Here is a 51,505-nt window from a genome sequence, read left to right on the forward strand (position 1 = left end):
GCGGGATGCCCGACCGGGTCAAGTGCCTGCACGCCCTGGCCGGCCACGCGCTGGCCGCCGGGCCGGGCGTGAACCCGATCGGCGACCGCGCGGTCGCCGAGATGGGGGAGTGGTGGGCCGCCGGCCGCTGTGCCGCTCCCAGCCCCACCGACCCGGAGGACGTGCGATGACACGGGTGGCCGCCATCGACTGCGGTACCAACTCCATCCGGCTGCTGGTCGCCGACGTGCCGCCGGAGGGTGCGCACACCGACCTGCTCCGGCGGATGGAGGTGGTCCGCCTCGGCCAGGGTGTGGACGCCACCGGCCGGCTCGCCCCGGAGGCGATCGAGCGCACCCGCCGGGTGCTCGCCGAGTACGCCGCGCAGGCCCGCGAGCTGGGCGCCGAGCGGGTGCGGATGGTGGCCACCAGCGCCACCCGGGACGCCGCCAACCGGGCGGACTTCGAGCAGATGGTGCTGACCACGCTCGGGCAGCTGCCCGACGTCGTCCCCGGGGTCGAGGAGGCGGAGCTCTCCTACCTGGGTGCCACCGCCTCGCTGACCGCCGCGGCGTCCGCGCACGGTTCCGCCGCGCCGCGCCCGCCGTTCCTGGTCGTGGACATCGGCGGCGGGTCGACCGAGTTCGTGCTCGGCGACGCCGGCGGCGTGCGGGCGGCCCGGTCGGTGGACGTGGGCTGCGTGCGGCTCACCGAGCGGCACCTGCACAGCGACCCACCCCCGCCGGACGAGGTGCAGGGCGCCGAGGCCGACGTCCGGGCGGCGCTGGACCTGGTGCGGGCGGCGGTGCCGGTGCAGGAGGCGGTCACGCTGGTCGGGCTGGCCGGGTCGGTGACCACCGTGGCGGCGCTCGCCCTCGAGCTGCCCGGCTACGACCCGGACGCGATCCACGGGTCACGGATCCCGGTCGGCGCCGTCCGCTCGGTCACCGCCGGGCTGTTGTCGGCCACCCGGGCGCGGCGGGCGGCCTCCCCGGTGATGCACCCCGGCCGGGTCGACGTGATCGGCGCGGGTTCGGTGGTGCTGCGGGTGATCATGGACGCGCTCGACTTCGACGAGGTCGTGGTCAGCGAGCACGACATCCTCGACGGCATCGCCCTGCGCCTCGCCCGCCCGCCCCAGGCATAGGAGGCCTGGGGCGGGTGCGGAGGGTCCTTCCTCAGGCGCTGCCGGCGTTGATGCCCGGCGGCAGCTCGCCGGTCAGCTTCTGATAGAGGGCCGTGGCGCCGCGGTTGCCCAGCAGCCGACCGAGGGCGACCATCACCCCGGAGACGGCGGCCCAGCCCAGTGCGTCACCCCAGCTGACGCCCGGTGCAGCCGGGTTCTTCGGCGGGGGGCCGCCCCGGGTCTTGCTCCAGGCCGCGGTGATCAACTTCCGGGACAGGATCCCCGCGGGGATGGCCAGGCTCGCGCCGAGGAGCTTGTACAGCAGCGGCGGCTTGGGCGGCTGGGGGGCTTTCTGCTTCTTGGCCATGGGTGGATCATCCCGCCCGGCCCGGTGGTCCGCCGCTCCGGGCGTCGGTGGTGGACTGTCCGGGTGGCACGCGACCTCGACGGCTACCCGGTGACCCGCACCCCCGCGGGGGTGCGCCGCGGCGCGGCGGCCACCCGCGAACTGGCCGTGCTGGACGAGCGGATCTCCGGCTGCCGGGCCTGCCCCCGGCTGGTCGCCTGGCGCGAGGAGGTGGCGGTCACCAAGCGGGCGTCGTTCCGGCACGAGGACTACTGGGGCCGGCCGGTCCCCGGTCTCGGCCCGGACGACGCCCGGATCGCCGTCGTCGGGCTGGCCCCGGCCGCGCACGGGGGCAACCGAACCGGCCGGGTCTTCACCGGCGACCGCAGCGGCGACTGGATCTTCGCCGCGCTCTGGCGGGCCGGGCTCGCCAACCAGCCGACGTCGGTCGCGAGGGACGACGGACTGGAGCTCACCGACGTGCGGGTGGCTGCCGCCGTCCGTTGCGCGCCGCCGGCCAACGCCCCGACGCCGGAGGAGCGGGATACCTGCTCCCCGTGGCTGGCCCGCGAGCTGGCGCTGCTGCCCCGGCTGCGGGTGGTCGTGGTGCTCGGCGGCTTCGGCTGGACCGCGCTGTGGCCGGTGCTCGCCGAGGCCGGGTACGCGATCCCTCGGCCACGCCCCGCCTTCGGGCACGGCGTCGAGGTCACGCTCACCGGCCCGCGCGGTCCGCTCACCCTGCTGGGCAGCTACCACGTCAGCCAGCAGAACACCTTCACCGGCAAGCTCACCGAGCCGATGCTCGACGCAGTCCTGGGCCGCGCCACCGACCTGGCCGCGGGGTGACGGTGCGGCCGGCGGGCTAGGGTCCGGCCCAGCCGCAGCAGGTGAGCCCCCGTAGCCCAATCGGCAGAGGCAGGCCCCTTAAAAGGGTTCCAGTGTCGGTTCGAACCCGACCGGGGGCACCCCGTGACACGGTGGGAACTAGCCGGCGCCCGATGGCGTTGGATCAGGCAGTGTGGGGTGCGAAGCTGCACCTCACGGCCCGACCAGTCACCTCGAGGAGATGACGATGCCCAGCAGCAACCCGGCCTTCCGGGGATTCCCGGCGGCCGGTACCGGCCCGAACGCCGGCTGGGGTGCAGGCCCGCAGCAGACCTACGGCGGGGCACCCACCCAGCACGACCCCTACTCCGCGCCGTCGCCGTACACGGCGACCGGCCGCGCCTACATGACGATGGACGACGTCGTCACCAAGACCGGCCTCAGCTTCCTGGTCACGGTGGTCTCCGCGGCCATCACGTGGACGATGGTCCCCGACGGGCTGGCCATGGGCCTGGCCCTGCCGGCGGTCCTCATCGCCCTCGTCCTGGGCCTGGTCATCGCGTTCAAGCAGATCGCCAGCCCGGTCGCGACGCTGTCCTACGGTGCGCTCTACGGTGTCGCCCTCGGCGCCATCAGCGAGGTCTTCAACGCCCAGTACAGCGGCATCGTGACGCAGGCCCTCGTCGGCACCTTCGGTGTCTTCGCCGGGATGCTGTTCGCCTACAAGACCGGCGCCATCCGGGTCACCCCGAAGCTGACCCGCTGGATCGTCGGCGCGCTCTTCGGTGTCCTGGCGCTGATCATCGTCAACCTGGTCGCCAGCTTCTTCACGCCCGGCGGGCTGGGGCTGCGCGACGGTGGCCCGATCGCCATCATCTTCAGCCTGGTCGTGATCGGTGTGGCGGCGTTCTCGCTGCTGCTCGACTTCGACATGGCCGACGAGGCGATCCGCCGCGGCGTGGAGCCGAAGTTCGCCTGGTACATCGCCTTCGGCCTGCTGATCACGGTCATCTGGCTGTACCTGGAGATCCTGCGTCTGCTCAGCTACTTCCGGGAGTGACGCTCCTGCGGGCGGGCTGACCCCCGCTCGAACGCACCGTGGCCCGGTCCCCGTGAGGGGGCCGGGCCACGGTCACGTCTGGGGGGTTGCTCGACCCCAGCGAGCGTCGGGCCTCAGCTGAGGCGCTCGACCACCATCGCCATGCCCTGGCCGCCGCCGACGCACATCGTCTCCAGCCCGAACTGGCCGTCGCGGGAACGCAGCCCGTTGAGCAGCGTGGTGGTGATCCGGGCGCCGGTCATGCCGAACGGGTGGCCGACGGCGATCGCCCCGCCGTGCACGTTCAGCCGGTCGATGTCGATGCCCAGGTCGCGGTAGCTGGGGATGACCTGCGCGGCGAACGCCTCGTTGATCTCCACCAGGTCCATGTCCGAGATCGACATCCCCGCCCGTGCCAGCGCCTGCTGCGTGGCCTCCACCGGGCCGTACCCCATGATCTCCGGCGAGAGCCCGGTGACGCCGGTGGAGACGATCCGGGCCAGCGGGGTGATGCCGAGGTCCTGCGCCTTGCGGTCGCTCATGATCACCAGGGCGGCGGCGCCGTCGTTGAGCGGGCAGGCGTTGCCGGCGGTGACCCGGCCGTCGGGGCGGAACACCGGCTTCAGGGAGCTGATGCCCTCCAGGGTGGTGCCGGCGCGGGGCCCGTCGTCGGCGGAGACCACCGTGCCGTCGGGCAGCGTCACCGGGGTGATCTCCCGGGCCCAGAAGCCGTCGACGATCGCCTGCTCGGCGAGGTTCTGGCTGCGGACGGCGAACTCGTCCATCTCCTGCCGGGAGACGTCCTTGAGCAGCGCCAGGTTCTCCGCGGTCTGCCCCATCGCGATGTAGGCGTCGGGCAGCTCGCCGTCCTCGCGGGGGTCGTGCCAGGACTCCGCGCCGCTCTCGGCGGTCTTCGCGACCCGGGCCTTGGCGTCGGCGAACACCGGGTTCTCGGTGTCCGGGATGGCGTCGGAGCTGCCCTTCACGAAGCGGGAGACCATCTCCACCCCGGCGGAGACGAAGACGTCACCCTCCCCGGCCCGGATCGCGTGCAGCGCCATCCGGGTGGTCTGCAGGGAGGACGAGCAGTACCGGGTGACCGTCGTCCCGGGCAGGTGGTCCATGCCCATCAGCACCGCGACGATGCGGCCCATGTTGAAGCCCTGCTCACCGCCGGGCAGGCCGCAGCCGAGCATCAGGTCGTCGATGTCGGTCGGGTCCAGCTGCGGCACCTGGTCCAGGGCGGCGCGGACGATGGTCGCGGTCAGGTCGTCCGGGCGCAGGTCCTTCAGCGACCCCTTGAAGGCGCGGCCGATCGGGGACCGGGCGGCGGCGACGATGACGGCTTCGGGCATGGGTCCTCCACACTGAGGATCGCCACCAGAGGCGGCGACGGACGTCGGGTCGCCCCCGAACCTACTCCCGAGTAGGACGCGGTGAGCCCGGACCGGTGGTCAGGAGCCGACCGCCTCGCGGGCCTCGTCGGCCTGTGCCGAGGTGGGCATCTCCGGCGGGCGCCGGCGGCGCAGCCGCGCCCACGGTCCCCGCGGTCCGGTCTCCTCGCCGCGCACCTCGGTCGGCTGGACCTCGGTGCCCGGGCGTCCAGCGGCTCGGGCAGCGGCCTGGGCGATCGGCCGGACGCTGTCCCGACGCAGTCGCAGGCCCCGGTCGGCCGCGGCCGGCCAGACGCCGACCGCGTCGGCGACCGAGGGCAGGATCACCGAGGCCGCGGCGGCGTACCCGGCGGCCGACGGGTGGAACTCGTCGATGCTGAACAGCGTCCGGTCGCTGGCGAACGACGGGCCGAGGACCGAACCGAGGGAGACGGTGCGGCCGCCCTCGGCGACGACGGCGATCGTCTGCGCTGCGGCCAGCTGCCGGCTCCAGCGCCGGGCGAGCAGGCGCAGCGGCTGCCCGATCGGCCGGATGGTGCCCAGGTCCGGGCAGGTGGCGACGACGACCTGGCAGCCGGCGCCCACCAGCGCCCGCACCGCTTCGGCCAGGTGCCGCACCGAGACGGCGGGCTTGGTCCGGCTGGTGACGTCGTTGGCGCCGATCATGATCAGCGCCACGTCGGGCTTTTCGGTGAGCGCCTGCTCGACCTGCGCGGCGAGGTCCCGGGAGACGGCGCCGGAGACGGCGACCCGCGCCAGCCGGACCGGCCGCTCGGCCAGCTCGGCCAGGGCTGCGGCGATCAGCACCCCGGGGGTCTCCGCGGCGCGGTGCACGCCGAGGCCGACCGCGCTGGAGTCGCCGAGGACGGTGAACACCAGCGGCTTGCCGCGGCCGCGGCCGTAGACGCCGTTGCCGGTGGGCGGGTCGGCCTTCGCCGTCCGGGCGACGACCCTCTTGCGGGCGGAGCGGGCCTCCTGGCGCAGCAGCGTGACCAGGCCGGCGCCGGCGAGCCCGATGCCCCCGCCGCCGTAGGCCGCGCCGGTCGCCAGCCGTCGCGCCCTGCTCGCTCGCGTCACCTGGCCCGTCCTCTCGTCCCGCTCCGCGGTCGCGTCGTGCACCGGAGCACTGATCAGCAGGCTAACCACCCCTTACGGTGCATCCGTGGCCGCCCGAGCTGACCTGACCCCAGCTGACCAGACCAGGCAGCAGCAGATCGTCGACGTCCTGGTCGACGCCTTCGCCCCGCTCATGGCGGCCGACGCGGACGCCTTCCGGACGAAGTTCCGAAAGATGGCGGCCGACCCCTTCGCCTTCTACCGCGGCTCGGCCTGCCTGTTCTACGCGGACATGGCGACGCTGGAGGACCGCTGGTGTGACGAGCGGACGTCGCGGGTGTGGATCCAGGGTGACCTGCACGCAGAGAACTTCGGCACGTACATGGACGGATCCGGCCGAATCGTGTTCGACGTCAACGACTTCGACGAGGCCTACCTCGGGCACGTCAGCTGGGACCTGCGTCGGTTCGCCGCCAGCTTCGCCCTGCTGTCCTGGCGCAAGGCCCTCGCCGACGACGTCATCGGCGAGCTGCTGGCCGGGTACCTCGGCAGCTGGCTGGACCAGGTCGAGGCGTTCACCCACTCCGACTCCGACCGGCTCTTCGCCCTGACCCGGCACAACACCCGCGGGGCGGTGCGCGAGGTGATCCTGCGGACGACGACGCGCACCCGGATCGAGCTGCTCGACCGGCTGACCGCGGTCGAGGGGTACGAGCGCCGCTTCGCCGACCTGCCGCGCAACCGCCGGCTCGACGACGACGAGCGCGCCGAGGTGCTGCGCGCCCTGGACCGGTGGCAGCAGACGGTGCACCCGCCGCGCCGCCGGCGGGACGTGGCCTACGAGGTGAAGGACCTCGTCGGCACCGGGGGGTTCGGGATCGGGAGCGCCGGTCTGCCCGCCTACAACGTGCTCATCGAGGGCTACGACGAGGCGCTGGAGAACGACGTCGTCCTGTCGATCAAGCAGGGCAACGTGGCCGCGCCCAGCCGGGTGGTCCGCGACCCCGAGGTCAGCGGCTACTTCGAGCACCACGGCCACCGCACCGCGGTCAGCCAGCGGGCGCTGCAGGCCAACGCCTCACAGTTCCTGGGGCACACCGAGATCGGCGGGGTGGGCTTCGTCGTCCAGGAGCTGTCGGCCTACGAGACCGACCTGGAGTGGGACGAGCTGACCGAGCCCGAGGAGATCGCCCCGGTGCTCGGCCAGCTGGGCCGGGCGACGGCGAAGCTGCACTGCGTCGGCGATGCCGACAGCGACCACACCCTGGTGCCGTTCCAGACCGAGGAGGCGATCACCGCGCTGATCGGCGGGCGGCGGGCGGAGTTCGTCGCCGATCTGATCGGGTTCGCGCACGGGTACGCGCGACGCACCCAGGAGGACCACCGGTTGTTCGTCGACGCCTTCCGGGCCGGGCTGATCCCGGGGATCAGCTCCAGCGGGGCGCACCCGGTCCGCTGACCCCGCTCGCGGACCGCGCCGGTCAGCGGATCGGCAGCTCGATGAGCATGCCGCGGTGCGGGCCGACCGGCCGCAGGTCGTACTCCTCGGTGACCGTGGTGAAGCCGATGCGCTCGTAGAAGCCCACGGCGGCCGCGCGGGCGTCGCACCAGACCAGGTCGCCGCCGTGTGCGGCGACCTGCACCAGCCCCTCGGCGACCAGCGCCCGGCCCGCACCGAGCCCGCGCACCCGGGGGTCGGTGGCCATGCCGCGCAGCTGCCAGGAGCCCTCGCCCTCGCGCCACGGGCAGTCCCGGGGGTGGAAGCGGACCACGCCGACGATCTCGCCGCCGTCGATCCGTGCCGCCAGGTGGATCGTGTACGGGGCGTCGTCCTCGTCGATCTCCACCGGCCGGCCCTGGCGGAGCTCCTGGGCGCGCAGCGGGTACGTGGCGGCCGCCTCCACCTGCTCGATGGTGATCGTCCCCGACGTCGTCTCGGTGGTCACGGCAACAGTTTCCCCCACGCGGCCCGGGTCTGCGGTCCGGTTCGCCGCGCCGCTCGTGGCGACCTGGCCCGGCACGGTCCTGCCGCACCGGCACGGGTGCGGGAAGAGGGGGCAGCGGGGTCCTTCAGCTCACCGGGATCGTCGCCCCCTCCGGGCGCGCAGGTAGTCAGCGACGACGTACTCGCCGAGCCGCTCGGTGTCGGGGGAGAAGACCCGTCCGCCCGCCCGGGCGGTGATGTCGTGCACGAACTCGACCAGCCCGGGCTCGGGGTCGAGGGCGAAGACGTTCAGCGTCGCCCCCGAGCGGGCCACCCGCTCCACCTCGGCGACGGTGCGGGCGATCGTCTCCGGCATCGGCGGCCAGCAGAAGTACGGCGTGCCGTCGTCCTCCAGGTGCGCGGTGGGCTCGCCGTCGGTGACCACCAGGACCACCGGCTCGGCGTCCCGGTGCCGGGCCAGGAACCGGCGGGCCAGCATCAGCCCGTGTTGCAGGTTGGTGCCCTGCAGGGTGTCCACCGACAGCTCGGCCAGGGTCTCCGGGCGGAGCACCTGGGCGGTGGAGGAGAAGCCGATGATCTCGATGGCGTCCTGCGGGAACTGCGTGGTCACCAGGGAGTGCAGCGCCATCGCCGTCGACTTGGCCGCGCCCCAGGTGCCGCGCAGCGCCATCGAGTAGGAGAGGTCGACCAGCAGGGCCACCGCGGCACCGGTGCGCCGCTCGGTCTCCACCACCTCGAAGTCCTCGACGGCGATCTGCACCCGGCGGTCGCCCTCGCCCCGGGGCGTGCCGGCGCTGCGCAGCACGGCGTTGCGCACCGTGCGGACGACGTCCAGCGGCTGCTCGTCGCCGAACCGCCACTCCCGCGAGCTCCCGGTCAGCTCGCCGGCGGCCCCCGCGTCGGCGACGTCGTGCTCCCCGCGGCCGGTCGCCGACAGCTGGGCGAACACCCGGCGCAGCGCCGTGGCCCCCAGCCGGCGCACCGCCTTGGGGGAGAGCTCCAGGTGCCCCTCGCTGCGGTTGAGGTAGCCCTGCCGCTCGAGCTCGCGTTCCAGCTGCCGCAACGCCTGCAGGTCGTCGACGGCCGAGCGGCCCAGCGCCTGCTCCAGCAGTTCCTCGTCGACGTCGGCCAGCGAGGCGCCGGCGTAGCCCTGGGACAGCTGCTGGGAGAGCGCCTCCAGGTCGGCCAGCTCGGCGACCGCCGTGGTCGCGTCGCCCAGGCCCAGCCCCTGCTCGCCGTCGGGCACCGGGCCGCGCTGCCCCCACGGCAGGTCGGGCCGGGCCTGGCGCAGCGCGTCGTTGAGGTGGGCCATCTCGCTCTGCAGGCCGAGGTCGCCCATCGCCTGGCTCATCAGGTCCTGCAGCTCGGCGCGCTGCTCGGGGGAGAGGCCGGCCATCATCCGCTCCTGGGCGGCGGCGCGGCGGGCGAGGGAGTCGATCAGCTCCTCCACCGACTGCGGGTCGTCGGGGAAGAACTGGCCGTGCCGGTCCATGAAGTCGGCGAACCGCTGGTCGGTGTCCTCGCCCCGGTTGTGCGCGTCGACGAGCGCGGAGAGGTCGGCGACCATGTCCTTGACCGCCTGCATGGCGGCGCCGTCGCCGTCGGCCATCGCCTGCAGGGCCTGCTTCATCCCGGCGAAGGAGCTGTCCAGCACCTCCTGGCGGAGCAGGTCCTCGATCTGCTGGTAGGCCTGCGCGGCCTCCGGCGAGCGCCAGGCGTGGTCCTTGAGCGCGCGGACGGCACCGGCGGTGTCCGGCGGGAGGGCGTCCAGCTCGGCCTCGGCCAGCCGGGCGGCGTCGTCCGGGTCGGGGAACAGCGCGCGCCGCTCGGCCTCGACCGCGGAGTCCAGCAGCTCGCGGACCTGCTCCAGCGTGCCGTCCATCCGCCCGGCCTGGCGCGCCTGGCGCAGCCGGTCGCGGACGTTGCGGCGCAGCGCGTCCAGCCCGCGGCGCCCGTCGGCGCCCCGGCGCAGCAGGTCGCGCAGCGCCTCGCGGACACCGCTGCCGGCCAGCACCTGGTCGCCGATCTCGTCGACGGCCGAGGCGACGTCGTAGGGCGGCGCGAGCGGGTCGGGCCCGCCGCGCCACTGGCCGTACCGGTAGCCCCTCGGGCGACGCCCGGCCACGGTCAGGCCCCGTACACGGTGCGGCCGCCGTCGGTGTCCTTGGCCAGCCGGCGGGTCAGGTAGAGCCCCTCGAGGGCGAACTCGACCGCGGCCGCCGCCTGCTCGGCCGACTCCTCACCCTCCGGCACCCCGAGCCGGCCCAGCAGCTGCGCCAGGTTCGGCACGGTGCCCAGCTGGCCCAGCAGGGCCGCCGCCGGCACCAGGTCACCGGACTCGACGGTGTCCCCGCCGGTGAAGTGCTCCTGCAGGCCGGTGAGGTCCAGTCCGCCGCAGCGGGCCCGGAACGTCTGCGCGGTGGCCTGGCGCAGCAGGTGCTCGAGCACCTCGAGGTCGCGCTCGTCGTCGGGGTCGCTGCCGGCGTCGGCGAACTCGACCTTGCCCCGGCTGGCCGGGACGATGCTGGGCAGGTCGACCACCCGGGCCACCGGGCGGGTCTCCCCGGCCACCGCGGCCCGGCGGACGGCGGAGGCGGCCACGGTCTCCAGCCCGGCGATGGCGAACCGGGCGCTCACCCCGGAGCGCTGGTCGACGTGGCTGGACTCGCGGACCAGCCGGGTGAACCGGGCGACGATCTCCACCAGGTGCTCCGGCACGACCGGGGCGCCCAGGGCCTCTCCGCCCAGCCAGCCGGTCTGCGCCTCCTGGTGCAGCAGTCGCACCTCGTCGGCGAGCTCGATCGGGTAGTGGGTGCGCACCTCGGCGCCGAACCGGTCCTTGAGCGGGGTGATGATCCGGCCGCGGTTGGTGTAGTCCTCCGGGTTCGCGCTGGCCACCAGCAGCAGGTCCAGCGGCAGCCGCACGCGGTAGCCGCGGATCTGGATGTCCCGCTCCTCCAGCACGTTGAGCAACGCGACCTGGATCCGCTCGGCCAGGTCGGGCAGCTCGTTGACGCTGAAGATGCCGCGGTTGGTGCGCGGCACCAGGCCGTAGTGCACCGTCTCCGGGTCGCCCAGCGTGCGGCCCTCGGCCACCTTGATCGGGTCGACGTCGCCGATCAGGTCGCCGACGCTGGTGTCGGGGGTGGCCAGCTTCTCGCCGAACCGCTCGCTGCGGTGCAGCCAGCCGACCGGTGTCTCGTCGCCGTGCTCGGCGACCTGCCGGTGACCCCAGACGCTGATCGGGGCCAGCGGGTGCTCGTTGAGCTCGCTGCCGACCAGCACCGGCGTCCACTCGTCGAGCAGGCCGACCAGGGTGCGGATCAGCCGGGTCTTGCCCTGGCCGCGCTCACCGAGGAGCACCAGGTCGTGCCCGGCGATCAGCGCCCGCTCGACCTCGGGGACGACGGTGTCCTCGAACCCGACGATGCCGGGGAGGGAGGGCTGCCCGGCGCCCAGCCGGGCGAGCAGGTTGTCGCGGAGCTCGGCCTTGACCGGCTTGGCGGTGGCCCCGCGAGCGCGGAGCTCGCCGAGCGTCGTGGGAGCGGGGGGAGGCGGGACCTGAGCGGTTCCCAGCGGTGCGGCGTCCGTCACCTCGACCACGGTACGACGGGGATGCGACAGCCGGGTGGTTCCCCGTCCCGGCCGGTGCCGGCTGCGAGGATCGCCGCCGTGACGGTCCCCGGTGCAGTGCCCCTGGTCAGCGGAGCCGACGTCGAGGTGGCCGCCCGGCTGCTGGACGGCGTGGTCCGGCGCACGCCGCTGGAGCACTCCCGCGCGCTGGCCGATCGGGTCGGCGGTCCCGTGTGGCTGAAGTGCGAGAACCTGCAGCGCACCGGCTCGTTCAAGATGCGCGGCGCCTACACCCGGATCTCCCGGCTCAGCGAGGCGGAGCGCGCCCGCGGGGTGGTCGCCGCCAGCGCCGGCAACCATGCCCAGGGCGTCGCGCTGGCCGCCCGCGAGCTGGGCGCGACGGCGACGGTGTTCATGCCGGTGTCCGCGCCGCTGCCCAAGGTCGCCGCCACCCGCGGCTACGGGGCCGACGCCCGGCTGGGCGGCGCCACGCTGACCGACGCGATCGCCGCTGCGCTCGTCCACGCAGAGGAGACCGGCAAGGTCTTCATCCACCCCTTCGACCACCCCGACGTGATCGCCGGGCAGGGCACCGTCGGGCTCGAGCTGCTCGACCAGTGCCCGGACGTGGCCACCGTGGTGGTCTGCACCGGCGGGGGCGGGCTGGTCTCCGGCATCGCCGCGGCGGTGAAGGCCCGCCGCCCCGACGTCCGGGTGGTCGCCGTCCAGGCGGCCGGCGCAGCCGCGTTCCCCGCCTCGCTGGCGGCCGGGGCGCCGGTGCCGCTGACCTCGATGAGCACGATGGCCGACGGCATCGCCGTCGGTGCACCCGGTGACCTCACCCTGGCGCACGTCGCCGGCCTGGTCGACGAGGTGCGCACGGTCACCGAGGGCGACCTGTCCCGGGCGCTGCTGTTCTGCCTGGAGCGGGCCAAGCTCGTCGTCGAGCCGGCGGGGGTGGCGGCCGTCGCCGCGCTGCTGGCCGACCCGGGTGCGTTCGCCGCGCCCGTGGTCGCGGTGGTCTCCGGCGGCAACATCGACCCGGTGCTGATGATGAAGGTGGTCCAGCACGGCATGGCCGCCGCCGGCCGGTACCTCTCGCTGCGGGTGCAGGTGCCCGACCGGCCGGGGTCGCTGGCCGCCTTGCTGCACGAGCTGGCGGGGCTGGCGGCCAACGTGCTGTCGGTGGAGCACGAGCGGACGACGGCGCGGCTGGACCTGGGCGAGGTCGAGGTCGCGGTGCACCTGGAGACCCGGGGCCCCGACCACGCGACCGAGGTGCTCGGCGCGCTCGCCGCGGCCGGGTACGCCCCGCGCACCGACTGACCGCCCCGGGGCTCGTCGGGGCACCGATGAGTTCCGCGGACGGCCCCGGTCCGACCCGGTGGGCCGTCGACGCGGTCCGTCACGGACCGCCGTCGTCTGGAGGGACAACCGTGCACGTCGCTGAGCCCGGAGCGAAAACCGATCGGATCTGTCGTACGCCCGCCCTACGGTCGCGGGCATGAGCAACGCCATCGTGGTCGAGGGGCTCGTCAAGCGGTTCGGCGAGCACACTGCGCTCGGTGGGGTCGACCTCACCGTGTCCGAGGGCACCGTCCTCGGGCTGCTCGGGCCCAACGGGGCCGGCAAGACCACCGTCGTCCGGGTGTTGAGCACGCTGCTGCGCCCCGACGGCGGCCGCGCGGAGGTGGCCGGGCTCGACGTCGCGACCCAGGCCGACCAGGTCCGCGCCACCATCGGCCTGACCGGTCAGTACGCCGCGGTCGACGAGTACCTCACCGGGCGGGAGAACCTGGAGATGGTGGGCCGGCTCTACCGGCTCGGCGGCCGGGAGGCCCGGTCGCGCGCCGGCCAGCTGCTGGAGCGGTTCGACCTGACCGACGCGGCGAACCGCCCGGCGAAGACCTACTCCGGGGGCATGCGCCGCCGGCTGGACATCGCGGCCTCGCTGATCGCCCGGCCGAAGGTGCTCTTCCTCGACGAGCCGACCACCGGGCTCGACCCGCGCAGCCGGCTGGGCATGTGGGAGTTCATCGGCGACCTGGTCGGTGAGGGCACGACCATCCTGCTCACCACGCAGTACCTGGAGGAGGCCGACCGGCTCGCCGACCGGATGGTGGTCATCGACCGGGGGCAGGTGATCGCCCGCGGCACGGCCGACGAGCTGAAGGCGCAGGTGGGCGGCGAGCGGCTGGAGCTCACCGTCGCCGCGGCCGAGCAGCTGGACACCGCCGCCGACTGCCTCACCCCGCTGGCCGCCGGCGAGCTGCACCGCGACCCGCAGACCCGCCGGCTCACCGTGCCGGTCACCGGCGGCACCGGCACCCTCGCCGAGGCGCTGCGCCGGCTCGACGCCGCCGCCGTCCGGGTGCTCGACGTCGGGCTGCGCCGCCCCGACCTGGACGACGTCTTCCTGACCCTGACCGGGCACGCCGCCGAGGACGACGCGCGGCCCGCCGACCCGACCGAGGCCGACGGCGAGCGCCCGCTGGCCCGCAGCGGAGGAGCAACCCGATGAGCGCCCTGGCCGCGACCGCCTCCGACAGCTGGACGATCACCAAGCGCAACCTGATCAAGGTCAAGCGGGTGCCCGACCTGATCGTCTTCGCGACGCTGTCGCCGATCATGTTCGTGCTGCTGTTCCGCTACGTCTTCGGCGGCGCGATCGGGGGCAGCCTGCCCTCGGAGATCAGCTACGCGGAGTTCCTGCTGCCCGGGATCTTCGCCCAGACGGTGGTGTTCGGTGCCACGGTCACCGGCGCGAGCATCGCCGAGGACCTGCAGAAGGGGCTGATCGACCGGTTCCGCTCGCTGCCGATGTCCCGCTCGGCGGTGCTCATCGGCCGCACCGTCGCCGACCTGGGGCTGAACGCCATCTCGATCGCGGTGATGGCGCTGACCGGCCTCGTGGTCGGCTGGCGGATCAACACCTCGGTGGGGGAGGCGATCGCCGGCTTCCTGGTGCTCCTGCTGTTCGCCTTCGCGGTCAGTTGGGTGATGGCGCTGGTCGGGCTGCTGGTCCGCACCCCCGAGGTCGTCAACAACGCCAGCTTCATCGTGATCTTCCCGGCGACGTTCGTGGCGATCACCTTCGTGCCGCTGGAGGCCTTCCCCTCGGTGCTCCGCCCGATCGCCGAGTGGAACCCGGTCTCCGCCGTGGTGCAGGCCTCCCGCGAGCTGTTCGGCAACTCCGTCCCGGGCTTCCCGGCCACCGAGGCCTGGTCGCTGGAGAACCCGGTGCTCTACACGGTCATCTGGATGGTCGTGCTGCTGGCGGTGTTCGTCCCGCTGGCCGTGCGGCAGTACCTGCGCACCTCCACCCGCTGAGCAAGGGCCTCCCTGCCTCCCGCCGCTCGCAAGCTCGCGGCGGGCCGCTGCAGGGAGGCCGGGGCCGGCGGGCGGGGGTGCGGCGGGCAGGGCGAGGATGGTCGGTGATGAACACCGTTGACCCGGCCACCTCGCCGGCCCCCGCACCCCTGCCCGAGTCGCACCCGCTGGCGGCGCCGTCCCCGCTGCCCTACCAGCTGCCGCCGTTCGCCGACCTGACCGTCGACCAGGTGCGGGAGGCGCTGCTGGCCGGGATGGCCGAGCAGCGGGCGGAGGTCGCGGCGATCGTCGCCGACCCGGCCGAGCCCACCTTCGACAACACCGTCGTGGCGCTGGAGCGGTCCGGGCAGCTGCTCGACCGCGCTGAGCGGGTGTTCTCCAACCTGACCTCGGCCGTCTCCTCCGACCGGGTCCGCGAGGTGGAGCGGGAGATCGCCCCGCTCGCCGCGGCGCACGCCGACGCGCTCCGGCTCGATCCGGCGCTGTTCGCCCGGGTGGACGCCGTGCACGCCCGCCGTCACGAGGCGGGTCTCGACGCCGAGGCGCTGCGGCTGGTCGAGCGGTACCACCTCGACTTCGTCCTCTCCGGCGCCGCCCTCGACGACGCCGGCCGCGACCAGCTGCGCGAGCTCAACCAGCGGCTCGCCGGGCTCAACACCCGCTTCGACCAGAACCTGCAGCTGGCCACGGCGGCCGCCGCCGTGCTGGTCACCGACCCGGCCGAGCTCGACGGGCTCTCCCCGGCACAGGTCGCCGCGGCGGCCGGCGCCGCCGCCGAGCGCGGCCACGAGGGGGCGTACCTGCTCACCCTGGTCCTCCCCAGCGGTCAGCCCGCGCTCGCCCGGCTGCGGAACCGGGAGCTCCGGCGCCGGCTGTACGAGGCCTCGGTCACCCGGGCGTCGGCCGGCGAGCATGACAACGGCCCGGTCGCCGCCGAGATCGCCACCGTGCGCGCCGTGCGTGCCCGGCTGCTCGGCTTCGACACCCACGCCGACCTGGTCGCCGCGGACCAGACCGCACGGACCTCCGCCGCGGTCGACGCCCTGCTCGGTGAGCTGGTCACCCCCGCCGTGGCCAACGCGCACGCCGAGGCCGCGGTGCTCGCCGAGCTCGCCGCCGCCGACGGCATCGAGCTCGCCGCCTGGGACTGGGCGTTCTACTCCGAGCGGGTCCGCGCCGAGCGCTACGCCGTCGACAGCGCCGCGCTGCGGCCGTGGTTCGAGCTCGACCGCGTGCTCGTCGACGGGGTCTTCCGGGCCGCCGAGCTGGTCTACGGCTACACCTTCTCCCCGCGCCCGGACCTGATCGGCTACCACCCCGACACCCGGGTGTGGGAGGTCTTCGGCGTCGACGGGCAGCCGGTCGGCCTGTACCTGGGCGACTTCTACGCCCGTGAAGGCAAGCGCGGCGGCGCCTGGATGAGCGCCTTCGTCAGCCAGTCCCGGCTGCTGGGCGCGAGCCCGGTGGTGTTCAACAACCTCAACGTCACCAAGCCCGCGGCCGGCGAGCCCACGCTCCTGACGCTGGACGAGGTGAACACCCTCTTCCACGAGTTCGGCCACGCGCTGCACGGGCTGTTCTCCGACGTCACCTACCCCCGGTTCTCCGGCACCAGCGTGCCGCGGGACTTCGTGGAGTACCCCAGCCAGGTCAACGAGATGTGGGCGCTGTGGCCCGAGGTGCTGGCGCACTACGCCCGGCACGTCGAGACCGGTGAGCCGCTGGGCCAGGAGGTCGTCGACGCGCTCGAGGCCGCGGCGCTGTGGGGCGAGGGGTTCGCGACGCTGGAGTACCTGGCCGCCACCCTGCTCGACCAGGCCTGGCACCGGATCACCCCGGACACCGACGTCAGCGACCCGCAGGCGTTCGAGGCACGGGCGTTGGCCGAGGCCGGGGTGGCTTCCGACCTGGTGCCGCCGCGCTACCGGACGACGTACTTCCAGCACGTCTTCGCCGGCGGCTACTCGGCCGGCTACTACTCCTACATCTGGTCGGAGGTGCTCGACGCCGACACCGTGGAGTGGTTCAAGGAGAACGGCGGACTGCGCCGGGAGAACGGCGACGTCTTCCGTGACCGGCTGCTCTCCCGCGGCGGCTCCGTCGACCCGCTGGGCGCCTTCCGCGCCGTCCGCGGCCGGGACGCCGACACCGGCCCGCTGCTCCGCCGCCGCGGTCTCGTCACGGCCTGAGCGGACTCGAGGAGCCCCGCGGGCGACGCCCGCGGGGCTCCTCTGGCCGGGCCCTTCCCACGCTCGTCAGGTGCATCCCTCGCGCCGCAGCGCGGGGGATGCAGGCGGAGAGCGTGGGAAGCCGGGCCGGCACCGGCCCCTGGCCGCGGTGCGATCCGGCAGGACCGCGGCGTCAGAGCCAGGGGAGCGAGAGCACCAGGTCCAGGTCGTCGGGGGCCGCACCGTCCCGGACCAGCCGGTTGGGCTGGTGGTGGCCGCACGCCGTGCAGCGGTGCACCACCTGCCAGCCCTTCCCGGACTTCTCCACCAGGCCGACCGGCTCCATCGGCGCCCGGCACTCGCTCGCGCGGTCGCCGGGCTTGTCGTCGACGTGCAGCGACCACAGGCACCACGGGCAGTGGTTGCGGTAGTGCCCGTCGGAGTTGGCCGGCACCGGGGTCGAGCAGTGCACGCAGACGAACGAGGTGTTCTCCGCCCGTCGTGACCGCGCGCGACCGTCGTCCACCGTGCTGGTCACCGCTGGGTCAGGGCACGAAGGGCTCGACGGCCAGGACCTTCACGGAGATGTCCTTGCCGTTCGGCGCGGTGTAGGTGACCGTCGCCCCGGGCTCCGCGCCCACGATGGCCGAGCCGAGCGCGGACTCGGGGGAGTAGACGGTCAGCTCCGTGGTGCCGGCGATCTCGCGCGAGCCCAGCAGGAACTTCTCGGTGTCGTCCTCGTCGCCGTCGAAGGCGATGGTGATCACGGTGCCGACGGCGGCCTTCGTGACCGTCGTGGGCGGCTCGCCGACCCGGGCCTTGCGCAGCAGGTCGGTGAGCTGGCGGATCCGGCCCTCCTGCTTGCCCTGCTCCTCGCGGGCCGCGTGGTAACCGCCGTTCTCCTTGAGGTCGCCCTCTTCGCGGCGGTCGTTGATCTCCTTGGCCATGGCCGGACGGTTCGCCACCAGCTCATCGAGCTCGGCGCGCAGCCGGTCGTGGGCCTCCTGCGTCAGCCAGACGCCCTGGTCCTGCTCGTCGGTCGGGGTGGACAAGGATGACTCCCGGTGCTCGTGATGCGACCCCCGGTCAGGGGGCCACCGTGCGGTCAATCCGAGCAACGTAACACCGAAACGTGACCGCACGCACGGTCCTGAGGCCGGGGGGGCGCGTGACGACGCGCGCCGACGGGGGATGATGGTCGGCGTGAGCGAACCGGATCAGCTGCGCCTCCTCGCGGTGCACGCCCATCCTGACGACGAGTCGAGCAAGGGCGCCGCGACCATGGCCAAGTACGTCGCCGAGGGGGTCCGCGTCATGGTGGCCACCTGCACCGGGGGGGAGCGCGGCTCGGTCCTCAACCCCGCGATGGACCGCCCCGAGGTGTGGGAGCGGATGACCGAGCTCCGGATGGAGGAGATGGCCCGGGCGCGGGAGATCCTCGGGGTCGAGCAGGAGTTCCTCGGCTTCGTCGACTCCGGCCTGCCCGAGGGCGACCCGCTGCCGCCGCTGCCGGAGGGCTGCTTCGCGCTGGTGCCGACCGAGGAGGCCGCCGCCCCGCTGGTGGCGCTGATCCGCCGGTTCAAGCCGCAGGTGATCACCACCTACGACGAGCGCGGCGGGTACCCGCACCCCGACCACATCAAGACCCACGAGATCTCGGTGCACGCCTTCGAGGCCGCCGGCGACCCGGACCGCTACCCCGAGCTGGGCGAGCCGTGGCAGCCGAGCAAGCTCTACTACCACATGAGCTTCACGCTGCCCCGGTACAAGGCGCTGCACGAGGCGATGCTCGCCACCGGCGCGGAGTCGCCCTACACGGAGTGGCTGGAGACCTGGGACGAGAGCCGGGACATGTCCCACCGGGTCACCACCCGGGTGCCGTGCGCGGAGTACTTCCCGGTCCGGGACGCCGCGCTGATCGCCCACGCCACGCAGATCGACCCGACCGGGCGCTGGTTCTCCGTCCCGCTGGACGTGCAGACCGACACCTGGCCCACCGAGGACTACGAGCTGGCCCGCTCGCTGGTCGACTCCCCGCTGCCCGAGGACGACCTGTTCGCCGGCGTGCGCACCTCGGAGCGTGCCGCGTGACCGGTGCGCTCGTGGAGGTCCTCGCCTTCGTCGACCAGTCTCCGACGCAGCTGCCCGAGGACGTCGGCAAGTCCGGCCCGCTGGGTCTGCTGCTGATCGTCGTCCTGCTGATCGCGATCATCTTCCTCGTCCGGTCGATGACCCGGCACCTCAAGCGGCTGCCGACGAGCTTCGACCCGGCCGACCAGGTGCCCGACAGCCCCGCCGGGCTCGTCGACGAGCGGCCGGCGCAGGCTCCCGGGGAGGAGCTGCTGGACACCCTGCGGCGTGCCCCGCGGGCCATCGAGCCACCCCGGGACGCCGACCGGGGCTGACCCGGACGGCGTGCTCGTCGTCCTGCTCGGCGGCACCGCCTGGCTGCTGCGACGCAAGGAACGCGAGCCCGACGAGGGAGCCACGGCCCGAGCGCGGCCGAGCGGCTCCCCGCCGGGGACGGCGCCTCACCAGCGGTGCGCGACGTCCACGACCAGCCGGACGCCGTCGGGTGACCCCGGGGCGCCGTCGAGCACGAAGACCCGGAAGGGCAGGCGGGCGCGGGTGCCGACGGCCAGTGACGTCTGGCCCTCGAAGGAGCCCGCCCAGGCGACCTGCTCCAGCGTGCGTGCACTCCGGAGGTCGACGACCCGGGCCGGGTCGTCCGGGAGGTAGGTCGCGCCGCGGAACCCGTCGTAGGCCGGCGCCCGGACGACGACCTGCAGGACGGCGCCCCCGTCGACCGGCACCGGCGCGCCGGAGCCCTGGGCGCCGACCTGGTCGACGTAGCGAACGTCGTAGCCGGCCGCGCCGCCCTCCTGCAGGTCGACGACCAGCCGGTCGAAGCAGGGGTGCCGGCCCGCCCGGACGTCGGCGACCTGTCCGGTGGCGCGCTCCGGGTCGGCCGTGGCCTCGGGCAGCGACCCCCAGTACAGCCCGCACCAGGGCTCCGGAGCCGCGGATGCGGACAGCGGGGCGCCCAGCACCGTCAGCGTCGTCGCGGCCGCCACCAGTGCGCCGCGCACCCGGGTGCGTGTCATCGTCGACCTCCTCCGTCGGTCCCTGGGGGGTGCGCCGTCCGGCGGCGCACCAACCGCAGGACACCGGATCGTCATGTCCGGGCACCGTGCGCGTCGCGGGAGCGGAGCGGGTAGGACCACGGGGTGCCGAACCGACTGGCCTCCGCCACCTCGCCGTACCTGCTCCAGCACGCCGACAACCCCGTCGATTGGCGCGAGTGGGGGCCCGAGGCGTTCGCCGAGGCGCGCGAACGCGGGGTCCCGGTGCTCGTCTCGGTGGGCTACGCGGCCTGCCACTGGTGCCACGTCATGGCCCACGAGTCGTTCGAGGACCCGGCGACCGCGGCGCAGATGAACGCCGGTTTCGTCTGCGTGAAGGTCGACCGCGAGGAGCGGCCGGACGTCGACAGCGTCTACATGGCCGCCACGCAGGCGCTCACCGGGTCCGGCGGGTGGCCGATGACCGTCTTCACCACCCCGGACGGCGCCCCGTTCTACTGCGGCACCTACTTCCCGCCCCGGCCGCACCCGCAGCTGCCCGCCTTCCGGCAGGTGCTCTCGGCGGTCAGCGAGGCGTGGGCCACGCGGCGCGACCAGCTCGAGCGGGCGGGCGGGGAGATCGTCGCCGGCATCTCCGGGCGGCTGGACCTCGGCGACCCCAGCCCGTTGTCGGTCGACCTGCTCGACGACGCCGTCGCCACCCTCGCCGACGCGCACGACGTCGCTTCCGGGGGCTTCGGTGGCGCGCCGAAGTTCCCGCCGTCGATGCTGCTGGAGTTCCTGCTGCGGGCGCACGCCCGGCGGGGTGACGAGCAGACCCTGCGGATGGCCGTCGGCACGGCGGAGGCGATGGCCCGCGGTGGCATCCACGACCAGCTGGCCGGCGGGTTCGCCCGCTACTCGGTCGACGACCGCTGGGTGGTGCCGCACTTCGAGAAGATGCTCTACGACAACGCCCTGCTGCTGCGGGTGTACTCGCACCTGTGGCGGGCCACCGGCCTGGACTGGGCGCGCCGGGTCGCGGACGAGGCCGCGGCCTTCCTGCTGCGCGACCTGGGCACCGCCGAGGGGGGCTTCGCCTCGGCGCTGGACGCCGACACCGACGGCGTCGAAGGGCTGACCTACGTCTGGACGCCGGCCCAGCTGACCGAGGTGCTCGGCGAGGAGGACGGCGCGTGGGCCGCCGCGCTGTTCTCGGTGGCCCCCGAGGGCACCTTCGAGCACGGCAGCTCCACGCTGCAGCTGCGGCACGACCCCGACGACCCGGCCCGGTACGCGCGGGTGCGGGCCGCGCTGACGGCGGCCCGGGCCGCCCGCCCGCAACCGGCGCGCGACGACAAGGTGGTCACCGCCTGGAACGGCCTGGCGATCGCGGCGCTGGCCGACCACGGGGCGCTCACCGGTGACGATCGGCTGGTGGCCGCCGCCCGCCGCGCCGCCGAGCTGCTGCACCGCACCCACTGGGTGGACGGGCGACTGCGGCGCGCCTCCCGGGACGGCGTCGCCGGCGCGCACGCCGGGGTGCTGGAGGACTACGGCGACCTCGCCGAGGGGCTGCTGGCGTTGCACGCGGCCACCGCGGAGGGGCGGTGGCTGGACTGGGCGGGGGAGCTGCTCGCCGTCGTCGCCGACCAGTTCGTCGACGACGAGGGTACGTGGCACGACACCGCGGCCGACGCCGAGCCGTTGGTGCACCGCCCGTTCGACCCCGCTGACGGGCCCACCCCGGCCGGCATCGCCGCGGCCGCCGGCGCGCTGGTCTCCTACGCCGCGCTGGCCGGGTCGCCCGAGCACCGGGCCCGCGGCGAGGAGGCCGTGGCGACGCTCGCGCGGTTGGTGGAGCACGCCCCGCAGGCCGCCGGCTGGGCGGCCGCGGTGGGGGAGGCGCTCCTCGCCGGGCCGCTGGAGGTGGCGGTGAGCGGACCGGCCGGCCCGGAGCGGGACGCGCTGGCCGCCGCGGCGCGGGCCGCCACCAGCCCGGGCGCCGTGGTGGTGGCCGGTGAGCCGGACGCGCCGGGGGTGCCGCTGCTGTCCGGCCGCCCCGTGGTGGGTGGTCGGCCGGCGGCCTACGTCTGCCGGGGCTTCGTCTGCTCCGCCCCGGTGGTCGAGGTGTCCGCTCTCAGCGCAGCGATGAGTCCGCTAGAGCTTTGATTACACGATTACAGTCGGGTGCGTCGTCGTTCCCGAGGAGGGCACCGTGCACGCACACCACCACCGCTTCCCAACCGAGGGCTTCCCCGGCCGTGGCCGGGCCCGTGGCCGCGGCGCCGACGCCCCGCCGCCGGTCGAGCGAGCCGAGGTGGCCGGCTGGTTCGCCGGACGACTGCCCGACGACTGGTTCACCGGGCCCGTGGAGCTGACCATCGACCGCGACGAGATCACCGTGGTCGGCGCCGTCCCCGAACCCGACGCGGGGGACGGCGACCCGGCGGCGGCCCGCGCCGGGCGGATCGCCCGCTTCCGCGAGCAGACCCGTCAGCAGCGGATGGCGATCGCCGACGCCGCCCAGGCCCGCTACGGCCGCGCGGTGGCCTGGGGCGCCACCTGCGGCGACGTCCGCGAGGTCTTCACCACCGTCTCCGTGCCGGTGATGACCCGGCTGCGCCAGCCCGAGCGGCTGGTGCTCGACACCCTGGTCGACGCCGGCGTGGCCCGCTCCCGCTCGGAGGCCCTGGTGTGGGCCGTGCGGCTGGTCGGCGAGCACGCCGACGAGTGGCTGGCGGAGCTGCGGGCGGCGATGACGTCGGTGGAGGAGGTCCGCGCGCGCGGTCCGCGGGTGGGCTGAGTCCAGGCGTCGGCGTCCTGGCTCACCGGGCGTGCTCCTGGATCACGTCCCGCGCTGAGCCAGGAGCAGGCACGATCAGGTCACCTGATCCCGGGCTCGTCCCGGGCCCCCGCCGCCACCAGGGACACTGAACGGCGTGCCGACCACCGCGGAGCCTGCCGAGACCGACGTCCTCGTGGTGGGAGCCGGGCCGGCGGGCTCGGCGGCCGCCGCCTGGGCCGCGCGGTCCGGCGCCGAGGTCGTCCTCGCCGACGCCGCCGTCTTCCCCCGCGACAAGACCTGCGGCGACGGGCTGACGCCCCGCGCGATGGCCGAGCTGGACTCCCTCGGGCTCGGCGACTGGGTGCGGTCCCGCGGTCGCAACCGCGGCCTGCGCGCCGCCGGGTTCGGTCAGGAGCTCCTGCTGCCCTGGCCCGGCGGGGCGCTGCCGGACCACGGCGGAGCGGTGCCCCGCACCGAGCTGGACGCCCGGATCCGCGACGTCGCCGTCGACGCCGGCGCGGTCCCGGTGGACGGCGCCCGGGCGGTGGGCGTCGAGCGGGACGGCGACCGGGTGGCCGCGGTGGTGTTCCGCCGGCCCGACGACTCGACGACGACGGTCGCCTGCCGACGGCTGGTGGTCGCCGACGGGGTGCGCTCCCCGCTGGGCAAGGTGCTGGGCCGGGAGTGGCACCGGGAGACCGCCTACGGCGTGGCCGCCCGGGGGTACGTGCGCTCGGGCCGCAGCGACGACGAGTGGATCTCCTCGCACCTGGAGCTGCGCGGTACCGAGGGGGAGCTGCTGTCCGGCTACGGCTGGGTGTTCCCGCTGGGGGCGCAGGCCGGTGAGGTCAACGTCGGCGTCGGCACGCTGGCCACCGAGAAGCGCCCGGCCGACGTCCGGCTGCGCAGCCTGCTCGAGCTCTACACCGACCAGCGGCGCGAGGAGTGGCAGATCGAGGGCGCCGTCCGGGCGCCGGCGAGCGCGCTGCTGCCGATGGGCGGTGCCGTCTCCGGGGTGGCCGGGCGCAACTGGGCGCTGGTCGGGGACGCCGCCGGCTGCGTCAACCCGCTCAACGGCGAGGGGATCGACTACGGCCTGGAGACCGGGCGCAGCGTGGTCGAGCTGTTCGGCGAGGCCGACTGGTCGCAGGCCTGGCCGGCGACGCTGCGGCGGCACTACGGGGAGGCGTTCTCCATCGCCCGGCGGCTGGCCGGGCTGCTCACGGTGCCCCGGCTGCTCCCGGCGGCCGGGCCGGTGGGGATGCGCTCACGGGTGCTGATGACCGTGGCGCTGCGGGTGATGGGCAACCTGGTCACCGAGGCCGACCGCGACGTCGTCGCCCGGGCCTGGCGCGCCGCCGGGAAGCTCTCCCTGGGACTGGACTCCCGCCCGCCGTTCTCCTGAGCGGCTCAGGTGTACGGGCTGTTGTAGATCACGAAGTACATGGCGATGTAGTGGCAGAGGGCGGCCACGATCGTCATCGCGTGGAAGACCTCGTGGTAGCCGAAGGTGCCCGGCCAGGGGTTGGGCCGCTTGCTCGCGTAGGCGATCGCGCCGGCGCTGTAGAGCAGGCCCCCGGCGATCAGCAGCACCAGCGCGGTGACCCCGGCCAGCCGCAGGATGTCGACCAGCACGAACACGGCCGCCCAGCCCAGCGCGAGGTAGATCGGCACGCCCAGCCAGCGGGGGGCGGTCGGCCAGATCACCTTCAGCGCCACGCCCAGCGCGGCTCCGGACCACACGGTGGCCAGCAGCCACCAGCCGGTGGGCTCGGGGACGGCGAGCAGGGCGAAGGGCGTGTAGGTGCCGGCGATGAACACGAAGATCATCGAGTGGTCGGCGCGCTTCATCAGCTTCCAGCCGCGCGGTGACCACCGACGGCGGTGGTAGAGCGCGCTCACCCCGAACAGCCCGAGGATGGTGACGCAGTACAGCGCGACCGGCCAGCCGGCGCGAGCGCCCTGGGCGGCCGCCAGCGGGATGAGCACGGCGCCGGCGATGATGGACCCGAAGAAGGCGAACAGGTGCAGCCAGCCGCGCAGCCGGGGGCGGGTGTCGGGGTGGTCGAAGTCCTTGTCGCCGTAGTCGGCGACGCTCCAGCGGCCGTCCTGCTCGACCGCCTGGACGTCCTGGCCCTCGCGTTCGACGGTGTCCAGCGCCTCGTCGAGCGGGCCCTCCACCTGGGCGCCGTCGGTCTGCACCCGGGCGGGTTCGCGACGGTCCAGCGGTGCGTTCATGGGCCGAGGTTACGAAGCCGTAGGTCCGTCGGCATCCCCAGGTGCCTGTGACCTCGCTGTCGGTCTGCGGCGTGCGTCCAGCCATCGGCGGGTCTGGGTCCTAGGGTGAGCGCCGTGGGGGTGCGAGCGAAGGTCCGGAACGTGCTCACCGCCCTGTACGAGCGCCGGCTGGCGCGCGGGCTGGTCGGGGCGGACACCCCCCGCCACGTCGGGGTGATCATCGACGGCAACCGCCGGTGGGCCCGGGCCATCGGGCTGGAGGACGTCAGCGAGGGGCACCGGCGCGGCGCGGACAAGATCGCCGACCTGCTGCGCTGGTGCGACGAGGCCGGCGTCGAGGTGGTCACCCTCTTCCTGCTCTCGACCGACAACCTGCAGCGCCCGGAGCCGGAGCTGACCCCGCTGCTGCGGATCATCGAGGGGGTCGCCTGCGACCTGGCGGGCCCGGACCGCCGCTGGCACCTGCGGGCGGTCGGCGCGCTGGAGCTCCTGCCGGCGGAGACCGTCGCGGTGCTGAAGCAGGCCGAGGAGGACACCCGCGACCGGCCGGGGGCCTCGGTCAACCTGGCGGTCGGCTACGGCGGACGGCGGGAGATCGCCGACGCCGTCCGGTCGCTGCTGGCCGAGCACGCCGCGCGCGGGACGACGCTGGACGAGCTGGTCGAGGTGCTGGACGTGGAGCACATCGCCGAGCACCTCTACACCCGCGGCCAGCCCGACCCGGACCTGGTGATCCGCACCAGCGGGGAGCAGCGGATGTCGGGCTTCCTGCTGTGGCAGACGGCCCACTCGGAGTTCTACTTCACCGACGTCTACTGGCCGGAGTTCCGCCGCGTCGACCTGCTCCGGGCGCTGCGCGCCTACGCCGCGCGGCACCGCCGCTTCGGGAGCTGACCGGGGCGGCTGAGAGACTGCCGGGCATGACCGCCGGCGCCCTCGACGTCCCCCTCGAGTACGTCCGACTGGGGTTGCGCTTCGACCGGCTGGAGCCCGGTTTCGTCGACGCCTACACCGGCGACCCCCGGTTGCGCGCCCAGGTCGCCGACGAGCCGGCACCCACCCCGGCCGGCCTGCGCGACCAGGCCCGGGCCCTGCTGGCCGAGCTGGACTCCGCGGCGCTGCCCACCGCCCGCGCCGAGTTCCTCCGCGGGCAGCTCACCGGGCTGGAGTGCTCGGCCCGGAAGATGGGTGGGGAGCCGGTCGGCTACCTGGCCGAGGTGCGCGCCTACTTCCAGGTCGACGTCGCCCTCGGCGACCCGGCGGAGTACGCCGCTGCGCACGAGGCGCTGGGCGAGCTGCTGCCCGGCAGCGGCACGCTCGCCGAGCGGTACGCGGCGCACCGCCGCCGGGAGGAGTGCCCGCCGCAGCGGCTGGAGGCCGCCGTCCACGCGCTCTCCTCGGCGCTGCGGGACCGGGTGCGCGGCCGGTACGGCCTGCCCGAGGCCGAGACGGTCCGGTACGAGGTGGTCACCGACAAGCCCTGGTCGGGGTTCAACTACTACGAGGGCGACTACCGGTCGCGGGTGGCGATCAACGCCGACCTGCCCCACCGGATGGCCCAGCTGCCGCACCTGGTCGCCCACGAGTCCTACCCCGGGCACCACACCGAGCACTGCCGCAAGGAGCGCGGCCTGGTCGAGCGCGACGCGCACCTGGAGCACACGGTCTTCCTGGTGAACACCCCGGAGTGCCTGATGGCCGAGGGCCTCGCCGACCTGGGGCTGGAGGCCGCGGTCGGCCAGGGCTGGGGAGCCTGGTCCGCCGAGGTGCTCGGCGACCTGGGGCTGCGGTTCGACGGTGAGCTGGCCGAGCGGGTCGCGGCCGCCGCGGCACCGCTGAACCGGGTGCGGCAGGACGCCGCGATCCTGCTGCACGACCGGGGCGCGGACCCCGGCGAGGTGATCGACCACCTGCAGCGGTGGGCGCTGGTCAGCTCCGACCGGGCGGTCCAGCAGCTGCGCTTCCTCACCGATCCGCTGTGGCGGGCCTACATCACCACCTACGTCGAGGGCTACGACCTGCTGGCGCGGTGGCTGGCGGCGCGGCCGGCGGGCGAGCCCGTGGCCGACCGCTTCGTCCGCTTGCTGGACGAGCCCCTGACGCCGGCGGTGGTCACCGCCGAGCTCGCACCCTGACCGTGCCGACCGTGCCGACCGTGCCGACCGTGCCGACCGGGCCGACCGCGGGGGAGCGGCGGGCGCTGGGGCTGTGGACGGCGGGTTGGCTGCTCGTGCTGCTGGTGGCCGGGGTGCTGTGGCTGGGGGACCTGTCGCTGCAGTGGCCGGTGCTGCTGGTGCCCGTGCTCTGGGCCGCGGTCGCCGTCCGCCCGCGACGGGAGGGCTGACCCCGGCGCGGTGTTTCGGGCAGGCGAACAACCGATGGCGAACGTCGCACGACTCACCCCAAGGCGTGTCATGGCGGCGCTTCCGTCGGGATGAGGGCCTAACGTCCGCAGTGGACGGGGAGCCCGCCTCGCCGTCCACGGGAGGCCCGGTTGGTGCGACAGCGATCGTCGACCAGAGGGGCCGAGTCCCGGCCCCTGCGCCGGGACCCGGTCACCTTCGAGCCGGGGCGCGCTCTGTCCGCAGGGTGGCGTCCCACGGGAGTCGACTCGTGAGCACTCGCCGTCGCACGTACGTCCTCGACACCTCCGTCCTGCTCTCCGACCCAGGCGCGCTGCTGCGCTTCGAGGAGCACGAGGTGGTGCTCCCGCTGGTGGTCATCGGGGAGTTGGAGGACAAGCGGGACCACCCGGAGCTGGGCTGGTTCGCCCGGCAGACGCTGCGCCGGTTGGACGACCTGCGCGTCCGGCACGGCCGGCTCGACGCCCCGGTCCCGGTGGGGGAGGACGGTGGCACGCTGCACGTCGAGCTCAACCACAGCGACCCCTCGGCGTTGCCGGCCGGCTTCCGCAACGACTCGAACGACAGCCGGATCATGACCGTCGCGCTCAACCTGCGGGCCGAGGGCCGGGACGTGCGCCTGGTGACCAAGGACGTGCCGCTGCGGGTGAAGGCGGCCGCCGTGGGCCTGGCCGCCGAGGAGTACCGCGGCCTGGGCGTCGTGGACGCCGGCTGGACGGGCATGGCCGAGCTCTCCCTGGACGACGAGGAGATCGGCGAGCTGTACGACACCGGGTCGCTGTTCACGCCGGCCGCCGCCGAGCTGCCGACCCACACCGGCCTCGTGCTGCTCTCCTCCCGCGGGTCCGCGCTGGGCCGGGTCACCCCGGACAAGCACGTGCGCCTGGTGCGCGGCGACCGGGAGGCGTTCGGCCTGCACGGGCGCTCGGCGGAGCAGCGGATCGCGCTGGACCTGCTGCTGGACCCCGAGGTGGGGATCGTGTCCATGGGCGGGCGCGCCGGCACCGGCAAGTCGGCGCTGGCGCTCTGCGCGGGCCTGGAGTCGGTGATGGAGCGGCGGGCGCACAAGAAGGTGGTCATCTTCCGGCCGCTGTACGCCGTCGGCGGGCAGGACCTGGGCTACCTGCCCGGCAGCGAGGGCGAGAAGATGGCCCCCTGGGCGCAGGCGGTCTTCGACACCCTGGGCGCCCTGGTCTCCGGTGACGTCGTCGAGGAGATCCTGGCCCGCGGGCTGATCGAGGTCCTGCCGCTGACGCACATCCGCGGGCGCTCGCTGCACGACTCGTTCGTGATCGTCGACGAGGCGCAGTCGCTGGAGCGCGGGGTGCTGCTGACCGTGCTGTCCCGGCTGGGCACCAACTCCCGCGTCGTGCTCACCCACGACGTGGCGCAGCGGGACAACCTGCGGGTCGGCCGGCACGACGGCGTGACCGCGGTGATCGAGGCGCTGAAGGGGCACCCGCTGTTCGCGCACGTGACCCTGACCCGCTCGGAGCGCTCGCCGATCGCGGCGCTGGTCACCGAGATGCTGGAGGACCTCCCGCTCTGACGGCCGGTCGCCCGCCCGGCAGCCGGGTCGTCGTCCCCTCGTCGGAGCGCGGGGACGGCGACCCGGAGCCGGTGCGTCCTCCGCCGCGGTGCCGGGCCGGGCGCCCCGCTTTCCACGCTCTTCGGTCGCTGTCCACGTGCTCCGGTGCGTGGGAAGAGCGCGAGAAGCGTGGGACGCACGTCATCGGAGCTGGCGGGCGAGGGCCCGGTCGATCCGGTCGACGACGACCTGCCGGGTGTCCAGCTCGGCCCACACCCAGCGGACGACGCCCCACCGCTCCTCCCGGAGGGCGTCCTCCCGCCGCTTCTCCTCGAACACAGCATCCCCGGGTGACTGGCCCGGACGGAGCAGTCGGCCGTACTTGAGGCGGCCGTCGAACTCCCCGAGCAGCCGCTGCTGCCGCCAGCCGAAGTCGCTGCGGCCGACGAACCCGCCGTCCGAACGGCGGACCTCCACCTGGAGGTCGGGCACCGGCAGCCCGGCCTCGATCATCACCGCCCGGCTGCGGCTCTCGCCGATGCTCTCGCTGCGCCGATCAGCGGCGGCCACCACCCGCCGGGCCCCCCGGCTGCCCCGGGTGCCGCTCGCCGCCGTCACGACGTCGGCGAGCTCGGCGGGCGTCGTCAGGCCCCGGTGCAGGGCGGCGTCGGCGACGGCGAGCGCCGGCTCGAACGGCAGGGAGCGCGCGAGGTCGACCACCGTGCGGGGAACGCTGGTGACCGCCAGTCCGTCGACCACCACTGCGTCGTCCACCGTGAAACGCGCGGCGTGGGAGTGCAGGCGGCTCTCCCGGACGGCGCGTGCGGGCGGCTGCCGGGTGACGTGCACGCGATCGAGCGGGATGGCCCACAGCGGGAGGCCGTGCACGACCGCGGCCGAGGCGTGACTCACCACCGCTGGGCTGCGCAGGCCGGCCACGGTGGCTCGCACCCGGAGGAGGTGCCGCTGCCGGCGGTCGAGGTCTCCCGGTTGCGCCAGGTAGGCGCCGCGCTGCAGCGTCGTCCACTCGCCGCGCCGGCGGAGCCGGCGGATCTCGTCGTCGACCAGGCCGGAGGCGAGGGCCCGGCGCCGCAGCACCAGGGCCGGTGGGCCGGTCATGGGTTCCATGCGGCCACCGTGCCGTCGTCCGGGGCGTCGGCCGGCGGCCCCGGGACATCTGTGGACAACGCCGTGGGAAGTGGACGGCGGGACCCCTCGACGCTGGGTTCCCACGCTCTTCGCTCGCGACCCCCGTGCTGCGGCGCGTGGAACGCGGGTGAAGAGCGTGGGACGTGCGTGAGCGGGTCGGTCAGGGGGTGGTCGGCTGCTCCGGCGCGGGCTCGGGCACCGGCGCGGTGGCCGGCGTCCGGGCGGGAGCGGTGGCCCAGAGCACCAGCCCGACGGCCACCCACCCGGCGCCCAGGCACCACAGCACGCGGGTGAGCACCTCGTCGGTGCTCAAATCACCCCGGAGACCGAGCGCGAGGACGGGGATGGCCAGCACGAAGCCGGTCACCAGCACGTCCTTGCGGAACGGGCCGATCACGCCTCCAGCTCCTCCAGCCGCTCGCACAGCAGCGAGGCCCAGCGGTGGGCGGTCGCCCGGGCGCCGTCGATCAGCGCCACCGGCACCTGGAGGTGACCGAGCACGGCGGCCGGGTCAGCGGTCGAGTCGGTGTCCTGCACGACCACCGCGTCGACCCGGGGCAGCCCGCCCAGCCACGGCACCAGGTCCTCGGGCTTGCGGGTCGAGTCGAGCACGGCCCACACCGAGGTCGGCGACCAGACGGCCAGCATGTGCTCCAGCCACGGTCCGCCGGCGGTGCGCAGCGGCGCGTCGACGGCGACGATCGTGACCGTGCCGGCCGACGCGCTGGTCCGGCGACGCTCGAGGGCGGTCTCCAGGGAGCTGATCCGGCTGTGCTGCGGAGCGAGGTGCGCGAGCGCACCGGAGCTGGCCCACTGCACCGTCTCGGGGTCCAGCCGCAGCGTGAGCGCCAGGGCGCGCGCCGTCGCGAAGGTTTCCGCGCCCGGCCCGACGACCAGCAGCACCTCGCCCGGCTCGACGGGGAACCGCGGTGCCTGCGGCAGGTGGTCGGTGAAGGTCCGGGTGAGCGCCGCATACACCCCGCGGGCGGCGACGTCGGCGAGGAAGTCCGGGCCCAGCAGCGTGTGCGGCACCCCGAGGGTGAGCAGCCGGATGACGAACTCCTCGGCGCGGCTGGCCGCGTAGGGCTCGAGCTCGGCCGACCGGGCCGGCACCAGGCGGGTCACCGTGGCCAGCCGGCCCTCGGGCTCCGGCTCGGGCGCAGGTGCGGCCGGCGGGGTGGGTGCGGCAGGCAGCTCGATGCGCACCGGCCGGGTGACCAGCGGCAGCCGGCTGCCGGCGGGGCGAGCCGGGGGGACCGGCGGACGGCCACCGCGCACCGGTGGCACGGCCGGCCGGGACCGCAGCAGCGGCGGCGCGCCATCGAGACCACCGGCCCGCTGCGGGGGCAGCAGGGACAGCGGCGGGAGCACGGTGGTGGCGTCCAGCGGCAGCGGAGCCGGGTCGCTCGCGGTGCGGGCCAGAGCCGAGGAGACCACCGGTGCGGCCAGCCGGAACTCCTCGACGGCCTCGGGCTGCCGGGCGTCGCTGCGCCGCGGCGCCTCCTCGACCAGGACCGCGTCGACCACCCGCTGCGGGCCGGTGGCGGCCGGAGCCCGGTCGCCGTGGCCGTCGGCCCGGTAGGCGCCGGTGTCGTAGGCGCCCATCGCGTCAGCCGCGTCGACGTCGGCGGGTGCGTAGGCCCACGGCTGCGGGACGTCGCGGACCGGGGGCACCGCGGGCCGGGCGTCGGCGATCCCGGGCAGGGCGAACTCGGTCGTGGCCGGTGCCTCGGTCCACTCGGCTGCCTGGGTCCACTCGGCTGCCTGGGCCCACTCGGCTGCCTCGGCGACCTGCTCGGGGAAGCGGTGCCGGCCGCGGCCGGAGCCGTTGGCCGCCAGGACCTGCTCGAGCAGGTCGGCCAGCTCGTCGTCGGCGCTGCGCACGGAGTCGACCATGGAGAGGGGAGCTGCCCGGCGCCCGGCCTCGGCGGCCGCCTCGGCCTCCGCCGCCGCGCGGGCGGCCTCGGCCGCGGCCCGGGCGGACGCCTCGGCGGCCTCGGCCTCGGCCTGAGCGCGCGCGGCCTCCAGGCGAGCCGCCTCCAGCTGGGCGGCCTCGACCCGCGCGGCCTCCAGGCGGGCGGCCTCTGCGGCAGCCGCGGCCTCGGCCTCGGCGCGGATGCGAGCGGCCTCTGCGGCGGCTTCGGCCGCCGCGGCCTCGGCCTCGGCGCGGATGCGGGCGGCCTCGGCGGCGGCCTCCGCCTCCGCCTCGGCCTTGATCCGGGCGGCCTCGGCCGCGGCGGCGGCCTCCGCCTCGGCGGTGATCCGGGCGGCTTCCAGGCGGGCGGCCTCGGCAGCCGCGGCCTCCAGCCGGGCGGCCTGCAGGCGGGCGGCCTCGGCCGCGACGGCCTGGGCAGCGGACGCCTCGATCCGGGCGGCCTCGGCGGCGGCGGCCTCACGACGTGCGGCGTCGGCCGCCTCGGACTCCAGCCGCGCGGCCTCGGCGGCGGCGGCCTCGGCCACCGCGACGTCGGCCACCGCCGACTGCACCTGCGCGTCGCTGGACACCATCCGGGTGAGCGCGGCGGCGAACGGGGACGGGGCGGCGCCGGTGTCCCCGCTCATCGGCTCGTCGCCGGTCAGCGGGGTCTCGGCGAGCTCGTCGGGCGACAGCATGAGGGTGTGCCGGGCCGGGGTGAACGGCGTGGCGGCCGATGCCGCCGGCCGTGCGGAGCCCGTGCTGCCCTTCGCCGACGACACGCGGCTCGTCGCGGAGGTGCGGGAGGACGGCGCGGTGGAGGACCACTCCGCGGTGCGGGACGACGATGCGGTGCGGGACGACGATGCGGTGCGGGACGACGATGCGGCGGACCGGGCGGCGGGGGCGGCCGCGGCGGCTTCGGCCCGGGGCGCACCGGGCCGCGAGTACAGCCCCACGGCCGGCTCGGCAGCGGAGTCCACGCCGAGCAGGTCGGAGAGCTCCTCCATCCGCTCGGCCAGGGAGGGCTGGGCGGCCTTGGCGGCGGCCTTGGCGGTGACCCGGCGGGTGGCCTCCGGGGTCGGCGGGGCGGGGTCGGGCGTGCGCGGCAGCTCCACCTCGGCGACGTAGCGCTCGGAGGCGAAGAAGCCGAACATCCCACCGGTCCTGATCCGGCGCACGCCCACGATGCGCGCGGCCGGCCCGAACTCCTCGCGTGCCGCGGCGATCGCCTCGTCCCGCGTGGCGGCCTCAACGGATCGCGACGGCACCGCTCACCACTCCCAGCGACTCGATCTGGGCCGTGCGGGACACCTCGTTGTAGGAGATGACCGACAGCCGGGGCAGGACCTGGCGGACCAGGCGGGACAGCGCGGCGCGCACCTGCGGCGAGCACACGAGGACAGGGGAGAGGTTCATCCGGTCGGCCTCCTCGAGGAGGTCGGAGCAGCCGCGGACCAGCGCGTCGACGGTGTTGCCGTCCAGGGCGAGCACCTGACCGCCCTCGGTCGGCCGGACCGCCTCCAGCAGTCGCTGCTCGAACGTCGGGTCCAGGGTGATCACGTGCAGCCGCTCGTCCGGGGTGACGTAGGGGTGGCTGATCGCAGCGCCGAGCGCGGCACGCACCGCCTCGACCAGCCCGTCCAGGTCGGTGGAGATCTTGGCGCGCAGCGACAGGGCCTCGAAGATGCGGACCAGGTCGCGGATCGAGACGCCCTCGTCCAGCAGCGCCTGGAGCACGCGCTGCACCTCGCCCAGGCTGAGCAGCGTCGGGGTGAGCTCCTCGACGACCGCGGGGTGGGTGCGCCGGACCATCTCCACCAGCACCTTGACGTCCTCCCGGCCCAGCAGCGACGAGGCGTTCTGCCGGACGACCTCGGCCAGGTGCGTGGTGATCACCGAGGAGCGGTCGACGACGGTGGCCCCGGCCATCTCGGCCTGCCGCTGCAGCTCGGCGGGCACCCACTTGGCGGCCAGCCCGAACACCGGCTCGCGGGTGGCCTTGCCGGGCAGCCCGTCGAGGTGGTCGCCGATCGCGAGCACCGTGCCGGCGGGCGAGGTGCCCTTGGCCGCGGGGACGCCGTTGAGCCAGATGACGTACTGCGAGGCCGGCAGGTCCAGGTTGTCCCGGGTGCGGACCAGCGGGATGACCAGCCCGGTCTCCATCGCGACCTTGCGCCGCAGGGCCTTCACCCGGTCCAGCAGGTCGCCGCCGCGGGCGGTGTCGACCAGCTCGACCAGGTCGAAGGCGACCTCCAGCTCCAGCGGGTCGACCCGCATCCGGTCGGCGATCGCCTCCGGGGAGTCCGGCTGCGGTTCGGCGGCCGCGACGTCGGTGGCGGGGGTCTCGTCGTCGTCCTCGTCCGGGGTGTCGGTCATCCGGCTGGCGGCGAAGAGGAACAGCGCACCGATGAGGAAGAACGGCAGCTTGGGCAGGCCGGGGATCAGGCACAGCGCCAGCGCGGCGACGCCGGCGATGCGCACCGGCTGCTTGTTGCGGCCCAGCTGGGTCATCAGGTCGTGACCCATGTTGCCCTCGGAGGCCGAGCGCGTGACGATCAGGCCGGTCGCGGTGGAGATCAGCAGCGCCGGGATCTGCGAGACCAGGCCGTCGCCGACCGACAGCAGCGAGTAGGTCGAGACCGCCTCGGCGGGGGGGAGGCCCCGCTGCATGATCCCGATCGCGAAGCCGCCGATCAGGTTGATCAGGGTGACGATGATGGCCGCGATCGCGTCGCCCTTGACGAACTTGCTGGCACCGTCCATCGAGCCGTAGAAGTCGGCCTCGGCGGTGACCTCGCGCCGGCGCTTGCGGGCCTGCGACTCGTTGATCAGCCCGGCGTTCAGGTCGGCGTCGATGGCCATCTGCTTGCCCGGCATGGCGTCGAGGGTGAAGCGGGCGCCCACCTCGGCGACGCGGCCGGCACCGTTGGTGATCACGACGAACTGGATGATCGTCAGGATGACGAAGATGACCAGGCCGACGATCAGCGAGCCGCCGATGACGAAGTGACCGAAGGCCTCGATGACCTTGCCGGCGTAGCCGTCGCTGAGCACCAGCCGGGTGGAGGAGACGTTCAGCGCCAGGCGCATCAGCGTCGCGATCAGCACCAGCGACGGGAAGATCGCGAACTCCAGCGGCCGCTTGATGTTCATCGCGACCAGCAGGATCAGCAGTGACGCCGTGATGTTGAGGCCCAGCAGCAGGTCCAGCACGGCGGCCGGCAGCGGGACGACGAGCATCAGGACGATGGAGACGACCCCGATGGGGACGGCTGCCTTCGTCAGCTTGCCCACGAGACCTCGTTCCTGTGCTGCAGTGCCGGCGGTGACCGGAGCGCCGCAGCGCCCCTCCACCGCCGTTCTCGGCAGTCCCGGGAACGGCCGGTACCGCACGGCGGAGTGCCACACCGTGCGTCACAGCCGCGCCGCGCGCCCCAGGCGTGGCCCTCCTGCAGGGCCCCGCCGCGGGAGGACGACCCCCTCCTCGCGAACCTTCGCGGGCTCGGATCGGGCCCCGGGAGGCAGCCAGGGGCAGGCGGGGCCTTCGGTGGCTCCTTCCTCAGCGGCGCCGTCCGGCCTTGGGCAGGCCGTCCACCTCGGGTGCCTCGAAGCCCGGCCGGTGCATCCCGCCGCGCACGCCGCGCGCGGACAGGTGCATGACGAACGCCAGCACCCGGGCGACCGCGGTGAACAGCTGGGGCGGCACCTCCTGCCCGAGCTCGCACGACCCGTGCAGGGCGCGGGCCAGCGGCACGTCCTGCACCATCGGCACCCGGCACTCCTCGGCCCGGGCCCGCAGCCGTGCGGCGACCTCGCCGGCGCCCTTGGCGACCACCCGGGGGGCGCCCTTCATCGGGTCGTACTTCAGCGCGACCGCCACGTGCGTGGGGTTGACCAGCAGCACGTCGGCGTCGGCCATCTCCGACATCATCCGGTTGCGGGACATCGACAGCTGGGTGGCCCGGCGCTGGGCCTTCATGTACGGGTCGCCCTCGGACTGCTTGTGCTCCTGCTTGATCTCGTACTTGCTCATCTTGAGCTTCGTCATCGTCTGCTTGCGGACGACGAGGTAGTCCGCGAGCGCGATCGCCAGGCCGGTGAACCCGACGACGCGGAACATCAGCACGGCCGAGTCGGTGAACACCCGGGTGATCTCCGACAGCGGCAGCGAGCCGGAGGCGGAGACCAGGTGCTGGGCGTCGTCCGAGGTCAGCGCGATGACCGTGGCGAGCGCGATCGTCTTGATGATGGCCTTGGTCGCCTCCCAGAGGCCGTGCGTGCCGAACATCCGCTTGAAGCCGGGCAGCGGGTTGAACTTCTTCAGCGTCGGCTTCATCCCCTTGGTGGCGATGGTGACCCCGCCCTGGGACGCGGAGGCCAGCGCGCCGATCAGCATCATGGCCAGCGCCATCGGCAGCAGGGTGGTCATGAACGCGCTGAGTCCCCGCCCCATCAGCTCCGAGAGCGCAACCTGATCCGGGTTGTTGGCCACCGCGCCGACCTGCACGAACAGCTCCTGCACGGAGTCGAACGCACTGCCCACCAGCATCGGCAGCAGCACGCTCGCCGCAGCGGCGCCCAGCCACGTGCCCAGCTCCTGGGTCCGGGGGATCTGCCCGTCCTTGCGGGACTGTTTGAGCTTCTGCGGTGTCGGCTTCTCTGTCTTCTCACCGCCCGGCCCGTCCTTGGCCATCAGTCCTCACCTCCCGGGACGTCCACTAGCCGCTCCGCAACGAGGTCATCGCCCGGACCGCGGTCTCCATCAGCGAGTCCAGGGCAGGGGGGAGCAGCGGGAAGGTGAGCCCGAGCAGGGCCAGCGTGGTCATGATCTTCACCGGGAAGCCGATGGCGAAGATGTTCAGCGCCGGGGCGGCGCGGGACAGCAGCGCCAGCGCGACGTCGGCCAGCAGCAGCACCGCCACCATCGGCCCGGCGATCTGCAGGGCGGCCAGGAACATCATGGAGAAGGCGGTGACCAGCGCCGACCCCAGCTGGTCGGTGGGCAGCGCGCCGCCCACCGGGAGCCCCTGGTAGGAGGTGACGAAGCCGCGGACCAGCAGCAGGTGGCCGCCGCTGGTGAACAGCAGGGTGATCGCCAGCAGGTAGTGCAGCTTGCCGATCGCCGCGTTGGTGGTGAGCGACAGCGGGTCGTAGGCCGGCTGCAGCGAGAAGCCGCCGGTGACGTCGATGAGGTCACCGGCCAGCTGCACGGCGGTGAAGAGCACCTGGACGACGAAGCCGAGCGCGGCCCCGATGACCGCCTCGGTGATCGTGCAGACGACGAGGAAGCCCGCGGTGATCTCCGGCATCGTGCCCGTCAGCTGGGGGAACACCACCAGCGACAGCGCCACGGCGAGCGCGCCCTTGACCGCCAGCGGGATGCCGTTCGAGTTGAACGGCGGGGCCAGCACGATGAACCCGCCGGCGCGCACGGTGGCCAGCAGGAGCGCGGCCAGCGTCGCCGAGGGGACCTGGAGGTCCACCGGTGCCCTCAGCTCCTGCCGAGCAACCGCGGCAGCGACTCGAACAGGTGCTCGGTGAAGGAGACCAGCTCCGCGAGCACCCAGTTGCCGGTCACCAGCAGCGCGATGGCCACCGCGATCATCTTCGGCACGAACGACAGCGTCGGTTCCTGGATCTGGGTCGCCGCCTGGAACAGCGAGATCATGAAGCCGACCAGCAGGGCGGTCAGCAGGATGGGGGCCGCGACCTTCGCCGCGATGATCATCGTCTGGGTGGCGATCTCGGTGACGTCGGCGTCAGACATGCCGGCCCCCGGTCGTCCGGGCGCTCATCCGGGCGGTCATCCGTACGACCCGACCAGCGCGGTGGTGATCAGCGCCCAGCCGTCCACGATGACGAACAGCAGCAGCTTGAAGGGCAGCGAGACGACCGTCGGCGGCACCATCATCATGCCCATCGCCATCAGCGAGGCGCTGACCAGCATGTCCAGCACCAGGAACGGGATGAACACGACCAGCCCGATGATGAAGGCGCTCTTCAGCTCCGAGAGCACGAACGCCGGGACCAGGGTCATCATGCTGACCGACGCGGCGTCGGCGGGCCGCTCCTCGCCGGACAGCCCGATCATCAGCTTGAGCTCGTCGTCGCGGGTGTTGTCCAGCAGGAACGCCTTGAGCGGCTCGACGCCGGAGTCGTAGGCCGCCGAGGCGGTGATCGCGCCGTCCAGGTAGGGCTGCACCGCGACGTCGTTGATGTCGCTGAACACCGGTCCCATGACGAAGATCGTCAGGAACAGGGCGATCCCGGTGAGCACCTGGTTCGGCGGGGAGGTGGGCAGCCCCAGCGCGTTCCGGGTCAGCGCCAGGACCACCAGGATCTTGGTGAACGAGGTGACCAGCAGCAGCGCCGACGGCGCGATCGACAGCGCGGTGATCGCCAGCAGCAGGGTGACCGCGGTGCTGGGGTTGTCGCCCCCGATGTTGATGTCCAGCCCGCCGTTGTCGACCACCGGGGCGACCGGGGCGATCGGCTCGGTGGGCGGGGTCGGTGCGGCCGACGCGGGGCCGGCCAGGAGCACCAGCCCGACCACCGCCAGCACGGCCAGCAGCGCGACCCAGCCGGCCCGGCGGCCCCAGCCGCGGGTGACCGGCGTGGCGAGCGCGCTCACGAGCGGCGCACCGTTCGGTCACGCAGCTCCTGCACCACCGTCGTCCACGTGCCGCGGTCCAGCACCGAGCCGGCCAGCGGGCCGGAGCTGCTGCGGGCCAGCGCCGGCACCCGGGTGGCGGGCAGCGCGGCGGTCTCGACGTCGGAGGCGGTCGCGTGCGGCCGGGCCTGCGCCGCCAGCGCGGTCTGCAGCTCCTCGTCCTCCAGCTCGGCGAGCAGGGTCACCTGCTCCTCGGTCGACCCGACGACCAGCACCCGGCCGGCGACGCGCAGCACCGAGACGCTGCTGGCCCGACCCATCCGCTGCCGGCTCACCACCTCGATGACGCCGGTGCCCTGACCCAGACCGCGCTTCTTGGCGATCCGGGCCGCGAAGAGCAGCACCCCGGCGACGAAGGCCAGCGACAGCACGAGCCGGATGACCATCCACGTCATCGCCGGCTCCCGGTCGTCGTGCCCTGCGTCACTGGGGGCGCCCGTACTCGGCGGCGTCGGTCACGATCTCGCTGATCCGCAGGCCGAAGTCCTCGTCGACCACGACGATCTCGCCGCGGGCGATCAGGGTGCCGTTGACCAGCAGGTCCGCCGGGGCGCCGGCGGCGCGGTCGAGCTCGATGACCTCACCGGGGTGCAGCGACAGCAGCTCGGAGACCGTCATCCGGGTGCGGCCGATCTCGACGGTGACCTCCATGGCCACGTTGCGCAGCAGGTCCAGGCTGCCGCGCCGCTCGCGCGGCTGGGGCAGGGTGACCTGCAGGGCCAGGGTGGCCGAGATCTCCCCGCCGGCGGCCAGCGGGACGGCGAGGAAGACGCCCTTGTCCCGCAGGCCGTCCAGCGCCGCGACGACGTCCTCGGTGCGCTCGGCGGCGACCCGCACCCGGCCGAGCGCGGCCGCGGCGGCCTCCAGGGCCGGGCGCAGCGCCGTGGGCACGTCCATCGCCCCGACCGGGGAGTTGGTCAGCGCGGCGACGATCTCGGCGGAGAGCACCAGGACGATGTCACCGCTGACCTCACCGCCCAGGGCGGCGGTGACCGCGACGCCGGGCTCGGCCGGCAGCGGGACGGACTCCGGGTCGCTGACCGGGTCCCCGGCACGCAGGTCCAGCTCGGCGGGGAGGGCGGCGGCAGCGGCCTGGGCCGCCGCAGCGACCGCTGCGGCGATGGTCTCGGAGTCCGACGAGCGGTCGGTGCCGAAGGCGGTGGTCATGCTGGGTCCTTTCCGCCGGTCGCGGTGTCGGGGACGATCTCGGCGGCCAGGCGGCGCCGGTGGTTGCTGGGCAGGGCGTGCGCGAACGTGACGTCGTTGGTGGTGACCTGCAGCGGGCTGTCCTGGGCGTGCCGCAGCAGCAGGACGTCGCCCACCGCCAGGGACAGCAGGTCGCCCGAGGGCACCTCGATCGGGTTGAACCGGACGCTCACGTCGACCGGGACGTCGAAGAGCCGCTCGGTCAGCGCCTCGACCGCCCGCTGGCGCTTGTGCCGCGCGGACTCCGACAGCTGCGGGGAGGCGGCGTTGTTCAGCGGGCCGGCGAAGGAGGAGAACGGCAGCACCAGCGTGACGTCGGGCTCCCGGCTGCCCACGCGCATGCTGTAGGTGGCGACCATGACCGTCTCCGAACCGGAGGCGGCCTGGGCCAGCTGCGGGTTGTACTCGACGCCGTCCAGCGCCGGGGTGATCGGCGTCACCGGGGCGAACGCCTCGCCGAGCTCGTCGAGCAGCCGGTCCAGCAGGTGGCCGGTGATCGCGCTCTCCATGCCGGTCATCGGCCGGGCGGGCTGCTCGCCCCCGCCGGACCCACCGAGCATGTGGTCGACCATCGCCATGGCGGTGTCCAGCGGCCAGGCGAGCACGCCCTTGCCGGCCAGCGGCTCCAGGGTGAAGGTCGCCACGAAGTGCGAGGTGGGCAGCGTGGCGATGTAGTCGTCGTAGGAGAACTGCTCGATGCCGACCAGCTCCACCCGGACGCCGGTGCGCAGCAGCGAGGTCAGCGTGGTGGTCGCCTGGCGGGCGAAGGACTCCTGGGTGATCTGCAGGATGCGGACGTGCTCGCGCGAGAGCTTCGTCGGCCGCCGGAAGTCGTAGGTGCGGGGCTCACGACGACGCGTGCGGCCCTGCCCCTCGGGGCTCCGGGGGGCCGCGCTGGGGGCGTCGGCCACGGTGTCGGACAGGCTCACGCATGTCCTCATCGGCGGGGGACCGCCGGACCCTGACCAGCCGGTGCCGGAACCTCCAGCACCGGCTGGCACGGGTGTGACCCCAGGGGCTCCGTGGGGGAGGAGCGCCGGTTGGGGACGCCCTCGTGGGGTGCTGGAACGGCCCCGTGCAGGGCCCCGGTACGAGCGTGCGAGTGCTGGGGGCGAGGGGGTCCTACTGCTACTGCGTGACGTACTCCGTGTAGTTGATCTCGTAGACGTCGCCGTGATACGCCTCGATGATCTTCTCCTGCAGCGCGGCCTTCATCGCCTCGCGGTTGGTCTGCACGTCGCCGAGCGCGGCGCCGGAGAAGTGGGCGATGGCGATGTCGAGGGCCTTGGAACCGTCGGGGGTGGCGCTGGCGCCGTGCCCGCCCCCGGCGCTCTCGTCGTAGGCGAGGGTGAACTGCAGCGCGATGCCCAGCTTGAGGTAGCTGCCCCCCGCCAGGTTGATCGCCACCGGGTCGATGGAGAGCACCACGCTGCCCGCCTCGGGCGCCGGCTCGGCCACGGCCTCGCCGGAGCCGCTGAACAGGAAGAAGTACGCGCCACCGCCGATCGCGAGCACCGCGACCAGGGCGATGATCATCAGCTTTCCCTTGCCGCCGCCCGAGGACTCCTCGTCCTCGACGTCGGCCTTCTTCTTCTTGGCCATGGGTGACTCCTCTCGGTGGTGCTGTGGTCGGTGTGGCTGGAACCGGTGGTCGTGGTGGTGCGGCTCAGTTGCCGAGCGCCCGGGCGGCGGCCTGCGCGGCCGCCTCGATCCCGGGCAGCAGCGCGTTGGCCTTGGCCGAGCCGGTGGACAGCAGGATCACGTCCACCCGGCGGTTGACGGTCACGTAGCTCGGGTCGCTGTCCGGGACCAGGGGGCGGGTGCTGCTGTAACCCGACGCGGACACCCGTTCCTCGGGCAGCCCGTCGACCTCGGTGAGGTGCCGGAGCACCGTCGTCGCCCGGATGACCGACAGCTCCCAGTTCGACGGCCAGGGCCCGCCCGGGGTGACCGGCAACGAGTTGGCGTGGCCCTCGACCTCGATCCGGTTGGGCAGCGCGGCGAGCGTCGGGGCCATCGCGTCGAGCACGACGACGCCCTGCGGCTGGAGCACGGCGGACTCCGGGGCGAACAGCACCGGGTCGCTGACGACGTGCACCACGAGGCCCCGCTCGTCGATGACGAACTCCGCGGCGCCGGACATGCCGGCGTCGGCGAGCGCCTGCTGCAGCGCCGCGCGGGCGGCGGCCAGCTGGTCGTAGGCGGCCTGCGCCTCGGCGGCGGTCTGCTGTGCCTGCTCCCTGGCGACCGCCTCGGCGGCCGCCTTCTCGGCCTCGGTCTGCGCCGTGCCGTCGATGGCCGCCTCCTGGGCGACCTGCACGGGCTTGAGCGGGCTGTCGTTCTCGACCGGCGCGTCGATGGCCGCCCCGTCGTTGAGGATGGTGACCGGGGCGCCGGCCCCCTCGCGGGCGCCGTTGGCGAAGGCGGTGAACTTGGCCAGGTCGATCGAGCTCATCGCGTAGAGCACCACGAAGAGCACGAACAGCAGCGTCATCATGTCGAAGCCGGACACCAGCCACCGTTCGTGGTTCTCGTGCTCCTCGTGCTCCTCGTGCTTCTTGGCCCGGCGGCCGCCGTGCCCGCCGTGCCCGCCGCTCTTGCTCATGCCGCCTCGCGCTCCTGCTCACTGGGCGGAACGAGGGAGGTGAGCTTGGCGCGCACGGTGCGCGGGCTGGTGCCCGCCTGGATCTCGGCGATCCCCTCGACGAGCAGCTCCATCTGGGCGGCCTGCAGCGCGCTGACCCGGAGGATCTTGGCGCCCATCGGCAGGAACCAGAAGTTGGCCGCCATGACGCCCCACAGGGTGGCGATGAACGCCGCCGAGACCATGGGGCCCAGCAGCTCGGGGTTCTGCAGGTTGCCCATCACGTTCATCAGGCCGACGATGCAGCCGAGGATGCCGATGGTCGGCGCGTAGCCGCCCATGTTGTTCATGAACTTGGCCGCGACCTTGTCCTCGGTCTTCTTGGCCGAGATCTCGCCCTCCAGGATGGCGCGCAGGTCCTCGGGGTCGGTGCCGTCGATGCTCATCTGCAGGCCGCGCTTGAGGAACGGGTCCTCGATCTCCTTGACCTGCGCCTCCAGGGCGAGCAGACCCTCCTTGCGGGCCTTCTCGGCCAGGCTGACCAGGGTCTGGATCTGCTCGGTGGCCGGCGGCACCTTGGCCGGCATGACGGCCATCTTGAACCAGGTGGGGATCTTCTTCAGGTCGGTCATCGTCTGGCTGGCCAGCGCCGCGCCGAAGGTGGCGATGACGACCAGGATGATGGCCGGCAGGAAGATCAGCGTCGTCGGGTCGGCGCCCTCCAGGATCATGAAGACGACCAGGGCGACCAGGGAGATGACGAACCCGATCAGGGTGGCGGGATCCATGGGTCAGCGCTCGTCTCGGCTCGGGAAGGGCACGACCGAGGAGTCGTCGGGGCCCTGCAGGTGGTCGGGGGTGGGGAGCGGTCGGTGCTCGCCGCGGTCCATCCGGAAGGCCGTGGCCTGGATGCTGGCGCGCCAGTCGCGGATCTCGTCGACGACCTGGTCCACCGTCTCGACGACGACGTACTTGGTGTCGTCGGCGAGGGTGACCACCGTGTCCGGGTGGCCCTCCACGCGCTGCACCAGCTCGGCGTTGAGCACGAAGTGCTTGCCGTTCAGGCGGGTCAGACGGATCACGGTGGAGCTCCCGGGGTCGGCGGTGAGGGTGCTCACCGGTGCGCGCGGAGCGCGGCACAGGTGTCTTCGGCGTCCCGGCGGGACTGCTTGAGTCGAGAGGGCCCGGTCATCCCGACGGGTGACCGGGCCCCTCGGCCCCCTCCAGGGGCCCGCCACGAGCGTGCGAGTGGTGCGGGAGGAGGGGGTCCCTCATCAGCGCTTCAGCTGGACCAGGTCCTGGAGGATCTCGTCGGAGGTGGTGATCACCCGGCTGTTCGCCTGGAAGCCGCGCTGGGCGACGATCAGGCCGGTGAACTCCTCGGCCAGGTCCACGTTGGACATCTCCAGCGCGCCGGCCGAGAGCTGGCCCCGGCCGCCGGTGCCGGCCTGGCCGACCACCGGGTTGCCGGAGTTGTCGCCGGCGCGGAACGAGCTGTTGCCGGCCTTCTCCAGGCCACCGGGGTTGGTGAACGTCGCCAGTGCCAGCTGGCCCAGCGGCTGCCGCAGGCCGTTGGAGTACAGGCCGACGATCGTGCCGTCGTTGCTGAGCGAGTAGCTCTCCAGGACACCCAGCGCCGAGCCGGTGTTCTCATTGGTCTTGCCCGCCGCGGTGCTGGCACCGCCGAACTGGGTGAGCCCGCTCAGGTCGATGGTGACCGCGCCGGTCCAGCTCGGGAACGCCGGGGTGAAGTCGGCGTCCGGGTCGAAGGTCACCGTCCCCCCGGAGGTGAGCTCGCCGGTGGTCGGCGCGGTGCCGGAGAAGGTGAGGCTGCGGGTCACCGTCCGGGCGCCCTCGCTGAAGGTGACGTCCCACGTGTTCGTGCCGGTGTTGGTCATGACCACCGACATCTCGTGCGCGTTGCCCAGGTCGTCGTACATCCGGATCTGGGAGGTCACCTCTGCGCCGACGGCGGCACCGGCGGAGAGGTTGCCCTGGATCGCCGCGCCGGTGGTGGCGACCGGGGGCAGCACCTGGCCCTGCGGGATACGCAGCGGAACCAGCGGGCCCTGCGGGTCGATGGTGCCGTTGTCCGCCATCCAGCCCTGGAGCACCAGGCCGTCGGGGGTGACCAGGTTGCCGACGCCGTCGGTGTCGAAGGAGCCGGCCCGGGTGTAGAGGTTCTCGTTGCCGGACTGGGTGATGAAGAAGCCGTCGCCGGTGATCATGAAGTCGCTGGACCGGCCGGTGCTCTGCGCCGAGCCCTGCGTCCAGTTGGTGGTGATCCCGGCGACCTTGACGCCCAGGCCGACCGCGGCCGGGTTCGAGCCGGCGGTCTGGCCCTGCGGGGCCGAGCCGTTGCGGAGGACCTGGGACAGGGTGTCCTCGAAGACGGTCTGGCTGCCCTTGAAGCCGACGGTGTTGACGTTGGCGATGTTGTTGCCGGCGACGTCCAGCTTGGTCTGGTGCGCCTTGAGGCCGGAGATGGCCGAGAACATGGAACGCAGCATCGGGAGAGCTCCTGAGGTCGGGGGTGGTCAGGCGGTCGGCTGGGTGGCGGGGGTCGGCAGGGTGACGGCGGTGACCCGGCCCAGGGGCACGGTGACGCCGTCGACGACCGCCTGCGGTTCGGTCTCCGCGCCGGTGCCGGCGATCCGGACGGCGCTCACCGTCCCGGTCTTCGTCTCGCCGGTGGTGTCGGTGTAGGTCACCTGGTGGCCGACCAGCGCACCTGCGCTGAGCGACCGCTGCAGCCCGACCAGGGCCTTGTTCTGCGAGGCGATCTCCTCGAGCTTCTCCACCTGGGTGAAGGTCGCCGTCTGGGCCATGAACTCGCTGCTGCTGGTCGGGTTGCTGGGGTCCTGGTAGCGCATCTGCGCGACCAGGAGCTTGAGGAAGACGTCCTTCCCCATCTGGTCGCCACGGTTGACCGAGGGGCTGGCGTCCGTCGTGACGACGCCGGCGGAACCAGTGGGTCCGGTGACCGGGCTGCTCATCGTTCCTCCGTCTCAGGCGAGGACGTCCACGCCGGACGACGCGGACTGCTCGGTGGCGAGGGCGGGGCTGCCCTCACCGCGGTGCTCGGGGTCGCGCGCGGTCCGGGTGCCGGGCCCCTGCTCTCCGGGCTGGCCCTGCTGCCCGGAGGCGGAGCCCTGCCCCTGCTGGCCGGCGCGGGCGTCGAGCAGCTGCTGCTGCGCCGAGCGCAGCGTGCTGCCCAGGTCGGCGGTGGTGTCGTCGACGGCGAGGCGGCCCAGGGTCAGGCCCGCGCCCTCCAGCTCCCGGCGCAGCTCCGGCAGCGCATCGGTGAGGGCGTGTCGTCCGGCGTCCGAACCGCCTTGCAGGGTCAGGTCCAGGCTGCCGTCGGTCACCGTGACCTGGATGGAGACCGGCCCCAGCTCCTCGGGGGTGATGACCAGGGTCATCGTCGAGCTCCCGTCGGGCGCGTTGCTGAGCACCGCGAGCTGGCGGCCCAGCTGCTGGGCGACCGGCGGCTCCGCAGCCGGCGGCGTGGGTCCGGCGGCACCGAGCGGGTCGGTGCGGACCGCCGTCGGCGAGGCGGTCGCTCCGCCGACGAGACCGACCGCGTCCGGCTCGGTTGTGCCGCTGCCGCTGCCGCTGCCGCTGCCGCTGCCGTGGCCCGGACCTGCGTCGGGGCCGGTTCCGGTGTCAGCGGTGTCGCCTGCGGTCGCGGGGAGGACGACGACGGGCAGGTCGGCCGGGAGGCCGGCGGCGTCGGCCCCGGTGGTCCCGGCCGGGGCGGTGGCCGGCTGCGTGCCGGCCAGCCCGAGGGCGGACAGCAGCGCGGCCGGCGTGCCGGGCGCGGGTGCGGCCGGCTCCGCGCCGGCTGCCGCCGGGTCGGTGACGGTGGGCAGCGGGAGCACCGGGGCGCTGACGCCGGGCTGCTGGACCCCGAGCGGCTGCCCGCCGGTCGCCGTGGCGCCGGTGACCGCGCCGATGAGCGCGGCGGCGGCGGCCGCCTCCGGCTGGGTGCCGGGCGTGGTGCCCAGCGACGCCCCGGCGGCGAGCAGCGCCCACAACCCCGGGGGCACGTCGACCGGGACGGCGACCGGCGTCGCCGGGGTCTCGCCGTCGGTCCCCTCGCCGGAGGCGCCGCCCGATGCCCCACCCGCCCCGTTCCCGGGGCGGCGGGAGGGGGTGCCGGCGCCGTGCAGGACGTCGTCCAGCGCGCTGGCGAAGCCGGCCGCGTTCTCTGCGGACCCGGTGGCCGGACCGCCGGTGGAGCTGCCGGCGCGGCCGGTGGCCGGCGTCATCGGCAGGGCGGACATGGGGGCTGTCATCGGTAGGCCTCCGCGGCGCTGGTCACCTTCTGGACGTAGGACCGGGTCTCGGCGTAGGGCGGGACGCCGCCGGCACGCTGCACGGCGCCGGGCCCGGCGTTGTAGGCCGCCAGCGCGAGCTCGGTGGAGCCGAACTGCTTCGTGAGGCTCGCCAGGTAGCGCGCGGCGCCGTCGATGGCGGAGGCCGGGTCGCTCGGGTCGACGCCCAGGCCGCGCGCGGTGGCCGGCATGAACTGCATGAGCCCCTCCGCGCCGGCGGGGGAGACCGCGGAGGTGTTGAAGCCCGACTCGGTCTTCGCCATCGCGGCGAGCACCGCCGGGTCGACGCCGTACCGGCTGCCGGCGGCGCGGAACAGGTCGGCGTACGGGACGCCGCCGAGACCGCTGCCGCCGGTCGTCGCGGAGGCGGTGGAGGCGGCGCCGTCGGGGAGCACACGGCGGATCACCGTGGGGTTGCCGACGTCCTGCACCTTGACGACGTCGCCCTCCTGCGGGGCGGCGATCATCTTGCCGCCGCCGATGTAGAGCCCGACGTGGTCGATGCCCGGCCGGCTGCCGGAGTTGTCGAAGAACACCAGGTCACCGGGCTGGGCCTCGGCGAGCGAGGCGACCGGGCGGCCGGCGGTGGCCTGCTGGGAGGAGGTGCGGGGGATGCTGATGCCCAGGTCGGCGTACACCCGCTGGGTGAACCCGGAGCAGTCCAGGCCGCTCTGCGGGTCGGTGCCGCCCCAGCGGTACGGGACCCCGAGGTACTTCTGCGCCGCGCCCACGACCTCGGCGCCGGTGCCGGTGGCGGCGAAGCCGGTGAGACCGGTCGACGCCGTCGATGCGGTGCCGGTCAGGCCGGCCGCCGACGCGGCGCTGGACCAGGCGGCCTCCGAGCTCGGTGCCGTGCGCAGGAAGCGGGCCTGGATCTCGCCGATCCGGCTGTGCACCGCGGTCAGTCCCTCCACGTGCCCTCCTCCTCCCTCGTCCTCGTCGTGTGGCGGCCGGTCACCAGGTCGTCGACCGCGCGCTCCTCGGCCGCCTCGGCGGCGGTGCGCGCGGCCGCCAGGTGGCGCTCGCGCAACTTCTCCAGGCCCTTGGTGCGCTGGGCCGCCGCCGTCCAGCGGGCCCGGACCAGCTCGGCCTGTTCCGCGTGGGCGACGGCGAGAGCCCGTGCAGCAGACACATCGGCAGCCGCGGCCGACGATGCGACCATCGCGGCGACGAAGGCGGCGCCGGGGACGGCCGCGGGCAGCCGGCGGGCCGACAGCGCCGCGGCGTCGTCCTCGACCCGCCGGGCGGCCTCGGCGGCCTCGCGGGCGGCGGCGGCCGCGGCCAGCGCCGCTGTCCGCTCCTCGGTGCGGCGCAGGCGCAGCACCGGCTCCAGCCGGAAGGCGGGCTGCCTCACGCGGCGGAGACCAGGCCGTGCAGCCGGGCCCACGCCTCGGGCGGCGGGGTGGAGTCCGAGGTCGCCTGGCGCAGGAAGGCGTCGATGTCCGGCAGCAGGCGCCGGGCACGGTCGACCAGCGGGTCGGTGCCGGCTTGGTACGCGCCGATCTCGATGAGCTCCCGGACGTCGCGCAGCGCCCCGAGCATCCGGCGCAGCTCCCGCGCGTCGGTCATCTGCGGCGGCGGGACGACCGCGGTGGCCACCCGCGAGATCGACTCGAGCACGTCGATCGCCGGGAAGTGGCCGGCGGTGGCCAGCCGCCGGCTGAGCACGACGTGGCCGTCGAGGATGGAGCGGGCGGTGTCGGCGATCGGCTCGTTGTGGTCGTCGCCGTCGACCAGCACGGTGTACAGCCCGGTGATCGAGCCGGTGGTGCTGGTGCCGGCCTTCTCCAGCAGCTTGGGCAGCATCGCGAAGACGCTCGGCGGGTACCCACGGGTGGCCGGGGGCTCGCCGGCGGACAGCCCGACCTCGCGCTGGGCCATCGCGGTGCGGGTGATCGAGTCCATCATCAGCAGCACGTCGCGGCCCTGGTCGCGGAAGGCCTCGGCGATCCGGGTGGCGACGAAGGCCGCCTTCAGCCGCACCAGCGGCGGCTCGTCGGAGGTGGCGACCACGACGACGCTGTTCGCCAGGCCCTCGGGGCCGAGGTCCTCCTCGATGAACTCCCGGACCTCGCGGCCACGCTCGCCGATCAGCCCGATGACCCGGATGTCGGCGTCGGTGCCCCGGGTGATCTGCGACAGCAGGGTCGACTTGCCGACACCGGAGCCGGCGAAGATGCCCAACCGCTGACCGCGGCCGGCGGGCACCATGGTGTCCAGCGCCCGCACCCCGGTGGCCAGCGGCCGGCGCACCCGTTCCCGGGTGAGCGCGTTGGGCGTCTCGCTGGTCAGGTCGACCCAGGACACCAGCGAGCCGAGCGGGGGACCGCCGTCCATCGGCCGCCCCAGCCCGTCGAGCACCCGGCCCAGCAGCGCCTCGCCCACCGGCACCTGCAACGGCCGCCCGGTGGGGCGGACCCGGGCGCCGGCGCGCACGCCGGAGAGGTCACCCAGCGGCATGCAGGTCAGCCGTTCCCGCTGCACCGCCACCACCTCGGCCAGCAGTGGACGGCGGCCGGAGCTGACCTCCACCAGGTCCCCGACAGCGGCGGGAACGCCCTCGACGCCGAGGGTCAGCCCCATCGCGCCGGTCACCACGCCGGACAGCTCCGGGCGGGCCGCGACCCGGGCCCGCGCGACCAGCGTGGCGGCCGGGCCATCGGTGAGGACGCTCACGAGCGCAGCACCGACCGCACCCGCTCGAGGGCGGCGCCGAGCTGGGCGTCCACCCGCAGGGTGCCGGCCTCGGCCAGCGCGCCGGCCCGTTCCACGTCGGGGTCTCCGACGACCCGGACCGACGGGGGCAGGTCGGCCAGCGCGGCCGGGGGCACCTCGGTGAGGTCGTCGGGGTGCAGCCGGACGACGACGGGCACGTCGGCCGGGCAGAGGGTCAGCGCGCGGCGCAGGGCGTCCAGCCCGGCGGCGTCGGCGGTGGCCAGCTCACGGCCGAGGAGGTCGCCGACCAGCGTGACGACGGCATCCAGCACGTGGTCGCGCAGCTCGCCGACCACCGGCGCGGCCGTGGCGTCCAGCCGCTCCACCGCGGCGCCCATGGCCGCGGTGGCCGAGGCCAGCCGCCGCTCCCAGCGCGCCTGCACGTCGGCCAGCCGTTCCTCGGCCGCGCGCTCGGCGTCGGCGACCACCTGCTCGGCGGCGACGAGGCCCTCGGCGTGCCCGGCGGCCCAGCCCTCGCGGCGGGCCTCCTCGCGCAGCCGGGCGAGCTGCTCGGCGTAGACCTCGCCCAGGCGCGGGCCGGTGCGCGCAGCGGTCTGCTGGGCGACGGTGTCCACCGGGGTGTGGGCCGGCGCCCAGGGGCGGGCCTGCGCCGGGTCGGCGGTCAGCGGGAGCCTCGCACCGACGGGCGGGGCCGCGGGCGGGTCGGCCGGCTGGGACCGGCCGACGGCGGCGTCGACGGCCGCCGTCACCGCGGCCGTGGCGACCGGCGCGCCGGCAGCGGGCAGGGGGTCGACCGGCGCCGCCGGGGCGGGCACGACGGGGGGAGCGCCGGCCCGCTGGTCGCGGGTGCGTCGTCCCCACGGCGCACCGTCGCCGGTGCGCTGGTACGGGACGGCGTCGGCGGCCGACGAGCCGCGCAGCAGCAGCGACTCCCGCGCGCTGACGTCACGCGACGAAATCGTCCTCACCGCCCCGCGAGATGGTCAGCACGCCCTGCTCCTCCAGCGTGCGGATGACCGCGACCACCTTGGCCTGCGACTCCTCCACGGTGCGCTGGCGGACCGGGCCGAGCAGCTCCATCTCCTCGAGCAGGTTCTCCCCGGCGCGCTCGGAGAGGTTGCGGACCACCTTGTCCCGGACGTCCTGCTTCACGCCCTTGAGCGCGGTGGCCAGGTCGTTGGCCTCCACGTCGCGCAGCACCAGCTGCAGCGAGCGGTCGTCGATGGTGACGATGTCCTCGAAGACGAACATCTGCGAGCGGATCCGCTCGGCGAGCTCCGGGTCGCTGTTGTCCAGCCACTCCAGGATGGAGCGCTCGGTCGGGCGGGGGGAGCGGTTGATGATCTCGACCAGGGTGTCCACGCCGCCGACGGTGGCCATGTCCTGGTAGGCCAGCAGGGAGCCCATCCGGCGGCCGAGCTCCTCCTCGACCATCCGGACCATCTCCGGTGCGGTGCGGTCCATCAGCGCGATCCGGTAGGCGACGTCGGCCTGCTGGTCCGGCGGGAAGCCGGAGAGGACCTCCGCCGACTGCGGGGCGGGCAGGTGCGCGAGCACGAGAGCGATGACCTGGGGGTGCTCGTCCTTGAGGAAGGTGACCAGCTGCCGGACGTCGCTGTTGCGCAGCGAGGCGAAGGGCAGCTCGGTGTAGACGACGTTGAGCCGGGAGAGGATGCCGTCGGCCTTCTCCTCGCCGAGGCCGGCGGCGAGCACCTCACGGGCGAAGTCGACGCCGCCGGTGCCGACGAACCGGCGCGCCATCATCAGGCCGTGGAACTCGCTCAGCACGTCGTCGACGTCGGAGCCGTCCACCTTGTCCAGGCGCATCAGCTCGCCGGTGATCTTCTCGACCTCCGAGGGGCGCAGCTGGGCGAGGATCGTGCCGGCCTCCTCCTTGGTCAGCTGGGCGAGGAAGAGGGCCGCCTTGCGGATCCCGGGCAGGTCCGTGCGGGCGACGGCCGCCTTGGTCCGGACGGCCGGCGCCATGCCGGCCATCTGCTCCACGCTCGCGATGCTCACTGTCGGATCTCCCCGGTGCTCTCGAAGCGCCTCCTGGCGCCCGCTCCCGTCATCGGCAGTCCCGGGGGGGGGGGGGGGGGGGGGGGGGGGGGGGGGGGGGGGGGGGGGGGGGGGGGGGGGCGGGGGGGGGCGGGGGGGGGGGGGCGGGCGGGGGGGGGGGGTTGCACTACCACATCTATACCCCCC

The 51,505-nt window shown here is 74.4% G+C and carries 51 protein-coding genes and 1 tRNA gene; 19 read left to right on the plus strand and 33 right to left on the minus strand.

Features of this window, described 5'->3' with window-relative positions; genetic code table 11:
• Positions 1-5: 5 nt before the first annotated feature.
• Both ACI79A_RS16000 and ACI79A_RS16005 read left to right on the plus strand, forming a co-directional pair.
• On the plus strand, positions 6-170 hold the full coding sequence (locus tag ACI79A_RS16000) for a DUF501 domain-containing protein (protein WP_457084791.1): 165 nt from the start codon (positions 6-8) through the stop codon (positions 168-170).
• The gene (locus ACI79A_RS16005; RefSeq protein ID WP_457084741.1) at positions 167-1,126 is read left to right on the plus strand and encodes a Ppx/GppA phosphatase family protein; all 960 of its coding nucleotides are present in this window, start codon (positions 167-169) and stop codon (positions 1,124-1,126) included. Before ACI79A_RS16000 ends, ACI79A_RS16005 begins: the two co-directional genes overlap by 4 nt.
• A gap of 31 nt (positions 1,127-1,157) precedes the next feature.
• Here ACI79A_RS16005 and ACI79A_RS16010 read toward each other — a convergent pair whose 3' ends face one another.
• Positions 1,158-1,472 (minus strand): DUF4235 domain-containing protein, encoded by a 315-nt coding sequence (locus tag ACI79A_RS16010; protein WP_457084742.1) that lies wholly within the window; start codon positions 1,470-1,472, stop codon positions 1,158-1,160.
• A gap of 63 nt (positions 1,473-1,535) precedes the next feature.
• On the opposite strand from ACI79A_RS16010, the gene ACI79A_RS16015 reads away from it, so the two are divergent.
• The 3 genes from ACI79A_RS16015 to ACI79A_RS16025 all read left to right on the plus strand — a co-directional run bounded on the left by ACI79A_RS16015 (position 1,536) and on the right by ACI79A_RS16025 (position 3,336).
• Complete coding sequence (locus ACI79A_RS16015) at positions 1,536-2,297, plus strand: uracil-DNA glycosylase (RefSeq protein ID WP_457084743.1); 762 nt, start codon at positions 1,536-1,538, stop codon at positions 2,295-2,297.
• Between the two features lie 45 nt (positions 2,298-2,342).
• Positions 2,343-2,416 (plus strand) — tRNA-Leu (locus ACI79A_RS16020).
• A 107-nt stretch (positions 2,417-2,523) separates the two neighbouring features.
• Entirely contained in the window at positions 2,524-3,336 is an 813-nt protein-coding gene (locus ACI79A_RS16025; RefSeq protein WP_457084744.1) for a Bax inhibitor-1/YccA family protein, read from the plus strand.
• A 113-nt stretch (positions 3,337-3,449) separates the two neighbouring features.
• On the opposite strand, the gene ACI79A_RS16030 is transcribed toward ACI79A_RS16025, so the two are convergent.
• Together ACI79A_RS16030 and ACI79A_RS16035 are read right to left on the minus strand one after the other, a co-directional pair.
• Entirely contained in the window at positions 3,450-4,670 is a 1,221-nt protein-coding gene (locus tag ACI79A_RS16030; protein WP_457084745.1) for an acetyl-CoA C-acetyltransferase, read from the minus strand.
• Between the two features lie 99 nt (positions 4,671-4,769).
• On the minus strand, positions 4,770-5,786 hold the full coding sequence (locus ACI79A_RS16035; RefSeq protein ID WP_457084746.1) for an SGNH/GDSL hydrolase family protein: 1,017 nt from the start codon (positions 5,784-5,786) through the stop codon (positions 4,770-4,772).
• A gap of 85 nt (positions 5,787-5,871) precedes the next feature.
• Here ACI79A_RS16035 and ACI79A_RS16040 point away from each other — a divergent pair, with 85 nt between their 5' ends.
• On the plus strand, positions 5,872-7,224 hold the full coding sequence (locus ACI79A_RS16040; RefSeq protein WP_457084747.1) for a DUF2252 domain-containing protein: 1,353 nt from the start codon (positions 5,872-5,874) through the stop codon (positions 7,222-7,224).
• A 22-nt stretch (positions 7,225-7,246) separates the two neighbouring features.
• Here the strand turns inward: ACI79A_RS16040 and ACI79A_RS16045 are convergent, their stop codons facing one another.
• The 3 genes from ACI79A_RS16045 to ACI79A_RS16055 all read right to left on the minus strand — a co-directional run bounded on the left by ACI79A_RS16045 (position 7,247) and on the right by ACI79A_RS16055 (position 11,304).
• Positions 7,247-7,711, minus strand: coding sequence for a GNAT family N-acetyltransferase (locus ACI79A_RS16045; protein ID WP_457084748.1), 465 nt, complete (start codon positions 7,709-7,711; stop codon positions 7,247-7,249).
• Positions 7,712-7,840: 129 nt separating this feature from the next.
• Positions 7,841-9,835, minus strand: coding sequence for a VWA domain-containing protein (locus ACI79A_RS16050; RefSeq protein ID WP_457084749.1), 1,995 nt, complete (start codon positions 9,833-9,835; stop codon positions 7,841-7,843).
• Between the two features lie 2 nt (positions 9,836-9,837).
• Positions 9,838-11,304, minus strand: a complete 1,467-nt coding sequence (locus ACI79A_RS16055) for a sigma 54-interacting transcriptional regulator (RefSeq protein ID WP_457084750.1) — start codon at positions 11,302-11,304, stop codon at positions 9,838-9,840.
• A 78-nt stretch (positions 11,305-11,382) separates the two neighbouring features.
• Between ACI79A_RS16055 and ilvA the strand changes: the two genes are divergently transcribed.
• The 4 genes from ilvA (at position 11,383) to ACI79A_RS16075 (ending at position 16,802) form a co-directional block, all read left to right on the plus strand.
• Positions 11,383-12,609, plus strand: a complete 1,227-nt coding sequence (gene ilvA, locus ACI79A_RS16060) for a threonine ammonia-lyase (protein WP_457084751.1) — start codon at positions 11,383-11,385, stop codon at positions 12,607-12,609.
• 178 nt (positions 12,610-12,787) lie between these two features.
• Positions 12,788-13,804, plus strand: a complete 1,017-nt coding sequence (locus ACI79A_RS16065; protein WP_457084752.1) for an ATP-binding cassette domain-containing protein — start codon at positions 12,788-12,790, stop codon at positions 13,802-13,804.
• Positions 13,801-14,613, plus strand: coding sequence for an ABC transporter permease (locus ACI79A_RS16070; RefSeq protein WP_457084753.1), 813 nt, complete (start codon positions 13,801-13,803; stop codon positions 14,611-14,613). Before ACI79A_RS16065 ends, ACI79A_RS16070 begins: the two co-directional genes overlap by 4 nt.
• A gap of 107 nt (positions 14,614-14,720) precedes the next feature.
• A complete protein-coding gene (locus tag ACI79A_RS16075; RefSeq protein ID WP_457084754.1) occupies positions 14,721-16,802 on the plus strand; it encodes a M3 family metallopeptidase in 2,082 nt (693 codons plus the stop codon).
• 172 nt (positions 16,803-16,974) lie between these two features.
• On the opposite strand, the gene ACI79A_RS16080 is transcribed toward ACI79A_RS16075, so the two are convergent.
• Together ACI79A_RS16080 and greA are read right to left on the minus strand one after the other, a co-directional pair.
• Positions 16,975-17,319, minus strand: a complete 345-nt coding sequence (locus ACI79A_RS16080) for an RNHCP domain-containing protein (RefSeq protein WP_457084755.1) — start codon at positions 17,317-17,319, stop codon at positions 16,975-16,977.
• Between the two features lie 7 nt (positions 17,320-17,326).
• Positions 17,327-17,833 carry a transcription elongation factor GreA gene (gene greA / locus ACI79A_RS16085; RefSeq protein WP_457084756.1) on the minus strand — a complete coding sequence of 169 codons (507 nt, stop codon included), beginning with the start codon at positions 17,831-17,833 and terminating at the stop codon, positions 17,327-17,329.
• 151 nt (positions 17,834-17,984) lie between these two features.
• Between greA and mca the strand changes: the two genes are divergently transcribed.
• Together mca and ACI79A_RS16095 are read left to right on the plus strand one after the other, a co-directional pair.
• Complete coding sequence (mca, locus tag ACI79A_RS16090; RefSeq protein WP_457084757.1) at positions 17,985-18,872, plus strand: mycothiol conjugate amidase Mca; 888 nt, start codon at positions 17,985-17,987, stop codon at positions 18,870-18,872.
• Positions 18,869-19,186 (plus strand): hypothetical protein, encoded by a 318-nt coding sequence (locus ACI79A_RS16095; protein ID WP_457084758.1) that lies wholly within the window; start codon positions 18,869-18,871, stop codon positions 19,184-19,186. The genes mca and ACI79A_RS16095 overlap by 4 nt, the downstream gene beginning before the upstream one ends.
• A 126-nt stretch (positions 19,187-19,312) precedes the next feature.
• On the opposite strand, the gene ACI79A_RS16100 is transcribed toward ACI79A_RS16095, so the two are convergent.
• The gene (locus ACI79A_RS16100) at positions 19,313-19,885 is read right to left on the minus strand and encodes an AMIN-like domain-containing (lipo)protein (protein ID WP_457084759.1); all 573 of its coding nucleotides are present in this window, start codon (positions 19,883-19,885) and stop codon (positions 19,313-19,315) included.
• 123 nt (positions 19,886-20,008) lie between these two features.
• Between ACI79A_RS16100 and ACI79A_RS16105 the strand changes: the two genes are divergently transcribed.
• The 3 genes from ACI79A_RS16105 to ACI79A_RS16115 all read left to right on the plus strand — a co-directional run bounded on the left by ACI79A_RS16105 (position 20,009) and on the right by ACI79A_RS16115 (position 24,036).
• Entirely contained in the window at positions 20,009-22,015 is a 2,007-nt protein-coding gene (locus ACI79A_RS16105) for a thioredoxin domain-containing protein (protein WP_457084760.1), read from the plus strand.
• Positions 22,016-22,061: 46 nt separating this feature from the next.
• Entirely contained in the window at positions 22,062-22,649 is a 588-nt protein-coding gene (locus ACI79A_RS16110; protein ID WP_457084761.1) for a hypothetical protein, read from the plus strand.
• 136 nt (positions 22,650-22,785) lie between these two features.
• On the plus strand, positions 22,786-24,036 hold the full coding sequence (locus tag ACI79A_RS16115) for a geranylgeranyl reductase family protein (protein ID WP_457084762.1): 1,251 nt from the start codon (positions 22,786-22,788) through the stop codon (positions 24,034-24,036).
• 5 nt (positions 24,037-24,041) lie between these two features.
• Here ACI79A_RS16115 and trhA read toward each other — a convergent pair whose 3' ends face one another.
• Positions 24,042-24,869, minus strand: a complete 828-nt coding sequence (gene trhA, locus ACI79A_RS16120) for a PAQR family membrane homeostasis protein TrhA (protein ID WP_457084763.1) — start codon at positions 24,867-24,869, stop codon at positions 24,042-24,044.
• A 114-nt stretch (positions 24,870-24,983) separates the two neighbouring features.
• Between trhA and ACI79A_RS16125 the strand changes: the two genes are divergently transcribed.
• From ACI79A_RS16125 to ACI79A_RS16140, 4 genes are all read left to right on the plus strand, one after another.
• On the plus strand, positions 24,984-25,763 hold the full coding sequence (locus ACI79A_RS16125; RefSeq protein ID WP_457084764.1) for an isoprenyl transferase: 780 nt from the start codon (positions 24,984-24,986) through the stop codon (positions 25,761-25,763).
• Positions 25,764-25,789: 26 nt separating this feature from the next.
• On the plus strand, positions 25,790-27,004 hold the full coding sequence (locus ACI79A_RS16130; protein ID WP_457084765.1) for a DUF885 domain-containing protein: 1,215 nt from the start codon (positions 25,790-25,792) through the stop codon (positions 27,002-27,004).
• Positions 27,005-27,015: 11 nt separating this feature from the next.
• A complete protein-coding gene (locus tag ACI79A_RS16135) occupies positions 27,016-27,213 on the plus strand; it encodes a hypothetical protein (RefSeq protein ID WP_457084766.1) in 198 nt (65 codons plus the stop codon).
• 269 nt (positions 27,214-27,482) lie between these two features.
• Entirely contained in the window at positions 27,483-28,781 is a 1,299-nt protein-coding gene (locus ACI79A_RS16140; RefSeq protein ID WP_457084767.1) for a PhoH family protein, read from the plus strand.
• A 180-nt stretch (positions 28,782-28,961) separates the two neighbouring features.
• On the opposite strand, the gene ACI79A_RS16145 is transcribed toward ACI79A_RS16140, so the two are convergent.
• From ACI79A_RS16145 to fliG, 23 genes are all read right to left on the minus strand, one after another.
• Complete coding sequence (locus ACI79A_RS16145; protein ID WP_457084768.1) at positions 28,962-29,888, minus strand: type IV toxin-antitoxin system AbiEi family antitoxin domain-containing protein; 927 nt, start codon at positions 29,886-29,888, stop codon at positions 28,962-28,964.
• Between the two features lie 181 nt (positions 29,889-30,069).
• Positions 30,070-30,306 carry a hypothetical protein gene (locus ACI79A_RS16150; RefSeq protein WP_457084769.1) on the minus strand — a complete coding sequence of 79 codons (237 nt, stop codon included), beginning with the start codon at positions 30,304-30,306 and terminating at the stop codon, positions 30,070-30,072.
• Positions 30,303-33,095 carry a hypothetical protein gene (locus ACI79A_RS16155; RefSeq protein ID WP_457084770.1) on the minus strand — a complete coding sequence of 931 codons (2,793 nt, stop codon included), beginning with the start codon at positions 33,093-33,095 and terminating at the stop codon, positions 30,303-30,305. Before ACI79A_RS16155 ends, ACI79A_RS16150 begins: the two co-directional genes overlap by 4 nt.
• Complete coding sequence (flhA, locus tag ACI79A_RS16160; protein ID WP_457084771.1) at positions 33,076-35,121, minus strand: flagellar biosynthesis protein FlhA; 2,046 nt, start codon at positions 35,119-35,121, stop codon at positions 33,076-33,078. The genes ACI79A_RS16155 and flhA overlap by 20 nt, the downstream gene beginning before the upstream one ends.
• A gap of 265 nt (positions 35,122-35,386) precedes the next feature.
• Positions 35,387-36,520 (minus strand): EscU/YscU/HrcU family type III secretion system export apparatus switch protein, encoded by a 1,134-nt coding sequence (locus ACI79A_RS16165; RefSeq protein WP_457084772.1) that lies wholly within the window; start codon positions 36,518-36,520, stop codon positions 35,387-35,389.
• A 25-nt stretch (positions 36,521-36,545) separates the two neighbouring features.
• Positions 36,546-37,310, minus strand: coding sequence for a flagellar biosynthetic protein FliR (fliR, locus tag ACI79A_RS16170; protein WP_457084773.1), 765 nt, complete (start codon positions 37,308-37,310; stop codon positions 36,546-36,548).
• A gap of 8 nt (positions 37,311-37,318) precedes the next feature.
• A complete protein-coding gene (fliQ, locus tag ACI79A_RS16175) occupies positions 37,319-37,594 on the minus strand; it encodes a flagellar biosynthesis protein FliQ (RefSeq protein ID WP_457084774.1) in 276 nt (91 codons plus the stop codon).
• Positions 37,595-37,630: 36 nt separating this feature from the next.
• The gene (gene fliP, locus ACI79A_RS16180; RefSeq protein ID WP_457084775.1) at positions 37,631-38,458 is read right to left on the minus strand and encodes a flagellar type III secretion system pore protein FliP; all 828 of its coding nucleotides are present in this window, start codon (positions 38,456-38,458) and stop codon (positions 37,631-37,633) included.
• Entirely contained in the window at positions 38,455-38,892 is a 438-nt protein-coding gene (locus ACI79A_RS16185) for a FliO/MopB family protein (protein ID WP_457084776.1), read from the minus strand. The genes fliP and ACI79A_RS16185 overlap by 4 nt, the downstream gene beginning before the upstream one ends.
• 28 nt (positions 38,893-38,920) lie before the next feature.
• Positions 38,921-39,664 carry a flagellar motor switch protein FliN gene (fliN, locus tag ACI79A_RS16190; RefSeq protein WP_457084777.1) on the minus strand — a complete coding sequence of 248 codons (744 nt, stop codon included), beginning with the start codon at positions 39,662-39,664 and terminating at the stop codon, positions 38,921-38,923.
• Positions 39,661-40,632 (minus strand): flagellar motor switch protein FliM, encoded by a 972-nt coding sequence (locus ACI79A_RS16195; RefSeq protein ID WP_457084778.1) that lies wholly within the window; start codon positions 40,630-40,632, stop codon positions 39,661-39,663. Before ACI79A_RS16195 ends, fliN begins: the two co-directional genes overlap by 4 nt.
• 199 nt (positions 40,633-40,831) lie before the next feature.
• Positions 40,832-41,305 carry a flagellar basal body-associated FliL family protein gene (locus ACI79A_RS16200; protein WP_457084779.1) on the minus strand — a complete coding sequence of 158 codons (474 nt, stop codon included), beginning with the start codon at positions 41,303-41,305 and terminating at the stop codon, positions 40,832-40,834.
• A gap of 64 nt (positions 41,306-41,369) precedes the next feature.
• Positions 41,370-42,308, minus strand: coding sequence for a flagellar motor protein MotB (locus ACI79A_RS16205; RefSeq protein WP_457084780.1), 939 nt, complete (start codon positions 42,306-42,308; stop codon positions 41,370-41,372).
• The gene (locus tag ACI79A_RS16210; RefSeq protein WP_457084781.1) at positions 42,305-43,075 is read right to left on the minus strand and encodes a motility protein A; all 771 of its coding nucleotides are present in this window, start codon (positions 43,073-43,075) and stop codon (positions 42,305-42,307) included. Before ACI79A_RS16210 ends, ACI79A_RS16205 begins: the two co-directional genes overlap by 4 nt.
• Before the next feature lie 3 nt (positions 43,076-43,078).
• A complete protein-coding gene (locus ACI79A_RS16215) occupies positions 43,079-43,369 on the minus strand; it encodes a flagellar FlbD family protein (protein ID WP_457084782.1) in 291 nt (96 codons plus the stop codon).
• A 192-nt stretch (positions 43,370-43,561) separates the two neighbouring features.
• Positions 43,562-44,797, minus strand: coding sequence for a flagellar hook protein FlgE (locus ACI79A_RS16220; RefSeq protein ID WP_457084783.1), 1,236 nt, complete (start codon positions 44,795-44,797; stop codon positions 43,562-43,564).
• Between the two features lie 27 nt (positions 44,798-44,824).
• The gene (locus ACI79A_RS16225) at positions 44,825-45,283 is read right to left on the minus strand and encodes a flagellar hook capping FlgD N-terminal domain-containing protein (protein WP_457084784.1); all 459 of its coding nucleotides are present in this window, start codon (positions 45,281-45,283) and stop codon (positions 44,825-44,827) included.
• A 12-nt stretch (positions 45,284-45,295) separates the two neighbouring features.
• Positions 45,296-46,585, minus strand: a complete 1,290-nt coding sequence (locus ACI79A_RS16230; RefSeq protein WP_457084785.1) for a flagellar hook-length control protein FliK — start codon at positions 46,583-46,585, stop codon at positions 45,296-45,298.
• Positions 46,582-47,538 (minus strand): NlpC/P60 family protein, encoded by a 957-nt coding sequence (locus ACI79A_RS16235; protein ID WP_457084786.1) that lies wholly within the window; start codon positions 47,536-47,538, stop codon positions 46,582-46,584. The genes ACI79A_RS16230 and ACI79A_RS16235 overlap by 4 nt, the downstream gene beginning before the upstream one ends.
• Positions 47,526-47,978 carry a flagellar FliJ family protein gene (locus tag ACI79A_RS16240; protein WP_457084787.1) on the minus strand — a complete coding sequence of 151 codons (453 nt, stop codon included), beginning with the start codon at positions 47,976-47,978 and terminating at the stop codon, positions 47,526-47,528. The genes ACI79A_RS16235 and ACI79A_RS16240 overlap by 13 nt, the downstream gene beginning before the upstream one ends.
• Positions 47,975-49,300, minus strand: a complete 1,326-nt coding sequence (locus ACI79A_RS16245; protein WP_457084788.1) for a FliI/YscN family ATPase — start codon at positions 49,298-49,300, stop codon at positions 47,975-47,977. Before ACI79A_RS16245 ends, ACI79A_RS16240 begins: the two co-directional genes overlap by 4 nt.
• Positions 49,297-50,268 carry a FliH/SctL family protein gene (locus ACI79A_RS16250; RefSeq protein WP_457084789.1) on the minus strand — a complete coding sequence of 324 codons (972 nt, stop codon included), beginning with the start codon at positions 50,266-50,268 and terminating at the stop codon, positions 49,297-49,299. The genes ACI79A_RS16245 and ACI79A_RS16250 overlap by 4 nt, the downstream gene beginning before the upstream one ends.
• The gene (gene fliG / locus ACI79A_RS16255; RefSeq protein ID WP_457084790.1) at positions 50,246-51,319 is read right to left on the minus strand and encodes a flagellar motor switch protein FliG; all 1,074 of its coding nucleotides are present in this window, start codon (positions 51,317-51,319) and stop codon (positions 50,246-50,248) included. Before fliG ends, ACI79A_RS16250 begins: the two co-directional genes overlap by 23 nt.
• Positions 51,320-51,505 lie beyond the last annotated feature (186 nt).

The organism is Modestobacter sp. SYSU DS0657, assembly GCF_054050925.1.

Coding starts and splice junctions, on each gene's coding strand:
- ACI79A_RS16000 (WP_457084791.1), top strand. CDS start 6: ATGCCCGACCGGGTCAAGTGCCTGCACGCCCTGGCCGGCCACGCGCTG.
- ACI79A_RS16005 (WP_457084741.1), top strand. CDS start 167: ATGACACGGGTGGCCGCCATCGACTGCGGTACCAACTCCATCCGGCTG.
- ACI79A_RS16010 (WP_457084742.1), bottom strand. CDS start 1,472: ATGGCCAAGAAGCAGAAAGCCCCCCAGCCGCCCAAGCCGCCGCTGCTG.
- ACI79A_RS16025 (WP_457084744.1), top strand. CDS start 2,524: ATGCCCAGCAGCAACCCGGCCTTCCGGGGATTCCCGGCGGCCGGTACC.
- ACI79A_RS16030 (WP_457084745.1), bottom strand. CDS start 4,670: ATGCCCGAAGCCGTCATCGTCGCCGCCGCCCGGTCCCCGATCGGCCGC.
- ACI79A_RS16065 (WP_457084752.1), top strand. CDS start 12,788: ATGAGCAACGCCATCGTGGTCGAGGGGCTCGTCAAGCGGTTCGGCGAG.
- ACI79A_RS16070 (WP_457084753.1), top strand. CDS start 13,801: ATGAGCGCCCTGGCCGCGACCGCCTCCGACAGCTGGACGATCACCAAG.
- ACI79A_RS16075 (WP_457084754.1), top strand. CDS start 14,721: ATGAACACCGTTGACCCGGCCACCTCGCCGGCCCCCGCACCCCTGCCC.
- ACI79A_RS16100 (WP_457084759.1), bottom strand. CDS start 19,885: ATGACACGCACCCGGGTGCGCGGCGCACTGGTGGCGGCCGCGACGACG.
- trhA (WP_457084763.1), bottom strand. CDS start 24,869: ATGAACGCACCGCTGGACCGTCGCGAACCCGCCCGGGTGCAGACCGAC.
- ACI79A_RS16130 (WP_457084765.1), top strand. CDS start 25,790: ATGACCGCCGGCGCCCTCGACGTCCCCCTCGAGTACGTCCGACTGGGG.
- ACI79A_RS16145 (WP_457084768.1), bottom strand. CDS start 29,888: ATGGAACCCATGACCGGCCCACCGGCCCTGGTGCTGCGGCGCCGGGCC.
- ACI79A_RS16165 (WP_457084772.1), bottom strand. CDS start 36,520: ATGGCCAAGGACGGGCCGGGCGGTGAGAAGACAGAGAAGCCGACACCG.
- fliQ (WP_457084774.1), bottom strand. CDS start 37,594: ATGTCTGACGCCGACGTCACCGAGATCGCCACCCAGACGATGATCATC.
- ACI79A_RS16185 (WP_457084776.1), bottom strand. CDS start 38,892: ATGACGTGGATGGTCATCCGGCTCGTGCTGTCGCTGGCCTTCGTCGCC.
- fliN (WP_457084777.1), bottom strand. CDS start 39,664: ATGACCACCGCCTTCGGCACCGACCGCTCGTCGGACTCCGAGACCATC.
- ACI79A_RS16200 (WP_457084779.1), bottom strand. CDS start 41,305: ATGGCCAAGAAGAAGAAGGCCGACGTCGAGGACGAGGAGTCCTCGGGC.
- ACI79A_RS16205 (WP_457084780.1), bottom strand. CDS start 42,308: ATGAGCAAGAGCGGCGGGCACGGCGGGCACGGCGGCCGCCGGGCCAAG.
- ACI79A_RS16210 (WP_457084781.1), bottom strand. CDS start 43,075: ATGGATCCCGCCACCCTGATCGGGTTCGTCATCTCCCTGGTCGCCCTG.
- ACI79A_RS16220 (WP_457084783.1), bottom strand. CDS start 44,797: ATGCTGCGTTCCATGTTCTCGGCCATCTCCGGCCTCAAGGCGCACCAG.
- ACI79A_RS16225 (WP_457084784.1), bottom strand. CDS start 45,283: ATGAGCAGCCCGGTCACCGGACCCACTGGTTCCGCCGGCGTCGTCACG.
- ACI79A_RS16230 (WP_457084785.1), bottom strand. CDS start 46,585: ATGACAGCCCCCATGTCCGCCCTGCCGATGACGCCGGCCACCGGCCGC.